The organism is Morganella morganii (assembly GCF_041099235.1).
GTDB lineage: Bacteria > Pseudomonadota > Gammaproteobacteria > Enterobacterales > Enterobacteriaceae > Morganella > Morganella morganii_E.
Genome location: NZ_JBFZSO010000003.1, coordinates 230162 through 287832, shown reverse-complemented (window position 1 = coordinate 287832; position 57671 = coordinate 230162). Strand labels below are relative to the sequence as shown.

Annotated in this window: 59 protein-coding genes and 2 tRNA genes (2 of these 61 running past the window's edge); 27 read left to right on the top strand and 34 right to left on the bottom strand. The window is 49.6% G+C overall.

Annotated features, from left to right (window positions below):
- Positions 1-1363, bottom strand: the 5' portion of a protein-coding gene (gene guaB / locus AB7038_RS07445; RefSeq protein ID WP_369453038.1) for an IMP dehydrogenase. Its footprint begins 104 nt before the window's first position; the window shows 1363 of its 1467 coding nt (coding positions 1-1363); the start codon lies at positions 1361-1363; its stop codon lies beyond the left edge, outside the window.
- Between the two features lie 172 nt (positions 1364-1535).
- On the opposite strand from guaB, the gene xseA reads away from it, so the two are divergent.
- A complete protein-coding gene (gene xseA, locus AB7038_RS07440) occupies positions 1536-2912 on the top strand; it encodes an exodeoxyribonuclease VII large subunit (RefSeq protein WP_186724165.1) in 1377 nt (458 codons plus the stop codon).
- Positions 2913-2956: 44 nt separating this feature from the next.
- Here the strand turns inward: xseA and AB7038_RS07435 are convergent, their stop codons facing one another.
- On the bottom strand, positions 2957-5002 hold the full coding sequence (locus tag AB7038_RS07435; RefSeq protein ID WP_369453037.1) for a S9 family peptidase: 2046 nt from the start codon (positions 5000-5002) through the stop codon (positions 2957-2959).
- 151 nt (positions 5003-5153) lie between these two features.
- Here AB7038_RS07435 and AB7038_RS07430 point away from each other — a divergent pair, with 151 nt between their 5' ends.
- A complete protein-coding gene (locus AB7038_RS07430; protein ID WP_369453036.1) occupies positions 5154-5705 on the top strand; it encodes an NADPH-dependent FMN reductase in 552 nt (183 codons plus the stop codon).
- Positions 5706-5720: 15 nt separating this feature from the next.
- On the opposite strand, the gene AB7038_RS07425 is transcribed toward AB7038_RS07430, so the two are convergent.
- Positions 5721-6527, bottom strand: a complete 807-nt coding sequence (locus AB7038_RS07425; protein WP_369453035.1) for an MBL fold metallo-hydrolase — start codon at positions 6525-6527, stop codon at positions 5721-5723.
- 191 nt (positions 6528-6718) lie between these two features.
- Here AB7038_RS07425 and AB7038_RS07420 point away from each other — a divergent pair, with 191 nt between their 5' ends.
- The 4 genes from AB7038_RS07420 (at position 6719) to AB7038_RS07405 (ending at position 9981) form a co-directional block, all read left to right on the top strand.
- Positions 6719-7177: a DUF6097 family protein gene (locus tag AB7038_RS07420; RefSeq protein WP_072867662.1), complete on the top strand. Its 459-nt coding sequence runs from the start codon at positions 6719-6721 to the stop codon at positions 7175-7177.
- Positions 7178-7288: 111 nt separating this feature from the next.
- Positions 7289-7954 carry a response regulator gene (locus AB7038_RS07415; RefSeq protein ID WP_368888485.1) on the top strand — a complete coding sequence of 222 codons (666 nt, stop codon included), beginning with the start codon at positions 7289-7291 and terminating at the stop codon, positions 7952-7954.
- A complete protein-coding gene (locus tag AB7038_RS07410) occupies positions 7955-9373 on the top strand; it encodes a sensor histidine kinase (RefSeq protein WP_369453034.1) in 1419 nt (472 codons plus the stop codon).
- 35 nt (positions 9374-9408) lie between these two features.
- Positions 9409-9981 carry a cysteine hydrolase family protein gene (locus AB7038_RS07405; RefSeq protein WP_368888487.1) on the top strand — a complete coding sequence of 191 codons (573 nt, stop codon included), beginning with the start codon at positions 9409-9411 and terminating at the stop codon, positions 9979-9981.
- A gap of 45 nt (positions 9982-10026) precedes the next feature.
- On the opposite strand, the gene AB7038_RS07400 is transcribed toward AB7038_RS07405, so the two are convergent.
- Both AB7038_RS07400 and AB7038_RS07395 read right to left on the bottom strand, forming a co-directional pair.
- Positions 10027-10353, bottom strand: coding sequence for an AzlD domain-containing protein (locus AB7038_RS07400; protein ID WP_368888488.1), 327 nt, complete (start codon positions 10351-10353; stop codon positions 10027-10029).
- A complete protein-coding gene (locus AB7038_RS07395; RefSeq protein ID WP_369453033.1) occupies positions 10353-11015 on the bottom strand; it encodes an AzlC family ABC transporter permease in 663 nt (220 codons plus the stop codon). Before AB7038_RS07395 ends, AB7038_RS07400 begins: the two co-directional genes overlap by 1 nt.
- A 106-nt stretch (positions 11016-11121) precedes the next feature.
- Here AB7038_RS07395 and AB7038_RS07390 point away from each other — a divergent pair, with 106 nt between their 5' ends.
- From AB7038_RS07390 to AB7038_RS07380, 3 genes are all read left to right on the top strand, one after another.
- Entirely contained in the window at positions 11122-11679 is a 558-nt protein-coding gene (locus AB7038_RS07390) for a helix-turn-helix domain-containing protein (RefSeq protein WP_015422664.1), read from the top strand.
- 144 nt (positions 11680-11823) lie between these two features.
- Positions 11824-12396 (top strand): HdeD family acid-resistance protein, encoded by a 573-nt coding sequence (locus tag AB7038_RS07385; RefSeq protein ID WP_108657256.1) that lies wholly within the window; start codon positions 11824-11826, stop codon positions 12394-12396.
- 196 nt (positions 12397-12592) lie between these two features.
- Positions 12593-13876, top strand: coding sequence for a mechanosensitive ion channel family protein (locus tag AB7038_RS07380; protein ID WP_369453032.1), 1284 nt, complete (start codon positions 12593-12595; stop codon positions 13874-13876).
- Here AB7038_RS07380 and AB7038_RS07375 read toward each other — a convergent pair.
- Positions 13853-14392 carry a DUF924 family protein gene (locus AB7038_RS07375; protein ID WP_369453110.1) on the bottom strand — a complete coding sequence of 180 codons (540 nt, stop codon included), beginning with the start codon at positions 14390-14392 and terminating at the stop codon, positions 13853-13855. The genes AB7038_RS07380 and AB7038_RS07375 overlap by 24 nt on opposite strands.
- A gap of 125 nt (positions 14393-14517) precedes the next feature.
- Here AB7038_RS07375 and yddG point away from each other — a divergent pair, with 125 nt between their 5' ends.
- The 4 genes from yddG to AB7038_RS07355 all read left to right on the top strand — a co-directional run bounded on the left by yddG (position 14518) and on the right by AB7038_RS07355 (position 16893).
- Positions 14518-15411 carry an aromatic amino acid DMT transporter YddG gene (gene yddG, locus AB7038_RS07370; RefSeq protein WP_369453031.1) on the top strand — a complete coding sequence of 298 codons (894 nt, stop codon included), beginning with the start codon at positions 14518-14520 and terminating at the stop codon, positions 15409-15411.
- 81 nt (positions 15412-15492) lie between these two features.
- Positions 15493-16233: a glycosyltransferase family 9 protein gene (locus AB7038_RS07365; RefSeq protein ID WP_369453030.1), complete on the top strand. Its 741-nt coding sequence runs from the start codon at positions 15493-15495 to the stop codon at positions 16231-16233.
- The gene (locus AB7038_RS07360; protein ID WP_369453029.1) at positions 16184-16612 is read left to right on the top strand and encodes a glycosyltransferase family 9 protein; all 429 of its coding nucleotides are present in this window, start codon (positions 16184-16186) and stop codon (positions 16610-16612) included. The genes AB7038_RS07365 and AB7038_RS07360 overlap by 50 nt, the downstream gene beginning before the upstream one ends.
- A gap of 80 nt (positions 16613-16692) precedes the next feature.
- Positions 16693-16893, top strand: coding sequence for a DNA polymerase III subunit theta (locus AB7038_RS07355; protein WP_072867644.1), 201 nt, complete (start codon positions 16693-16695; stop codon positions 16891-16893).
- A gap of 50 nt (positions 16894-16943) precedes the next feature.
- Here AB7038_RS07355 and AB7038_RS07350 read toward each other — a convergent pair whose 3' ends face one another.
- On the bottom strand, positions 16944-17222 hold the full coding sequence (locus AB7038_RS07350; RefSeq protein WP_004237422.1) for a DUF6694 family lipoprotein: 279 nt from the start codon (positions 17220-17222) through the stop codon (positions 16944-16946).
- Between the two features lie 212 nt (positions 17223-17434).
- On the opposite strand from AB7038_RS07350, the gene AB7038_RS07345 reads away from it, so the two are divergent.
- On the top strand, positions 17435-18334 hold the full coding sequence (locus AB7038_RS07345; RefSeq protein WP_368888493.1) for a helix-turn-helix domain-containing protein: 900 nt from the start codon (positions 17435-17437) through the stop codon (positions 18332-18334).
- Here the strand turns inward: AB7038_RS07345 and AB7038_RS07340 are convergent.
- Entirely contained in the window at positions 18298-18552 is a 255-nt protein-coding gene (locus AB7038_RS07340; protein WP_368888494.1) for a hypothetical protein, read from the bottom strand. The two genes, AB7038_RS07345 and AB7038_RS07340, sit on opposite strands and share 37 nt — an antisense overlap.
- 175 nt (positions 18553-18727) lie before the next feature.
- Between AB7038_RS07340 and AB7038_RS07335 the strand changes: the two genes are divergently transcribed.
- Both AB7038_RS07335 and osmB read left to right on the top strand, forming a co-directional pair.
- Positions 18728-19084 carry a hypothetical protein gene (locus AB7038_RS07335; RefSeq protein WP_369453028.1) on the top strand — a complete coding sequence of 119 codons (357 nt, stop codon included), beginning with the start codon at positions 18728-18730 and terminating at the stop codon, positions 19082-19084.
- A 111-nt stretch (positions 19085-19195) separates the two neighbouring features.
- A complete protein-coding gene (gene osmB, locus AB7038_RS07330) occupies positions 19196-19414 on the top strand; it encodes an osmotically-inducible lipoprotein OsmB (protein ID WP_072867639.1) in 219 nt (72 codons plus the stop codon).
- 29 nt (positions 19415-19443) lie between these two features.
- Here the strand turns inward: osmB and AB7038_RS07325 are convergent, their stop codons facing one another.
- From AB7038_RS07325 to AB7038_RS07315, 3 genes are all read right to left on the bottom strand, one after another.
- Positions 19444-20037, bottom strand: a complete 594-nt coding sequence (locus tag AB7038_RS07325) for a DUF1287 domain-containing protein (protein WP_368888497.1) — start codon at positions 20035-20037, stop codon at positions 19444-19446.
- Between the two features lie 18 nt (positions 20038-20055).
- Positions 20056-20457 (bottom strand): hypothetical protein, encoded by a 402-nt coding sequence (locus AB7038_RS07320; RefSeq protein WP_368888498.1) that lies wholly within the window; start codon positions 20455-20457, stop codon positions 20056-20058.
- 294 nt (positions 20458-20751) lie between these two features.
- Entirely contained in the window at positions 20752-21042 is a 291-nt protein-coding gene (locus AB7038_RS07315; RefSeq protein WP_072867635.1) for a hypothetical protein, read from the bottom strand.
- Positions 21043-21497: 455 nt separating this feature from the next.
- Between AB7038_RS07315 and AB7038_RS07310 the strand changes: the two genes are divergently transcribed.
- On the top strand, positions 21498-22004 hold the full coding sequence (locus tag AB7038_RS07310; protein ID WP_369453027.1) for a sugar O-acetyltransferase: 507 nt from the start codon (positions 21498-21500) through the stop codon (positions 22002-22004).
- Here the strand turns inward: AB7038_RS07310 and AB7038_RS07305 are convergent, their stop codons facing one another.
- The 13 genes from AB7038_RS07305 to AB7038_RS07245 form a co-directional block, all read right to left on the bottom strand.
- Positions 22005-23228 carry a phage baseplate protein gene (locus tag AB7038_RS07305; RefSeq protein WP_369453026.1) on the bottom strand — a complete coding sequence of 408 codons (1224 nt, stop codon included), beginning with the start codon at positions 23226-23228 and terminating at the stop codon, positions 22005-22007.
- 5 nt (positions 23229-23233) lie between these two features.
- Entirely contained in the window at positions 23234-23896 is a 663-nt protein-coding gene (locus AB7038_RS07300; RefSeq protein WP_072867628.1) for a DUF2612 domain-containing protein, read from the bottom strand.
- Positions 23893-25080 carry a baseplate J/gp47 family protein gene (locus AB7038_RS07295; RefSeq protein WP_368888502.1) on the bottom strand — a complete coding sequence of 396 codons (1188 nt, stop codon included), beginning with the start codon at positions 25078-25080 and terminating at the stop codon, positions 23893-23895. The genes AB7038_RS07300 and AB7038_RS07295 overlap by 4 nt, the downstream gene beginning before the upstream one ends.
- Positions 25073-25417, bottom strand: coding sequence for a hypothetical protein (locus AB7038_RS07290; protein WP_368888503.1), 345 nt, complete (start codon positions 25415-25417; stop codon positions 25073-25075). Before AB7038_RS07290 ends, AB7038_RS07295 begins: the two co-directional genes overlap by 8 nt.
- A complete protein-coding gene (locus tag AB7038_RS07285) occupies positions 25414-26106 on the bottom strand; it encodes a Gp138 family membrane-puncturing spike protein (RefSeq protein WP_369453025.1) in 693 nt (230 codons plus the stop codon). Before AB7038_RS07285 ends, AB7038_RS07290 begins: the two co-directional genes overlap by 4 nt.
- 16 nt (positions 26107-26122) lie before the next feature.
- Positions 26123-26938 carry a baseplate hub protein gene (locus tag AB7038_RS07280; protein WP_369453109.1) on the bottom strand — a complete coding sequence of 272 codons (816 nt, stop codon included), beginning with the start codon at positions 26936-26938 and terminating at the stop codon, positions 26123-26125.
- On the bottom strand, positions 26931-27224 hold the full coding sequence (locus tag AB7038_RS07275; protein ID WP_369453024.1) for a phage baseplate plug family protein: 294 nt from the start codon (positions 27222-27224) through the stop codon (positions 26931-26933). Before AB7038_RS07275 ends, AB7038_RS07280 begins: the two co-directional genes overlap by 8 nt.
- The gene (locus tag AB7038_RS07270) at positions 27221-27760 is read right to left on the bottom strand and encodes a phage baseplate protein (RefSeq protein ID WP_072867617.1); all 540 of its coding nucleotides are present in this window, start codon (positions 27758-27760) and stop codon (positions 27221-27223) included. The genes AB7038_RS07275 and AB7038_RS07270 overlap by 4 nt, the downstream gene beginning before the upstream one ends.
- Positions 27757-29727, bottom strand: coding sequence for a hypothetical protein (locus tag AB7038_RS07265; protein WP_349419396.1), 1971 nt, complete (start codon positions 29725-29727; stop codon positions 27757-27759). Before AB7038_RS07265 ends, AB7038_RS07270 begins: the two co-directional genes overlap by 4 nt.
- Before the next feature lie 82 nt (positions 29728-29809).
- On the bottom strand, positions 29810-30268 hold the full coding sequence (locus tag AB7038_RS07260) for a hypothetical protein (RefSeq protein WP_072867612.1): 459 nt from the start codon (positions 30266-30268) through the stop codon (positions 29810-29812).
- A gap of 42 nt (positions 30269-30310) precedes the next feature.
- The gene (locus AB7038_RS07255; RefSeq protein WP_072867610.1) at positions 30311-30763 is read right to left on the bottom strand and encodes a phage tail fiber protein; all 453 of its coding nucleotides are present in this window, start codon (positions 30761-30763) and stop codon (positions 30311-30313) included.
- A gap of 14 nt (positions 30764-30777) precedes the next feature.
- Complete coding sequence (locus AB7038_RS07250; RefSeq protein ID WP_369453023.1) at positions 30778-32265, bottom strand: DUF3383 domain-containing protein; 1488 nt, start codon at positions 32263-32265, stop codon at positions 30778-30780.
- Positions 32266-32274: 9 nt separating this feature from the next.
- Entirely contained in the window at positions 32275-32790 is a 516-nt protein-coding gene (locus tag AB7038_RS07245; RefSeq protein ID WP_368888509.1) for a phage gateway protein, read from the bottom strand.
- A gap of 189 nt (positions 32791-32979) precedes the next feature.
- On the opposite strand from AB7038_RS07245, the gene AB7038_RS07240 reads away from it, so the two are divergent.
- Entirely contained in the window at positions 32980-33504 is a 525-nt protein-coding gene (locus AB7038_RS07240) for a hypothetical protein (RefSeq protein WP_369453022.1), read from the top strand.
- A gap of 148 nt (positions 33505-33652) precedes the next feature.
- Here the strand turns inward: AB7038_RS07240 and AB7038_RS07235 are convergent, their stop codons facing one another.
- Entirely contained in the window at positions 33653-34084 is a 432-nt protein-coding gene (locus AB7038_RS07235; protein WP_368888511.1) for an antiterminator Q family protein, read from the bottom strand.
- A 210-nt stretch (positions 34085-34294) separates the two neighbouring features.
- Complete coding sequence (locus AB7038_RS07230; protein ID WP_368888512.1) at positions 34295-34981, bottom strand: DUF4431 domain-containing protein; 687 nt, start codon at positions 34979-34981, stop codon at positions 34295-34297.
- Between the two features lie 800 nt (positions 34982-35781).
- On the opposite strand from AB7038_RS07230, the gene AB7038_RS07225 reads away from it, so the two are divergent.
- Complete coding sequence (locus AB7038_RS07225; protein ID WP_369453021.1) at positions 35782-36339, top strand: hypothetical protein; 558 nt, start codon at positions 35782-35784, stop codon at positions 36337-36339.
- A 474-nt stretch (positions 36340-36813) separates the two neighbouring features.
- On the opposite strand, the gene AB7038_RS07220 is transcribed toward AB7038_RS07225, so the two are convergent.
- Positions 36814-36889 (bottom strand) — tRNA-Thr (locus tag AB7038_RS07220).
- 5 nt (positions 36890-36894) lie between these two features.
- Positions 36895-36982: transfer RNA gene (locus tag AB7038_RS07215), tRNA-Ser, on the bottom strand.
- A 207-nt stretch (positions 36983-37189) separates the two neighbouring features.
- Here AB7038_RS07215 and rcsD point away from each other — a divergent pair.
- On the top strand, positions 37190-39904 hold the full coding sequence (gene rcsD, locus AB7038_RS07210; protein ID WP_368888514.1) for a phosphotransferase RcsD: 2715 nt from the start codon (positions 37190-37192) through the stop codon (positions 39902-39904).
- On the top strand, positions 39897-40547 hold the full coding sequence (rcsB, locus tag AB7038_RS07205) for a response regulator transcription factor RcsB (protein ID WP_004236763.1): 651 nt from the start codon (positions 39897-39899) through the stop codon (positions 40545-40547). The genes rcsD and rcsB overlap by 8 nt, the downstream gene beginning before the upstream one ends.
- A 70-nt stretch (positions 40548-40617) precedes the next feature.
- Here the strand turns inward: rcsB and rcsC are convergent, their stop codons facing one another.
- Positions 40618-43464, bottom strand: a complete 2847-nt coding sequence (rcsC, locus tag AB7038_RS07200; protein WP_368888515.1) for a two-component system sensor histidine kinase RcsC — start codon at positions 43462-43464, stop codon at positions 40618-40620.
- A gap of 174 nt (positions 43465-43638) precedes the next feature.
- Positions 43639-46254, bottom strand: a complete 2616-nt coding sequence (gene gyrA / locus AB7038_RS07195) for a DNA topoisomerase (ATP-hydrolyzing) subunit A (RefSeq protein ID WP_004236765.1) — start codon at positions 46252-46254, stop codon at positions 43639-43641.
- Between the two features lie 187 nt (positions 46255-46441).
- Between gyrA and ubiG the strand changes: the two genes are divergently transcribed.
- The 5 genes from ubiG to tyrP all read left to right on the top strand — a co-directional run bounded on the left by ubiG (position 46442) and on the right by tyrP (position 52602).
- Complete coding sequence (gene ubiG, locus AB7038_RS07190; RefSeq protein ID WP_024473819.1) at positions 46442-47167, top strand: bifunctional 2-polyprenyl-6-hydroxyphenol methylase/3-demethylubiquinol 3-O-methyltransferase UbiG; 726 nt, start codon at positions 46442-46444, stop codon at positions 47165-47167.
- Positions 47168-47543: 376 nt separating this feature from the next.
- The gene (gene nrdA / locus AB7038_RS07185) at positions 47544-49838 is read left to right on the top strand and encodes a class 1a ribonucleoside-diphosphate reductase subunit alpha (protein WP_024473820.1); all 2295 of its coding nucleotides are present in this window, start codon (positions 47544-47546) and stop codon (positions 49836-49838) included.
- 12 nt (positions 49839-49850) lie between these two features.
- Positions 49851-50981 (top strand): class Ia ribonucleoside-diphosphate reductase subunit beta, encoded by a 1131-nt coding sequence (nrdB, locus tag AB7038_RS07180; RefSeq protein ID WP_004236768.1) that lies wholly within the window; start codon positions 49851-49853, stop codon positions 50979-50981.
- Positions 50981-51247 (top strand): class I ribonucleotide reductase maintenance protein YfaE, encoded by a 267-nt coding sequence (gene yfaE, locus AB7038_RS07175; RefSeq protein WP_004236769.1) that lies wholly within the window; start codon positions 50981-50983, stop codon positions 51245-51247. The genes nrdB and yfaE overlap by 1 nt, the downstream gene beginning before the upstream one ends.
- 209 nt (positions 51248-51456) lie before the next feature.
- Positions 51457-52602: a tyrosine transporter TyrP gene (tyrP, locus tag AB7038_RS07170; RefSeq protein ID WP_440590460.1), complete on the top strand. Its 1146-nt coding sequence runs from the start codon at positions 51457-51459 to the stop codon at positions 52600-52602.
- 84 nt (positions 52603-52686) lie between these two features.
- Here tyrP and AB7038_RS07165 read toward each other — a convergent pair whose 3' ends face one another.
- The 4 genes from AB7038_RS07165 to metC all read right to left on the bottom strand — a co-directional run bounded on the left by AB7038_RS07165 (position 52687) and on the right by metC (position 57241).
- Positions 52687-53802: a terpene synthase family protein gene (locus AB7038_RS07165; RefSeq protein WP_368888517.1), complete on the bottom strand. Its 1116-nt coding sequence runs from the start codon at positions 53800-53802 to the stop codon at positions 52687-52689.
- Between the two features lie 16 nt (positions 53803-53818).
- The gene (locus AB7038_RS07160) at positions 53819-54859 is read right to left on the bottom strand and encodes a Rieske 2Fe-2S domain-containing protein (RefSeq protein WP_369453019.1); all 1041 of its coding nucleotides are present in this window, start codon (positions 54857-54859) and stop codon (positions 53819-53821) included.
- Positions 54860-54888: 29 nt separating this feature from the next.
- Positions 54889-55548, bottom strand: a complete 660-nt coding sequence (locus AB7038_RS07155; protein WP_369453018.1) for an SAM-dependent methyltransferase — start codon at positions 55546-55548, stop codon at positions 54889-54891.
- 511 nt (positions 55549-56059) lie between these two features.
- The gene (metC, locus tag AB7038_RS07150; RefSeq protein ID WP_369453017.1) at positions 56060-57241 is read right to left on the bottom strand and encodes a cystathionine beta-lyase; all 1182 of its coding nucleotides are present in this window, start codon (positions 57239-57241) and stop codon (positions 56060-56062) included.
- A 208-nt stretch (positions 57242-57449) separates the two neighbouring features.
- Between metC and AB7038_RS07145 the strand changes: the two genes are divergently transcribed.
- On the top strand, positions 57450-57671 hold the beginning of the coding sequence (locus tag AB7038_RS07145) for a CDP-alcohol phosphatidyltransferase family protein (RefSeq protein ID WP_369453016.1). It continues 450 nt past the right edge of the window; only the first 222 of its 672 coding nucleotides appear in the window; the start codon lies at positions 57450-57452; the stop codon falls past the right edge of the window.

The window sequence follows — 57671 nt, the reverse complement described above, 5'->3', positions numbered from 1 at the left end:
TATTCAGTTCATGAATAGTTGCACAACCGGTCAGTCCCATGCAAGAGCGCAGGCCGCCCATTTGCTGGTGAACGATGGTTTTCAGCACACCTTTGTAAGCCACACGGCCTTCGATACCTTCCGGCACCAGTTTGTCAGCGGCGTTATCGGTCTGGAAGTAACGGTCAGAAGAACCTTTTGACATCGCACCGAGTGAACCCATCCCACGGTAAGATTTGTAAGCACGACCCTGATAGAGTTCCACTTCGCCCGGAGATTCCTCGGTACCGGCAAACATCGAACCGACCATCACGCATGCCGCACCGGCTGCCAGCGCTTTCGCGATATCACCGGAGAAACGGATACCGCCGTCAGCGATGACCGGAATACCGGTACCTTCCAGCGCCTCAACAGCATCGGAAATAGCGGTTAACTGCGGTACGCCCACGCCGGTTACGATACGGGTGGTACAGATAGAACCGGGGCCGATACCCACTTTCACTGCGCTGACACCGGCTGCCGTCAGGGCTTTCGCGCCTTCGGCTGTGGCGACGTTACCACCGATGATGTCGAGATCAGGGTATTTTTCACGGGTTTCACGGATGCGCTGTAACACGCCTTCGGAATGGCCGTGAGAGGAGTCGATTAACAGAACGTCCACACCGGCCGCCACCAGCGCATCAACACGCTCTTCGTTACCGGCACCGGCACCGACTGCCGCGCCGACACGCAGACGGCCGTGCTCATCTTTACAGGCGTTTGGCTTGCGCTCTGCTTTCTGGAAATCTTTTACGGTGATCATGCCGAGCAGATGGAAGGAATCATCCACGACCAGCGCTTTTTCCACGCGGCGCTCATGCATTTTTTTCAGAACCACTTCGCGGGCTTCGCCTTCGCGGACAGTTACCAGGCGCTCTTTCGGGGTCATAACGGCAGTCACCGGCTGATCCAGGTCAGTCACGAAACGCACATCACGGCCGGTGATGATACCGACTAATTCGTTATCTGTCGTGACCACCGGATAACCGGCAAAGCCGTTCTGTTCAGTCAGGGTCTGAACTTCGCGCAGTGTGGTGCACGGAGTAACAGTCTGCGGATCAGAAACCACTCCGCTTTCGTGTTTTTTCACACGGCGGACTTCATCAGCCTGACGCTCAATGGACATATTTTTGTGAATAAAACCGATGCCGCCTTCCTGGGCAAGGGCAATCGCCAGACGGGCTTCCGTTACGGTATCCATCGCCGCCGAGATCATCGGGACGTTCAGACGGATTTTCGCGGTGAGTTGCGTCGATAAATCGGCAGTGTTGGGCAGAACTGTGGAGTGTGCAGGAACTAAGAGAACATCATCAAAGGTTAAAGCTTCTTTTTTAATACGTAACATGTGCAATATCTCACCAGGCAGCAGGATTGAAAGAAGATAAAATATTGCCGCGGCATTATACAGGTGGTAATCGGTTGCGCCTAGCCTTTTTTTCAAAAATTCGTTGCTAATCTGTCAGAAGGCGGTAGTATCGGACAATTAAGTCCTTGTTTTATTATTTGATCTGGCTCACATGTTGCTACCTGAAAATACCGCAATTTTTACTGTTACCCGGTTAAATACGACTGTCCGGCAGTTACTCGAGCTGGAAATGGGCCGGATTTGGATCAGCGCGGAGATCTCCAACTTTTCGCGCCCGTCTTCCGGCCACTGGTATTTTACCCTGAAAGATGAAAAATCCCAGGTGCGGGCAGCCATGTTCCGCGGCAACAACAGCCGTGTGACATTTGCGCCGCAGAACGGGCAGCAGGTGCTGGTACGTGCCGCGATCACGCTGTATGAGCCGCGCGGGGATTATCAGCTGATTGTTGAGTCCATGCAACCTGCCGGTGAAGGTCTGCTTCAGCAGCAGTTTGAACTGCTGAAAGAGAAACTGAAAGCCGAAGGACTGTTTGATACCCATCTGAAAAAGCCGCTGCCGGTGCCTGCCACCTGTGTGGGGGTGGTGACATCCGCCACCGGGGCCGCCCTTCACGATATTCTGAATATTCTGCGCCGCCGTGATCCGTCACTGCCGGTGATTATCTACCCCGCTCAGGTTCAGGGTGCTGATGCACCGGCACAGATTGTCCGTGCAATTGAAACCGCCAACCGCCGTAATGAATGTGATGTGCTGATTGTCGGGCGCGGCGGAGGTTCACTGGAAGATTTGTGGAGTTTCAATGATGAGCGGGTGGCGCGGGCGATTTTTGCCAGCCGTCTGCCGGTGATCAGTGCCGTCGGCCATGAAACAGATATCACTATCGCTGATTTTGTCGCGGATTTACGGGCACCAACGCCGTCTGCGGCGGCAGAACTGGTCAGCCGTGACCTGACAGAGCGCCTGCGGCAGATCCAATCCGTACAACAGCGGCTGGAAATGGCGATGGATTATTTTATTGCCCGAAAACAGCGGCTGTTCAGCCAGTTACATCACCGGTTGCAGCAACAGCATCCGCAACTGCGTCTGGCGCGGCAGCAACAGCTGATTCAGCGCCTGGAACAACGGCTGATTCAGGCCGGACAGCTTATGCTGACTCAAAAATCCCGTCAGCTGACACAGGCAGAACAGCGTCTGATGCGCCGGGATCCGCGTCCGCAATTGCAACAGCAGCAGCGCCATGTTCAGCAGTTGCAGTACCGTCTCTCCTCTGCCATGCGTGAACAGCTCAGTCAGCAGCGCGAGCGGTTTGCCCGTCTCTGCTCTACACTCGAGGGTGTCAGCCCGCTGGCAACACTCAGCCGGGGCTTCAGTATCAGCCAGACAGACAGCGGTGAAGTGCTGAACAAAACCCGTCAGGTAAAAGTCGGGCAGAAAATCACCACGCTGTTACAGGATGGCAGTGTGGAAAGTGAAATTATCGCCGTGCACAAAAAAGCGGCTGCCCGTAAACGAAAAGCCGCTGAGTAATATACGATTTTACTGGTGACGCTGTCACATATTAAGTGACGGTGTCACGGAACCTGTTGTTCATCCACCATCAGCAGGAACACATAACCGAGTGCCACATCCCACAAATAGTTGAACCGTCCTGACTTACCGCCGTGCCCCGCTTCCATATCGGTATAGAGCAGCAGCAGATTGTCATCCGTCTTCAGTTTCCGCAGTTTTGCCACCCATTTTGCCGGTTCCCAGTACTGAACCTGAGAATCATGCAGGCCGCTGGTCACCAGCATATTGGGATAGGCTTTCGCCTCAATGTTGTCATACGGGCTGTAGGCGCGGATATCACGGTAAGCTGATTCATTTCCCGGGTTGCCCCACTCGTCATACTCACCGGTAGTCAGCGGAATGGACGGATCAGACATGGTAGTCAGTGCATCCACAAACGGCACCTGTGTCACGATACCGCGATACAGCTCCGGCGCCTGATTAATCACCGCTCCCATCAGCAACCCGCCTGCACTGCCGCCGGTGGCGTAGATCCGGTTTTCCGCGCTGTAACGCCGGGCAATCAGTTCGCGCGTCACATCAACAAAATCATTAAAGCTGTTGATTTTATGCTGCATTTTCCCGGCATTGTACCAGCGTTTGCCCAGCTCACCGCCGCCGCGGATATGCGCCTGAGCATAAACAAAACCGCGATCCAGCAGGCTCAGCCGGTTGGCATCGAAATCCGGATCCATACTGGCACCGTACGCGCCATAACCTTCAATCAACAGCGGATTGAGTCCCGGCTGATAGTGATCTTTATGCCAGACCAGCGAAACCGGCACCTGTACGCCGTCACGGGCAGTGATCCAAATCCGTTCACTGTGATAATTATCCCGCTGAAAACCGTTTACCTGTGCCTGTTTCAGCAGTGTCCGTTCTCCGCTGGCCATATTCAGCTCATACACCGATGCCGGTGTGGTCATCGAGGTATAACCGTAACGCAGCAGCTGGCTGTCCGGCTCCGGGTTCAGCCCGAGCCACGCGCAGTAAGCACCGTCATCAAACGCAACCTGTGTTTCTTTCCCGCTCTGCCGGTGAATAATGCGGATCTGCGGCAGCGCGGCGTGACGTTCCTGTAATACCAGCCAGTCACGGAACAGCGTGAAATCTTCCAGATCGGTATCCGGCTGTGGTGCGATCAGGGTTTGCCACGGATTTTCCGGTGCATTCGTCTGATAGAGACCAAACAGTTCGTTTTCATGGTCAGAGCGGATATAAAACTGACCACCCAGGTGATCAATATGATACTCACGCCCGTCCTGACGCGGCGAGAAACAGACCGGTGGCTGTAGCGGGTCATTGGCATTGATCAGATGAACTTCAGAGGTGACCGGGCTGTGACAGCCGATAAAAATCCATTCACGGGAGGATGACAGGGATAACCCGGTATAAAAACAGTCATCGTCCTCACGGTATACCAGCTCATCCTGTGCGCTATCAGTACCGAAACGGTGGCGATATACCTCAAACGGCAGCAATGTCTGCGGATCCTGACGGACATAAAACAGAACCGAACCGTCGGCTGACCAGACCAAATCGTCGGCCACTTCTGTCAGCACCGATTCCTGCCAGTGATTATCGGTCAGATCACGATAAGCCACCTGATATTCACGGCGGCCGACTTTATCCTCGGCAATTGCAATACGGCGGTTATCCGCGCTGACCGCCAGAGACACCAGCTCATAATAGGCCAGCCCCTGTGCCCGCACATTGCCGTCCGCCAGCACTTCCCACTGATCACACTGGTCACTGTTTATTTTGCGCCGCTCATACAGCGGATACTCTTTGCCCGCCTCAAACCGGGTGCGGTAAACGTAACCATTGTAACTGTATGGTGCGGATTCATCCGCCTGCGGCATGCGGGCGACCATCTCCTCATACAATGCTTCGCGCAGCGGCTCTGCGGCCTGCAATTTTTGTTGTGTATAGCGGTTTTCATCCGTCAGATACTGAATCACCTGCGGATCACTGCGGGTATCATCCCGCAGCCAGTAATAGTTATCCGTCCGGGTTTCACCGTGTGCGGTGAACTGTACCGGCTGTTCCGGGGCTTGCGGGATAGTCATTCCGGCTCCTGATAAGATTTTTTTTGTTGTGATGTCATAAAAATTTACTAAATTCTGCTCTCTGTTCCGCGATTCCGCACTATGATAATAACGTTTTCATTTGTTTTATTGCTTATTTATCACCGGATTTTCACCGGTTCAGGAGGTTACAATGAAACAGTACCGCGTTGCTGTTGTTGTCGGTTCGCTGCGTGAGCAGAGTTACAACCGTCAGCTGGCGCATGCTCTTGTCTCTCTTTTCCCGGCACACATTCAGTGTGAATTTGTCAGTATCGGCTCACTGCCGCTCTATAATCAGGACTGTGATGCACAACCGCCTGCTGAGGTGCTGGCATTCAAACAGCAGATTTCACAGGCCGACGGTGTGATTTTTGTTACTCCGGAATATAACCGTTCTATCCCGGGTGTGCTGAAAAACGCACTGGATCAGGGCTCCCGTCCGTGGGGACAAAACAGCTGGGATAACAAACCGGCCGCTGTAATCGGTACTTCTGCCGGCGCGATGGGTACTGCAATGTCACAACAGCATCTGCGCAATGTGCTGGCATTCCTGAATATGCCGACACTCAATCAGCCGGAAATGTATCTGCAATGGTATGACGGCATGATCGGCGAAAACGGTAAATTCAGTGAAAAAACCGGTGCGTTTGTGCAGAAATGGGCAGATGCCTATGTCCGTTTCCTGGAAGCACACCACGGATAAAAACTGCGGGCAGACTCAGCGGAATATCAGCTGCTGCCCGGTATTAAAATCGTCCGCATTCAGGGCATTGCGCCCTCTGGCACCGGTACAGTGACAGCCGTACACCCGGGTTTGCGGATCCACAGCCTCCTGTGCGCGGCGCAGTGCTGCCGGTGTTGCCCGGCGCAGATGCAGCCCGCCGACCACCGCCTGCACCGGTGCATTATCTGTCAGGGCGCGCGCATGCTGTATCACTGACTCAATGCCTGAATGACTGCAACCGGTGATAATCACAATACCCTCTTCCCCGCGCCAAATCAGAAAGCTGTCATCACGGACATAATCCGCCTCTCCGTTACTGAGCAGTACCCCGTAACGGCGCACCACGGCCCGCTGCGTGATTTCTCCGGCGAACAGAAAACGCGGTGAGATGGCATACGGTTTTTCCGTCAGCACAAACTGATAGTCACGGCGCAATGTTTCTTCACAAAACAGCGGTGATAACCGCTTGAATTTCAGCGGGTAACCGCCAAGCCACAATGCGGCCCGGCGCGGTTCGAAAATATGCGGGTGTGCAATTACCTTCAGCGGTGACGGCAGATTATGTCGTTCTGTGCGGGTTAATCCGCCGAAATGGTCATAATGACCGTGCGACAGCACCACCGCATCAATATTTTCCAGTGAAATCCCCAGCGCCTGCGCATTGCGGATATAGGTATCATCCGCGCCCGTATCAAACAGCAGCGAGGTTTCCCCGTCCTCCAGCAGCAGGCTGAGACCGGCGTGAGAATCCAGTTTCGGGTCAGTATTCGTATTTTCCAGTAGTGCGGTGATGCGTAACATGGATGATAATCCCTGAAAGATAAATGTATTCTGCCGTTATATATAACACAGTGTTTTCCTCTATAACGTATCTGTATTGTACCGCAGAGCGCAGATTATGGTTTAATTCAGGTAATGTTAATAAATCGGCATGACCCGGCTGTAAAATTGTTAAATAATAGCCGGCCGACACAGACTTTCAGGAGTTCCGCATGGGAATTATTACCGCTTTTGCAAAAAGCATCGATAACAGTCAGCTTTTACGCCTTTTGCATCAGCAAATAGAAAAACAGGATGCGCCGGTAGCCTGCCGTGACGATCTGGACGATCAGCTCACCGATATCGCCGCCTATATGCATGATGAACATTATCCCGCCCTGGCAACACGCCGCAAAAAAGTGAATATCCTGACCGGGTTACTCGCCCTGCCGGTATTACTCTTCTCCCTGCTGCTGTTTTCACAGAAGATTATTGATGCCCTGTCACTGAATATCGACATCAGCTATTTATCCCTGACCCTGCTGGATTACAGCCTGACCTACATCTGGGCAGTATTTATTTATGCTGCCGTGCTGTTCGGCACCATTTTTTATTTTTATTTCCTGCAAAAACAGACAGAAAAGTATGCCGGTCATCTGATTGATGATTTTATAAACCGGATATCACATTAAGCGGGATTGATTAAGGGTACATTAAGCCCCGTTGCCACAATAATTTGCCTGCGTTGTCACAGTAATCGTCAATGCTATACTGCAATCCGCTTTTACAGAGAGAGAGAAAACGTGCAAATTCTATTAGTCGAAGACGATTTACAATTAGGCAAAGCACTGTGCCGGGGACTGGAACTGGCCGGTTTTCGTGTATGCTGGCTGCGTTTACTGGCCGATGCCCGTAAACGGCTGACAGAACAGCATTTTGACCTGATGCTGCTGGATCTGGGGTTACCGGACGGCGACGGATTTGACTCTCTGGTGGAGTGGCGTAACAGCGGGGAACAAATCCCGATTATTATTATGACCGCCCGCAATCAGCGCGATCATCTGGTCAATTCCCTCGATTCAGGGGCTGATGACTTTATTTCCAAACCGGTTGAACTGCCGGAACTCATTTCCCGGGTTAAAGCGGTTTCCCGGCGTATTGCCGGTTTTTCCTCACAATTATGGAAAGTGGATAATATTACCCTGAACCCGATGAACCATCAGGTGACACTGAATGACGAGTTATTACTGCTCTCCGGCAAAGAGTATCAGCTGTTATATGAATTAATGCGCAATACCGGTAATGTGGTGCGTAAGCATGAGCTGGAGCAGCGTTTATTCGGGCTGGACGATAAAATCGAAAGTAATTCCCTGGAAGTGCATATCCATAATCTGCGCCGCAAAATCGGTAAAGAGAGAGTGATTACCGTCCGCGGAATCGGCTATCTGCTGAAAAAGGACAGCGAATAAGTGAGAATCCGCTCATTCTTTGTTTATACCGTTCTCCTTCAGACCTTTTCGATGCTTCTGCTGTGGGGCGTCTGGATAGCCTGGCTGAAATACGCATATCTGCCCGGTTTAAGTGAAGATTTTAATGCCCAGCAGATGGTGATTGCCCGTGGTGTATCTGACACGCTGCGGGAAACTCCCACAGATTCCGCCACTTTTCCGCAGATTGCCCGTGCTCTGGAGAGTATGTACGCCAATGCGATGAAAAGCGGCCTGGAAGAGGAGAATTATGATCCGCTGGTCGCTATTCTGCACAGTACAACGGGTGAAGTGCTGTACAGTAATAAACCGGATGTTCATATTCCGCTGAAACCGGACGGAATCGAGCGTTTTACCGAGGACGGTGAAACCTGGTATCTCGCTTACCATACCGACCCGGATATGCAGCGCACTTCGGTTATCGGGGAATCCGGTACTGACCGCCATATGCTGATCGGCGACCCGGCAACCGGCACCGCCGTCCCGCTGCTGTTTATTCTCGGCACCATGCTTTCGTCCACGATTATCACCACCTATCTCAGTCTGCGCCCGCTGCGTGAAACCACCCGCAGTATCGCCACCCGTAACCCCGGCAACCTGACACCTATCAGCATGAAGTATCAGTACAATGAAATGCGTCCGGTACTGCATGCTATTAACCAGCTGATGCAGCGGGTGGATGCTGCCAATCTGCGGGAAAAACAGTTTATGGCAGATGCAGCTCATGAACTGCGCACGCCGATTGCTGCTGTACTGGCACAAATTCATCTGCTCAAACAGATTGATGACCCGGCGGAACGTAACGAAATTACCGCGGATATGGAAATCAGTCTGGATCGCGCGGTATCACTGTCACGGCAGCTGATTGATCTGGCCCGGCTGGAAACGGAAGATTATCCGCTGAAAATGGAAGAGATTGACCTGACCCAGGCACTGAGCCACACCATTGCCATGCTGGTGCCCTATGCTCTGCGCAAAAACATTGAGTTGTCCTTCGACGGCCCGGAAAGCTGCATTGTTGTCAGCGATAAACAGGCGCTGTTCTCCATCATCAACAATATTCTGAATAACGCGGTGAAATACTGCCCGCCGGACAGTCAGGCAGAAGTCTCGCTGGATACAGGCAACCCGGATGAAGTGCAGATTATTATCCGCGATAACGGCAAAGGTATCAGTGAGCAGTACCGCCACCGCCTGTTCTCGCGCTTTTTCCGTGTGCCGGGCTGCAGTGAAAACGGCAGCGGTCTCGGTCTTGCCATTGCACAGAATCTGGCGGAAAAAATCGGTGGTTATCTCTCTGTCACCGACGGATTGCAGCAGCGCGGTATCGGATTTGTGATCCACATTCCGGCAAAAAACCGTGAAATTCCCACTGCTTCCCATGACAGTTCTGAAACATAAGGCTATGCTGAAAAAAGTCAGAACAGGAGGGACAGATGAAACAGGCACTGATTATTATCGACCTTATTAATGACATTACCGGCAAACACGGGCTTTCCAACGCCTGCCATGAGCAGACCGCCGCCCGTAACCTGATTGCGGCGACGCGGGAAACCGCCCGTCAGGCGCGGCTGCGGGACATTCCCGTAGTGTGGGTGCGGGTCGGGTTTGCGGATGACTGGCATGATATCCCCGCCGGATCACCGATGTTTCAGCGGGCAAAAGAGATTGGTGCCCTGAAACTGAGCGGCAGCGGTTGTGACTGGGCAGACGGCACGGATGTGCAGAAAGAGGATGTCTGTTTTGTGAAGAAAGGCGTCAGTGCCTTTGCGGGAAATGATTTGCTGATCTGGCTGCGTAAAGCCGGGATTGAACACCTTGTTCTGGCCGGTGTCAGTACTGTGATGGCGATTCAGAGCACCGCGCGTTATGCTCACGACAGCGGGTTTTATGTTTCCGTGACGGAAGATTTGTGTGCCGCGCCGACAGCGGAATTGCACCAGATAAGTCTGGAGATGCTCCGCCCGATGGCAGCTATCACCACATCCGCCGCCTGGCTGGCACAATAACTTTTTATTATCCGCGCAGTGATGCTGCTGCGCGGATCTCTCTGTTTACCACAGCGACAGCAGATAACGCAGCAGCGCGGTCACAATCGCGGCGGCCAGCACAATCACCAGAAACGGCTTTTTATACCACGTCAGTATTCCCGCAACCGCCACTCCGGCCATTTTCGGCCAGTCTGATAATTCCTGTCCGCTGAAAATCGTCATCGTTACCGCCACAGCAAACAGAATGACAATCGCCCCCATGGAAAGCAAATTTTTAACGTGTGATGACACCGAGAAACGCCCGCTGAGCAGCGCCCCGGAAGCCCGCATGGCATACGTACCGACCGCCAGCAATACGATCCCCGTCAGAATGGATAATGTATCCGGCATTACGCTCTCCTCAGGCTGACCACCAGCCCCAGCAGTGATAACAGTACCGGGATCCCCGGCGGTAAAAATGGTGTGGCAGCCAGGGCAATTACCGCTCCCGGCAGAGCAGCGCGGCGTGTTTTCGCCTCACGCAGTGCAGGCAGACACAATGCCAGGATAATCGCCGGGAACATGGCATCCAGCCCCAGCGCTTTGGTATCCACAATAAAGGTACCGAGAAACTCGCCGATAATCGTTCCCAGCGGCCAGCACAGAAAAATCCCCAGCCCGCACAGCCAGAATGCGGCTTTCTGTTTGTCTTTCTGTTTTTCCGCCAGACCGAACACCACACTCTCATCATTAAGAATATGGAAGCCCAGCAGCTTTTTCGGGCCTTTACCGGCAAGGTCATGCACCGCAAGGCTGAACGGCACATGACGGGCATTGACCAGCAACCCGGCCAGCGCCGCAGACACCGGACTGCCGCCGGCCGCCACAACGCCGATAAACAGAAACTCTGATGCCCCTGCCAGCACAACCAGAGACAGTGTCAGCGGTACCCAGAGCGGAAAACCGTTGGCATGCGCCAGCGCCCCGTAGGAAACGCCGACAATTAAATCCGCCACACAAACCAGCAAAATATTGCGGATCATGGCATTATCGAGTGGAATAGCGAGTTTCATTGCGATAGACTTATAAATTGAACGATACGTTCATTATGTCGAACAGCTTGAATTACGCAAGTGTTAATTCCGGGTTATTTCCGTTAACCAGCAGAGAGTGTATTTTATGGATTCACCTATCACCCCGCCCCTGCAGATTATGGCGGTCAGGCTGACCGAAGAGCGCCAGCGCCAGGGTCGTTCTATCGCCGATGTCGCGCGCAGTGCCGGTATTGCAAAGTCCACACTGTCGCAGCTGGAATCGGCACAGGGAAATCCGGGAATCGAAACGCTGTGGTCGCTCTGCGTGGCACTGAATATCCCGTTTGCCAGTCTGTTTGAAACCCCGAAAAGTCGGGTAACCGTTCTGCGGCGCGGGGAAGGCATTCAGGTCAGTGCCGAGAATGCCTATTACCACGCTTTTCTGCTCTCTTCCGCCTCTGCAGTTAACCGTCGTGACCTGTACACCATCACAGCACAGCCCGGCAAAGACCGCGTGTCCGAGCCGCATATGGCACAGGTCACCGAACATATCCTGCTGATGACCGGCAGTGCCGTCGTCGGTACCCTTGATGAACCCGCCACACTTTTGCCCGGCGACTATATTTCCTACCCCGGCGATGTCCCGCATATTTTTAAGGCGCTGGAGCCCGATACCACGGCAGTCATGATTATTGAGCACTGATTTTACGCATTTGGTATTCACAAACACTTACTTATCGCAAATAATGTAAAGTGAAGTTTATCATTTCGGGTATATTCCGCATCCGGTATCGGGCTGCTCTGTCATGCTCTGATGCCGCTGTAACGGGCTTACTAAGGAAAAACCATGCTTGATTTTAACCGTCAGAATTTAACTCATATGACAGCCGATGCCCTGAAGAAACAACGGGGCTACCTGTGGATCATCGCCATTCTTCTGCTGGCCGGTGGTGTGGCCTGTCTGATGAACCCGCTGATTTCCGGTGTCACGCTCAGTTATATCATCGGGGGACTGCTCGTGATAAACGGGCTTTCCATGTTGTTTGTGACACTCAGCAGCCGGCTTTACAGCGGCGGCAGCAAGCTGTTTTCCGTTCTGGTTGCGGTCGCCTATCTCCTTCTGGGTTATGTGTTCCTGACCGAACCGCTCACCGGGATGCTCAGCCTCGCTATTCTGCTCGCCATTCTGTTTATTGCCGGCGGGATCCTGCGTCTGGGTTCAGGTCTGCGTCAGATGTCTCAGGCGCGCGGCTGGCTGAACATTATTATCGGCCTGCTCGATCTGTTTATCGCTTATCTGCTGGTCGGTAACGGTCCGATTGTGTCTGTCACCCTGATAGCGACCCTGGTCGGTATTGAACTGCTGTTCAGTTCTTTCGGACTAATCGCAGCCGCTTCTGTCCTGAAAAAGAATAATTAACCGCATCCGGTGGCGCGGGCAAATGATTTGCCGCGCCACATCCCCTTTTTCTGTTTTTTCCGCTTTTCCCGCAATTTTACATACCCTTTCAGAACCCGTGCCTGAAAAATGGTACAGTATTCAATGTGATCCCATTTTTAACATTTTGCTGCTCACTAGGGAGTCTGTAAAAACCACGTCACAGGAGACATTTTTTATGGAGCAACAACTACGGTTATGGCTGCAACAACAATTTGAACTCAGTAATGACTACGCCTCATGGGCGGCCATTACCGGGGTTATTGTTCTGATTCTGGCTATCGCTGTTATTCTGCATCTTGTCCTGCACAAAGGCCTTCTGCCGTATATTGAACGCCGCACCGGTGGTACTCAGCGTCCGTGGGGCTCATTAATTACCCGCACCCGGCTGTTTAACCGTTTTGCCTTTCTGATTCAGGGGATAGTATTTAATATCCAGGCACTGATTTGGCTGGGACGCGGGTCTGCCGCACAGGAGATCCTCACGACCGGCGCACAGGCATGGTGCCTGTTGTTCGGCATGCTGCTGCTGTTTTCCGTGATGGACATTCTTCAGAGCCTCTCCCGCCATACGCCGTCTCTGAGCCGTCTTCCGCTGCGCGGCGTGATGCAGAGCCTGAAACTGCTCATCGCGGTGCTCTTCAGTATCCTGATTATTTCGCTGCTGATAGGAAAATCCCCGCTGATTTTGCTGAGCGGACTCGGTGCCATGACCGCGGTGCTGATGCTGGTCTTTAAAGACCCGATCATGGGTCTGGTGGCCGGTATTCAGTTGTCGGTCAATGATATGCTTAATGTCGGGGACTGGCTGGAGATGCCGAAATACGGCGCAGACGGTGCTGTAACGGATATCGGGCTGACCACGGTCAAAGTGCAGAACTGGGATAATACCATCACCACCATCCCGACTTACGCCCTGATTTCCGACTCTTTCAAAAACTGGCAGGGAATGACAGCATCCGGCGGACGGCGTATCAAACGCAGCATGAACCTGGATACCACCAGCATCCGTTTTCTGACCGATGAAGAGATCAGCCGGCTGCGGCAATCAAACCTGATTGCCGGTTATATCGATGCCAAATTACAGGAAATCGCAGAATACAATGCGCAGGAACCCGGAGATACCCTGCTTAACCAGCGGCGGCTGACCAATATCGGGACATTCCGTGCGTATGCGGAGGCGTACATCAAAGCCAGTCCGCATATTCACAAGAAGATGACGACCATGGTGCGTCAGCTGGCACCGACACCGGACGGGCTGCCGGTGGAAATCTACGCCTTCACCAATGTGACGGCGTGGATAAGCTATGAGCAAATTCAGTCCGATATTTTTGATCACCTGTTCGCGATCCTGCCGCAATTCTGGCTGCGGGTGCATCAGACACCAACGGGCTTTGATATGCGCGGTATTGCCGCGCATTTCGCCCGGGAATGTGAATCAGAACGCCGAGCCGGGCTGTAACAGGAACTCTGCCTCTTCCGGGGTGGAGTTCCGCCCCAGAATCTCATTGCGGTGCGGGTAGCGGCCGAAACGGTCAATGATCGCTTTGTGCCGCCGCTCAAAATCCTCGGTGCTCTCATCAAGCCCTTTAAACAACAGTTCCGCCTGCTGATGGATCAGTGCGGATTCCGAATGCATATACGGCATCAGCACAAATTTGCGCTGAACCGGAGGCAGTTGCAGATAATCCGGTGTTTTCACCGCCTCCTGCGCCAGCACCAGTGCCATCGGGTCCTGTGCAAATGACTGCGCGTTCCCGCGCCAGAGATTACGGGAAAACTGGTCCAGCACGAGGATCTCCGCCAGACGCCCGCCGATGTGCGCCCGCCAGCTGAAACATTCTCCGGCTGCGGCCTGTTCCCATACCTTAAGAAAACGGCGGCGGATCAGGTCATCAAATTGTGTGTCTTTCTTAAACCATTGTTCCGGAGTGGCTTCATTAAACCAGAAATCCAGAATCTGTTGTGCTTCCATCATCAGTCTCCTTTTCAGTCCGGCCATGAGGATCTCTCCCTTTGCCCGGCGGTCATATCACGGTATGCTGGGAAATCATTATTAGTTTAACGCATATATTGTCAATTATTTATCACAGGCCGATATTCATGGGAAAACTGTCCGCACACACCGCCACATTTTACGGCGTTCTGGCCATTCTGTTCTGGAGCACCATTGTCGGATTAATCAAACGGGTCAGTGAGGATTTCGGGCCTGCTTTCGGTGCGGCACTGATATACACCCTCGGGTCAGTGATGTTACTGCTGGTCACCGGATTTCCGGCCATCCGCCGCTGGCCGCGCCGCTATCTTATCTGGGGCACACTGTTGTTCGTCAGTTATGAGATCTGTTTTATTCTGGCGCTCGGTTTTTCTCAGAACCGTCAGCAGGCAATTGAACTGGGTATGGTGAACTACCTGTGGCCTTCCCTGACCGTCGGACTGGCTGTACTTATGGGCGGGCAGCGTCTGCGCCTGCCCCTGATAGCCGGGCTGGTGCTGGCGGTGCTCGGTATCAGCCGGGTGATTGGCGGAGAAAACGGGTTATCACTCAGCTCTGTCGCCGCCAACGTCGCACTTAATCCGCTGAGTTACGGCCTGGCATTTACCGGTGCAGTGATCTGGGCCTTCTACAGTAATTTGTCCCGCAGGCTGGCGGACGGTAATAACGGCATTACCCTGTTTTTTATCATCACCGCCCTGATGCTGTGGGTGGTAACCGCCTTTGACGGCATCACACTGCCCGCTGAATTTTCCGTTTCAACCGTTGGTTTTCTGATTGCCGCCGCTGCACTGTCCTGTGCCGCAAATGCACTCTGGACCATCGCAGTACTTCGCGGTAATGTTGCCCTGATAGGCACACTCTCTTATTTTACCCCGGTACTTTCCACTGCGTTTTCCGCATTATTACTCAGCACTGCTCTCTATTTTGCATTCTGGCAGGGGGTACTGATGGTTACCGGTGGTTCCTTATTATGCTGGCTCGCCACCCGCCGGAAATAACATGAAAATGAACCGGCGAATTTCCGGAGGAATATGCTAAATTAGCGCCATGCTATTATTGGTCGCTTTTCAGGAAATACGATGTCCAAAAAACTTAAACATAAACTGGTTAATTTATTCTTACAGCTTTATACGCGCCGCCGTGATTTTTCACACTCCGTCACGGCCTTTAAACAGCTGGAGACTATCGACTTCCGGAATATTGTTATTTATTCGACAACGGCACTCGGGGATTTTCTGATGAATACCCCGGCGATTCATGAAGTCAGAAAACGTTTTCCTGACGCCCGAATTACCGTTGTTTCCGGCAATAAAATGGCACCTTATATCCACACCGGTATCGGTAAAGACTGGGACGATGTGGTGTGCTGGAACAGCAAAGTCAATACCGTACTGAAACTGGTCAGGGATTTAAAAGCGCACGGAACGCCGGATCTGGTTCTGATTATGCACTCACATAACCCGTATGATTATCTGAGCGCAGTCATGACCGGAGCACCGTTTGTTTTTCGCTGTAATTATCCGGCAAACCCGTATATGGAGCGCTGGCTGACCAACTATAACGGTAGTGGTCATCGCCATACTATTCAGTCCCGGCTGGACCTGATAGCGCCATTACAATGTCAGTTTACAGACAGCAGTATTGAAATGCGCGTCCCCTGTGATGTCACCAGAGAACCGTCTCCGTGGCATAATGTCGGTTTTCAGATGGGAGCATCCAGTGAAGAGGCGCTGGCCGGTCTCTTACTTTGTACAACTTGCCACCGCGCTGATGTCAGCAGACGACAAAATCAGGATCGTCCTGTTCGGTTCTCCCGGTGAAGTACATCTTTCAGAACAGTTTATGGCGTTACTGCCCGCAGAATTTCATCACCGCACCGAGTCTCTGATCGGTAAAACCGCCATGACAGAGCTGACACAGGCAGTCAATAATGTTGATGTTCTGGTCACCGGGGATACCGGAACTATGCACATAGCCGTTGCTCTGAAAGTCCGGACTGTCAGTCTGTTTGTCAGTGCCGCAGCACATGCAACCGGACCTTATCAGGATCCTCATCTTCACCGCGTACTCACCGGCTTTACCAGTCCGCTGATGACTCCGCCCGGAAGTCATGAAATGACGGCCATCAGTACTGACCGGGTCATTGCAGCTGTGCAGGATGCACTGACAGATGTTTATCCGGACACACACGAATCCTGATTAAGCTGAATTACTTACGGAAAACCACGGTCTCACACCCGGCCGTAAAATACAGTAGACTGACAGAAAAAGGAGGATCTATGTCAGAGAATATGCAGAAACCGAAAATGACACAGGAAGAAGAGGACGAAATTGAGTCCCTGACAAAAAGCCTTGTCATGCGGGATAAGATGAAACTGCCGAGAATTGACAGAGAAGTCGAGCAGCAGCGCCCTGAACGTTTACGTCCCTGGTTCCGGGAACGTCTTAAATTCCACCGTGATGCAGCCAGAAACAGTTAACTGTAAAACTGAGCCTGCCGGCAGCAGATAAACCGGCAGGCTGAAAAGGCTTATTTTGCCATTTCAATAATTTCTTTTGCTGTTTTACCCTGTAATTTTTCTTTCAGCAACGCCATCATTTTTTCTTCATCACCACCGCTGGCAAAAGCCACCTGGAAGCTGATTTTAGTAATAGCGCCTTTCAGCTCACGGGATTGCTCCGGGCTCAGATCTTTTTCCATTTTTGCGATGGATTCCTGCGCTGCCTGCTGGGAAGACATATCCAGTGTTGCATCACCACAAGCGGTAAGAGCAAAAGAGAGCGCGATAACTGCCAGTAATTTTTTCATTTTCCACCTCGTTAATAATATCTGCGGTATTTTACATTGCCGGACAGATAAAACCATGTTTATTACAGGCAGAATTAACCGTTTATTTATACAGTTATAACCATGTTTTCCCGCCCGGTAAAAACAGGAAATTTATTTGTTATTGTAAATCAGCTGTTTTTCAGTACCGGTGCCGATATAATACCTCCGTCTGAGAAATACACGGAAAAGCTATGTTTAACGAATGCGTTGTTGATGAAATTTTAAACTGGATAGAAAACAATCTCGAGTCTGATCTTTCATTAGAGGCCGTGGCCGGAAAAGCCGGTTATTCCAAATGGCATTTTCAGCGTATTTTTAAACAACAGACCGGCTATACCCTGGCAAATTATGTCCGTGCACGGCGTTTATCCTGTGCGGCCATCGCCCTGCGCCTGCTGCCGCTCAACCTGATGCATTTATCCATGAAATACCGCTTTGATTCACAACAGACATTCTGCCGTGCCTTCAAACAGCATTTTGGTATTACCCCGTCAGGATACCGTAAAAAAAGCGGCTGGCAGCCGGGGGGCTTTGTACTGCCGAAACGCTATGCCGGAAAACTGCACTCCTCGGTTGAGATGACGACACTGCCGGAAAAAGTGCTGACCGGAACGTCGAATGTGTATCAGGCGGCATCAGATACCTGGAATATGCGCCTGCCACAACTGCGCAAATATTACTGGCAGCCTTTTTTACAGCGGCTGACCGCTTTACCGGAAGCGGTTTATGCCATACACGGTGTCAGTAAATCTGCCGGGGACACTTTCTCAATGTACTATGCCACTCTGGCAGAAGCACATTGCCTGAAAAATACGATACCACAGGACATTGTTTATACGCCCGGTCATGCCCATTACTTAAAAATTATTTTTACCGGTGATTTTTCTGATATTGATTTTCAGGATATTACTTATGATATTTATAATAATATTTTGCCGGAACTGAATATAATCCGCCATCCGGAGCATCCGGATACGGAAGAGTATATATTTCAGGAAAACATCACTGAATTAAACCCGGAAAACCCGAAACTGGCTGTCCGGGTGATTAATTATTACATTCCGGTGATGACTGATACCACAGGCTGGTGATCATGATCTGCCAGCGTCATACTATTGCGGCTATTCTGCTCTGCGGTCTTCTGTGCAGTGATAGCTTGTTGCCGGGTATCATTAAATCCGAGAATAAAAGTAAACAATACAAACCCGCAGACGACCTTTCGTTTTGACGGCACCCGTTTACTGACTAAAATATAAACAATCAGAGCCGCCGAAATAACCACCCCTGACATATATACGTAGTTTTCCATAATAAAAACTCCCCTGATTATATTCCAATCGTAGTTTATCTTACCTGTCCGTACATTATTCTGATAGTCATCTTAAAATAACAAAATTAGGAATTGACCGTTATTTATTTTCTGTTTTTTACACATGAACCGGTTACTATGAAAAAGAGTATCTTCTGATTTGCGGAGGTAACCGATGTCATCATATGCAGAACATATCACCATGGCGCACATTCAGTGTGATGCGGAAGAAGCGCTGCTGCCGCTGTTAAAAGAACTGACTGATAAGCAGATGCTGGGTGGCTGGCGGTTGCGCAAGCATGAAATACCGCCAGCCGGGGCAGTTTCCCCCTGGTATCTGCTGAAAGATAATGCACAAATCGCATTGCTGCCGACATATCCTTTCGCTGCTGTTTCTGTCGCGGATGCCGCTATTGCGGATGAAGCCGAAATCACGGCGCATAATGACCGGATTGAACATCTCAGTAATGCCATCAACTCCACTTACGGGATTTTATATTGTCATCTGTCGTTTAAGGCATTGGCGGTATAGTAAATATCAGATAATGCACCGGGATTGTTACGTATTTCCCGATTATTCTGATACAGACTATTCCCGAACAGGACTATGTTGTAACACGCCTATTGTTCAGGAGTTTATGAGATGAAAGTGAATATTAAGAGAGTAAGCGCAGTGACTTTATCTGCAGTCCTGCTGCTTGCTGTGGCCGGTTGTTCAAATATGTCGAAACGTGACCGGAACACTGCTATCGGAGCCGGTGTCGGTGCTGTCGGTGGTGCAATCCTGACCGACGGCAGTGCACTCGGAACCGTCGGCGGTGCGGCAATCGGCGGCCTTATCGGACACCAGGTGAAAAAATAATTTCCGGAGCCGGCATACCGCCGGCTCTTTCATTCCTTCCCGGCTTTATACCGGTAATGTCCGGTGATTTTCCAGCTGAACAGCACATCCTCACTGACCTGCCCGCCGCCAATATTATGCATGACCAGCGGATTTCCGCTGAACAGCGCGGTTTTACCGATCACAATACCGATATGCGGACGACCATTATCCAGCTGCCAGGTCACAATATCGCCGGCCACATAATCCGCCGCATTCTGTGTGACCGGTTTGGTTTCCCCTTTACGGCTGAAAAAAACCATCAGATTGGGCACCCTGCGGTGATCAATATTCGTATCCGGCCGTGTCTGTCCCCACAATTTACGGCCCGGGTAGAGAGAAAACGCCGTTTTGATATCCTCATGCACCTCTTTTTGCAGATCGATACCTATTTTCCGGTAACTGCGGATAATCACATCCGAACATACCCCTTTCCGGGGTGAAACATCCCCGCCGGGATAAGCGATTTTTTCATAGGACGGATCATACAATACCAGCCTGTCAAGCTGCTGAGCCGCCTGATTCAGCGAGCCCGCACCGTAACCAGCGGGGATTATAGCAACAGACAGTAAAACAGCGCATATCCCGGCAATATCATGACGCATTATTTCCTCCGCAACCGCTCAGAAAATCCCGTCCCTGCCCCAGATGTAACGTAATACCCCGGCAGCATCCCGCGGACTGAGCTGTAATATACTCTGATACAGCGCTGATTTTATTTCACAGGCCAGTATGGCATCCTTTTCCAGAGTTTCGGCTTGCTCTTCATCCAGCAAATCACCATAGGTATGGCGCAGCCGGAGAAAGATGCCGGTATATAATGCGTCAGTTTCTGCCTGAGATAAACCCGGCACTGTTTTTTTTGCGGGTAAAAATGTAATAGCGGTTCCGTTACCCAACTCTGCCGGGTAAATGAAACTGAAGCAAAGCAGTCCGGAGGGATCTTTATCCATCGCACTGTTAAACAATGCCAGCCGGTTTTCTGCATATTGTAATATCCATTCATCCGGTATTTGCTGCAGCAATACTTTTCGATCCTCGGTATTGCTCATATAAATCATGCGGTAAAAATTCCGCAGTTTAATACCGGATAAAAGGTAATTTCGCCCTGATATATTGCTGTACGTTGTTTCTGCTGCAACCGCTTTTGGTGACAGAAATAAAATAAGAAGAAAAAACAGAAAGAAGACAAAAAAATACACTGTAATACGTAAACGGGGCATTACAGTTAACAGCAGAACAGCCCCCGGCACCGGAGCGGAATGTCCGGATAAAATGCCGGTCAGCATCAGTGCTGTCATATCAGCAGGTTACCGGGCTCATTCCAGTACCAGCTTATCCTGCCCGGCCCGTTCAGCCCAGACATTATATTCTCTGACCAGCGCCATGACTTCATTATTGGAATCTTTCATTTCCCGCATATGCGCCTGAAGCTTTTTCAAATCCCCCGGAAATTCCCGCTGAATTTCCTGTGTTTTTATCCGCAGGCGCTGCATTTCTTTATTTCGTCTTTCCAGCGCCACCATCAGCATATCTCTGATTTGATTACACTGCGCAATCGCTTCAAAATCGAATTCTGAATACTCCCGCATATCGTCGTTGTCAGTCATGAAAGCATTACCTTATCTGAAATATACTGATCACCGATTATAGCGTTTTACTGCCGTGATTGTTCCCGTACCTTGCGGCCGGTAAAAGTATTACCGGCTTTTTATCCGGCAGAATATTTTCACCGGCAGTCAGATTCACTGGTTACTCATCCGGTGATAAAACAGATTAAGTATAATTATGTGTGTATTCGTAATAATCAGTCACATCAGGCTATCAGTGCTGATATTGTTTTCTCAAAATATAATTAATTATACAACTCAACATACTGATTGATTTTATTTGCAGATCTTTATATCTGATAAATTAAATGAAGATATTTTTATATATCCGAAAATATTGCAATGAGAACACTATATACCATAAAATTTTTCAAAAAAAAACAACACTACGGGGAAATACATGCTATAATAACATAGGCTAATAATCGCTTTATGCGTATACAGAAGAGTCACTTATGATTAAATATTTCTGGTATTCTTTAAAGAAAAAAATCTCTCCCCGTCAAGCCGTTATTTTTTTCAATACGTCAACTTTATCCAGAAAAAAAAGATGTGAAATACTTTTAAAATCAGGAGTCATCGCTGAAAAATCTGTATCAATTACGTCTCCGTTATATTTTGAATTCGGAAATATTAAGTTAATTGGTGATGTCTTTATTAATGCAAACTGTAATTTTCTGGATAATGCACTAATTACTATTGAACATAATACAATGATTGGCCCTAATGTCACTATCAGCACTGTCAGCCATCCGGTATCTCCGGAAAAAAGACATAACGACAATATCATATTGCCTGTTAATATCGGAAAAAATGTCTGGATTGGTGCAGGGGCAGTTATTCTGCCCGGCATAACAATCGGGGATAACAGTATTATTGCCGCGAACAGCGTAGTCAACCATGATATTCCCGCTGATTCTCTTTATGCCGGTACCCCCGCACGCTTTATTAAAACAGTATAATTATTTGGTTCTGTACCAACCCATTAATGTGATGTAGGCGTTGACGACTGAAATTAATGAACCGCTGCCTGTATTTCCTGTTGTGCCGGAAATAGTGTGGGTATGTGCGCCAATTGCTACGCTATGAGCATGATTTCCTGCACTCCCGGTTTGTTTTGGCCCTTTACGATCACTAGTACCGCCGGGACCGACCGTTCCGGCTGTATAGTTATCATTATAATCATGTGTATGTGCTCCCGTTGTATTCGTCGTTTTAGTTCCGTAATCAAAACTCGACGTAGTTCCGGAGAAACTATGGCTGTGTGCCGGTAAATGGGCAGCAGTTAATGTAATATTGTCACTGCCGCCGCTGGTCAGCACATTACTGCCGCTGCTGTTTGCCAGCCGGATTGTTTTATTTTCACCGATATAGGACCAGGATGTTCCCGGAAATAAGTCATTCGGGTTTTTATTTTGCGCAAACCAAATGACGACACCGACAGGATAAATCGTGTCGATATTTACCGCGTTTTTCAGTGCTTCCGTTACAGCATTCTGACTCATGACTGATGTGGACGAATTGCCGGTATTCTGCACAACCGCGGTTTTATCCACCTTTTTATTCAGATCAGCGTTAAGCGCATATTCCCCCGCCGGCTGATAATTCCCTTTCGGCTGATAACGGCCATCACCTTCTGTTTTGGTATAAACATCGGTTTTTAAGGCGTAATTCCCGGCCGGGGCATAATTGCCTTTCGGCTGGAAGTGAGTATCAGATTCTGCTTTGGAATAACTGTACCCTTCCGGCAGATAATTCCCCGCAGGCTGGAATTTCTGATCAGATTCCCCTTTGCTGTAAGCGCCCACCTCTCCGGCGGTCAGATCTGCTTTCAGTTCTGCCCATGCCGTTCCGGTAACCGGTTCGGTGGTGTTATTTTCAACCTTTGACTGCCAGGTTTTGTTTTTGTGGTACACAACGCTGCGGACAGCATACGGTTTACCGGCTTCCTGCCAGACCGGAGCACCGAAGGACTGCATTTCACCGACCGCTTCCGTGATATCGTGGAACAGGCTGTTCATCTTCTCACGCTCGATATCTTTGGCCGCCGGATCCGTGGCCTGGTCACGCTCGTAGTCATACCCGTAACCCTGGGTATAGGAAACCGCGCCATCGGCCCGGACTTCATCAGGAATAGCAGTGCGGTCCCCTTGTGTTGCAAAGGGGACTTTAAATAATTTAGTCATACGTTTTATGCTCCGAAGTTACTGCTCAGGAAGTTTTTCCGGTTTTCACCGTGACCAAAGGCTTTTTTGGTCACAATCCGGTATTTGACGCCGACACCGGACGGGCGCGGCATAAGATCGAAGTTCTCCAGCAGAACGCGCAGGCGTTCATCCGGATTAAAATTAAACACGTAATACAGATAGGTCATATCCAGCGGATCGAGCACAAATACCCTGCTGTCTTTATTGCCGAAGAACCGTTCGAGGAATTCATTAATATTGCTGACGGTCGGGCTTTGCGTCAGATTGAAATAACGCATACGGATAATCAGCCGTTTTTGTTCCTGTGTCAGTGACAGTGTGTAATCACTGTTACGCCGGAAATTCGCCCTGAAATTGGCCTTTTTATTACCGAAACCGGTACCGATTTTTGTTTTATCATCCGGCGGGATATCCACACCAAGCGGGACATCCAGGATCCGCGCCCAGATACCAAGGCCAAAATCAGTGGCGGTATCGATATTAAACACATCGTTATACCAGTTCTGCCAGAAACTGACGGTCGCCCGCTCAAACCAGTCCGATTTATGACGGGCCAGTGCTTTCAGGTTTTCCGCCTCTTCGTACTGCCATAACAGTGCCCGCAGCAAATCTGAATGAAATGAAAACGACTGAATGGAGTCTGTCATACAAACACCACCTGAACCGCACTGCGGTTAATTTTGGCGACTTCCGTCAGTTTTACCGGATAAATATCCGGTGACCAGCGTGTGCCGTCTGCGGATAATTCAATACGGGTGATAAACAGCCGCGGCTCAGCGGCATTAATACCGGCAGAAATCTCAAACGGTGAAACTTCCCGCCCGGCCACCAGCCCGCCATCCCCTTCGGTATCGCCGTTTGCCCAGGCTTCCACTGCTGCCGGGATAAGGGTTTGTGCATCCAGAGAGGTTTTTTTGACCGTCACACGACAAAACAGCACCACTTCTTTTGCGCGATCGAATTTTACCGTGTAAACCTGCCCGCTGACCGGCTCCGTCACCTCAACTTCCTCACTGCCGTTATAGGCGGCACCGATGGTTTTGGTCCGCAGCAGTGCGGCGGCAATTTCCTGACTCTCCCCGCCCTCAACGCAGACATACACACTGTGCGGTACAAGCGTGATGCCGTCCGCTGCCATCGGGGTATTGGTATAATTTTCCCGGTATGCCAGAGAGCGGACACCCTCCAGTTCATACAATGCGGAAGTCATGGCCTCCCCGACACTGACCGTATTTTTTGCCAGCGTCAGTTTACGGCGGCGGCGGGACTGCAAATCAGACTCCGCAATCCGGCCGGTAACCGCACCGGACGGGTTAGTGACCGTTTCCCACCCGAGAACAGAGCTGGCCACCGTCATCAGCTGCCCGGCCGGACACTCCACGGGACCGGTTTCAACCGCACGCATATCGCCGCTGACAGTCCCGTTTTTACCGATAATCAGCGATTTTGTGGTAAAAAATGCGTCACCGGCCAGTGTTTCCGCCAGTGCCCCTTTCGGAATGATGGTGCCCGGCACACCACCGAACTGCACCTGCGTCAGAATCGAGCGGGTGGCATCCCGGCGCTCCCCTCCCATCAGTGCCCAGATAGCGTCCAGAAACACGCCTCCGGCAAGATCCGGGTTTATCTGATTTGCCAGTTCCGCATTATTACGCACAATGGCATCACGATTCTCCGTTTCCATCGTGATCAGCACCCCCTGCGGGGTTTCCGGTGAGACATCCAGATCCTGACCAAACACCGCCTTAAACTCATTTTCAACGGCTGTGCGCTGCTCAGCAGTATCCGGGATAATCACGCCGGATGAGGTAATATAATTATATTCAGCCATTTAACCTGATACTCCCGTATTCAGTCTGTAAAACAGCGGTATAGCTCAGATTGTTATCTTTCAGCACGGCCGCGAATGAAATCACTTCTGTGACCTGCGGGATCTCCCCTATCCGTTCACGGAATGCGGTTTCAAACACCGGCAGATCTGCCTGCCGTCCGAACGTGGTTTTCCAATACGGAATGCCCTTGTCCTGCTTATGCAGCATTTCACCGCGCAGTGTTTTGATATACTGAGCACAGCTGTTTTTTACTGCCTGTTCATCACGGGCGATGGCGAGGTTACCGTCCCCTCCGGTGAACAGATCATTATTTTCACTGACATCAAATGTCATCATAGCGGTTCTCCTGAATCCTCATGTCCGCGCTGAATACCGCTGTGTTTGTGGGTTGAACCGATGTTTTTACCGTTATGTTTCAGGGTGCCGCCCGCTGCATTACTGTCACCATTCACATTGTGATTACCGTTAATAGTCACATTCCCGGTATAAATGGTTTCCGGTGCATTAACCTCAAACAACGGCGTATCCAGTACGGCTTTATCCCCGTGCAGCGATAAACACACAGCACCATCCGCAGACTGCACCACCAGGGCATCCGTATTTTTGCCGTCGATTACCCAGCCTTTGAGTGTGTCGGGAAAAAACATGGCATCACTGAATGTGTGCAGACGTGCGGTATTGGGTTCGTCTTCCAGTCCGCCGCGCTGGAAAACCAGACTGATATCCCGGTCATTGGCTTTCAGCCAGCCGAAATCCCCCGGTTTTACCGGCATACGGATAAAAAAACCGCCACCGCCGAAACGAAACACCGGAATATTAGCCAGCGCACCGCGCCCGACTTTCTTTCCGGCGGTCGTTACCATCATCACCAGCGGTTTCACCACAGCCCGGTTACTGGTGTCGTCATAACTGACCACCGTGGCCGGCAGCATGTCGTCAATATTCATCAGCAGACTGCGGAACGCAGCCGCAAATTGCCCGGCCAGACTGCCGTCACTGGCCATATCACTATTAGGTTTATTCATAGTTTTGCCCGTGTCGTCAGGCCCGTTTGCAGATTGCCGTATAAAAAAAGGCATCCTCATGTGAGGCGATATCGAATTTCAGCTGCTCGATGATGTAATCCCCGTTCAGCGACGGGTTGAATTTGCTGTTCAGCCGCAGCATACCGCCGAGGCAGGATTCGCCGTCGATCAGATATGACACTTCAAGCCCTTTCTCCGTCGCTTTCGGGATCCCGATCATGCCGGTTTTCTGACTCAGAATGCGCAGTTTCCCGGACAGCGCTTTATCCCTGTCTTTCACATACAGCACATCGTCATCAATAAAGGCTTTCACATTCCCGGCATCCTGCAACCGCTCAATCTGCTTCAGCGCGGGACCGCAAAAATACCAGTTGGCGACATTTTTATCGGTCGCCTGGAAATCCAGTGAAACGTGACAGTCTTTTGCGATTTTTGCAGCGATCTCACTCATTTTTGACATCGCCTCCCCGCCGGAGGTGACAATATCGCGGGTACCGGCATTGCCGGTTTTGGCTTTCAGCGTCAGTGTTACCTCCGGCGGTGACGCAATTTCCGCGCTGACAATATCGCCGGTAAAGATGCGGAATACGCCGGTACTGCGCCGCCCGGCTTCCAGGATGATCCGGTGCGGCGTTTTACTCTCCGTAAAGGGACTGGTTTCCGTCAGCAGCATGTTGCGGGTTTGTGTATTCAGGCCATCAATGCTGAATGAACAATCATTCTGTAACGGATTGGCGTATTTCGTGCCCGAAGCATGCATGCGCATGCCCTCATACCATTGCAGACGACCGTTAACTTCGATGGCACAGCGGATCCTGCGTAAGTCAATCATCATCCCCCCGCCAGACCAGTGTCTGTGTTTTTCCGAACTGTTCCCACCAGGGTAATGCGTCCCCGCCGGTCAGTAACGTAAAATTGCCGCCGGACGTAAGATAGCGGTACGGGATCAGCAGCTGATCCGGCAGCATCCGCATCCCCTGCACAACAATCTCATCATCGCAGCGGATATCACAGCACATCACTCCGTGCGCGGTTTTGATTGTCAGTTCCCATTCCTGTTCACCCAGCGTGACCCGCAGGCGCTGATTCGGTACGGTATTCAGTGGTATAATTTTCATTTGCCCCCCGGTTTACCGGCAGTCCCGTCAGCGACGTTGACGGCAACAGAACTTTTTTTCGCCGGTGGCGGTGCCGCCGTCTGAGCCTGCACTTTGCCGCAGTTCATCGTGCTGCTCTGTTTTTTCTTCACCACCTTGCGCGGCGGTAGTTCGCCGTATTCCGGTTCAATCACCCGCCACTCGGTAAAGGTCAGAGAGAGACTGAGACCATCAGCCATTTCCGGATTTTCATCATGGGTAAAAGAGGTGATCAGCATCGGCCCGTAGGCTCTCACCCTGGTCTGAATACACACCAGTTTGTGATTGTCGTACGCTTGCTGTATTGCCTTAAACTCATCTTCTGTTTCACCGGTGAGCATTAAATCCATACTGATAGTCACCGCATTAACCACAACATGATCACTGCGGGTTTCACCGGATTCCACCTGAAACGATGTGGCTTTATGGGTATCAGTAACCGTCAGTTTCACCGGGCTTGCTGAATCAAACAGCGTGGCAAATGAGTTCACATCAAAGATTTTGACTTCTGTTATCATTTCTCCATCCCCGAATTATATTCATGTCCCATATTTTCGATGTGCTGCCGCAGTACCTCAACGATATCTGCCGCAATGGTCTGCGGATCACCGTCTTTGGCAACGATACGGAGCTCACCGATAGAGACATTACTTTCATTGCTGACCGCAGACTGATTACTGATCGTTCCGCTGGTCAGGGATGCCATCGGATTGGCTGCCAGCGTGGTGACATGGCCGGTGATTTGTCCGGCAAGTTTCAGTGTTTCCTCTTCACTGAGAGGCGGGGTTTCCGGGATGCTGTACTCCAGTTTGCCCTTCGTGGTGACAGTACGCTTAACATTCTGCTCAATCTCTGCCGAATCCCCCATACCGACCCAGCCTTTCACTGTACTCCAGCCCTCTTTGACCAGATCCATCCCCTTACTGATCCAGCCGAGGATCTCTTCAATCTGCTCCCACAGCCATGTGAAGATACCGACAACCGCATCTGACACGGTATCAAAGACTGCCTCAAATTCAGCGCCCCAGGCCATCACCCCCTGAATACTGACGGTCAGCCAGTCAATAAACTCATTGAGTGCCGTGTTCATGGTGTTGTAAGCCGCGACGACAATATCCGCCACAACGCCAATCACCGACATAATGAAGTCAAACAGGACGACAAACGCCTCCCACACCGTGAGAATGACCGCTTTCAGCCCCGGATAACTGTCGAGTATCCGTCCGATCATCGAGTCGTTACCGTCGATGAAATTCATGATGTCGTCATACACCAGTGCAAAAACCGCCGCCAGCAAAAGGATCCCCGCCACCACCGCCATAACCGGCAGCATGGCGGTCCATGTACTGATCTGTGCCAGTTTCATAGCGTGAACATATTTGCCTGTCACGACGGCGGCCACCGCGATAAAAAAGCCGGTGACAAAGTTTTTGTTTTCTTTCGCAAAAACAACGATTTTTTCCAGCCAGTCCAGCCCCTGAGCCAGCACCGGGATCAGCATCCCCATCAGGCTGTTTTTCAGGAGACCGGCGGATTGCTCCAGGCTCAGCATGGCATTGTTAAAACTGATGGATTGCTCAATACTCTCGCGGGTGATACCACCATAGTCTTTCTGCGTTTCCATCATCCGGGATAGCTCTTCCCGCCCTTTCATCAGCAGTTCAATGGTGCCGTTATCCTCAACACCCAGTCCGCCGAGCGTTTTTTTGGCCTCGCCGAATGACATCCCCTGCACTTTATCCGCAGTCTGCAGCACTTTTTCCATCGAATCCCCGGCAAAACCGAATGATTTTGCCATCGCGGATAAATCAGCCTGTGCGGCACTGCGTGTTCCGCCAAGCGCAGCGACCGAACCGGAAAACGCATCCACATCCTGCGTGGTGATATTGATTTCTCTGCCCAGCTTATCAATGGATTCAATTTCAGCAGCGCGGGCTGCCGCATCACTGATAAGTCCGGTGATTGTCGTTGAAATACCGGCGAAATTGAGGGATTTTTCTGCCAGCGCCGCAACGTTATCAAATGCACTCTGCCAGGCGGCATCCGAATCACTGAGAGCGCTCTGTACTTTTTTCTGAGCACCTATTTCTGCCGCTGCTGCTGCCTCGCCGGTGCGCCGGGTTTCAGAGATGCTGTTCTGCAGCTCATCATGATTCTGCTTCAGCGCCTTAAATACAGAGTCCGATTCCCCGCCGGTAAACTGCACCAGCGAGGTTACAATAGCACTCAGTTTCGTACTCATTTCACCGGTCTGTTTTGTCACTTCCCCGGCATTACTCTCAAACTCAATATATTGCCCGCCGCTTACCTGCTCCTGCCACGGCCACATCTCTTTCAGCAGGCTGCCGAACGTCAGCGTGTTTTGCTGCGCCTGTTTTATATCGTCAACGATGTCATCCGTGGAACGCCGGAGATTATCAAGTGCGCCGTTTGTCTGACTGATATCAGATTCAATTAACTGAACAAAGGTTTCCGTCAGAGACATTATCTATCCTTTAAAGCGGCCAGCGCTTCGTTATATCTGTTGGTAATGGCGATTTCCCACAGATCCAGTGCCTCCTCCAGATCTACTGAGGTTTTGAGTTCGCTGAGGGTGGCGAGTTTTTCACTGATGATGACTGCAAAGAAGCTATCAGCGTTTTTATAACCGACGGGAGTGAACTGCCTGCCCTGCTGAGCAGGGAGGGGAGGAAACCTTGGCTCCCGCCTTTGCCGAAAAAACTGGTGTTGTACTTCAGCATTTCCAGCTCAAGGCGGATCAGTGATTCCCCGTCCGGCACATGGTTATCAATCAGGGCCTGTGTTTTCAGCGGGATCTCTTCACCGCTGACCGGCACACACACATAGGCCATCATTTTCAGCATGGCATCTTTACTGACTTCGTAGTCACCGATTTTCGGGGCATTGGACAGCGGATATTTGGCGAGAATTTCCCGCCCGGTAATTGCCGGAAGACGACTGATAATGAATGTTTTCTCAATACCATCGGCATCTTTTACCGCCACTTCTTTAGGTTTGATCAGCATATTTTTTTCCCGTAAAAAAAGCGGGCCGCAGCCCGCTCAGAATTAACGATTACGTGTAAAATCAAAATCCTGGAATACAAATATGTATTGTTTGGATTTCAGACGACCCGCACTGGCGACAGAGCTTCCGCGGCTGCCGTTAGTGATACGGCCGTTACGTGCGGTGGTGGTCGAACCGTTACCGTAAGAGGCAACCATCGTGATGTTATCCCCGGCGGCGCGGCGGCCTCTTTTCGCTGTATTCGCGTCCAGCAGGATAGCCAGGTTCTGATCTTCCTCACTGCCCGCCGGTACGTTAATTGTTACCGTCTGCGGTGCCGGTGCTGACCAGCTCAGCAGGTTACCGTTGATATCCACACCCGTTTTAACAATCTCTGTCGCCGGAAAATCCAGCGGGTCCGCATCATCCGCAAAAGCGGTGATAAGAATACCGGACGGAAAGGTTTTGCTGGCTTTTACCACCAGCGCGAGACCGGTTGCTGATACTTCAATCATATTTTTTTCCTTACTTACACTAAGTTATGTGAGCCTTCGACTTTACGGATCCAGTCGCCTTTGCCGTAAATCAGCACGTATTTCATGACATACTCCGGCAGACCACTTTTGCCGGTGTTTTCGGTGATTTTCGCGTCATACCAGTAACCTTTGTCCTGCACATCGTGCCAGGCCAGATCATCACCGGAAGCATCTGCCACTGCGATTTTCTGTACTTCCGTCAGGTTTTTACCGGCCAGAATAGTGCCGTTATCCAGTGCTTTGGTAACTGCACCGGCAATCACCATCAGCGCCTGTGCCTCGCCGTCTTTATTGGCAGGAACACCGCGGGTGGCCAGCAGAAGGCTGAACCACTGCTGTGCGATATACGCTTTTAGCCACTGCTCGTTGGCGTGAACACTCATATCCAGCGGATCAGATGCTCCGCCGCACAGGAAGCCGCGCTGATAAAAACGGATTTGCGAGCCGGCCACCGCCGTTTCGCCGTAATAGTTCACGCGCAGCTTGTCGAAGCGATCCGCATCCGCGTCTTTGGTCACCTGTGCCGGAAAGGTCACACCCAGCTGACGGAACATGTAGTTTGTTGCGGCATTCGTCCGGTCATAATCGGTCGCCGCCATCACCGCCATCGGCAGCGCCTGGATGAAGTAACCATTGTCCGTTTTCAGGTTCAGACCAACAGATGCCGTACCTGCCAGCGCGGAATTTAATTCCTCTGCATTGCCGGCGGTCACACTGAGATGCAGCTGATATTTCACATTCTCACCGGCGACATACTGCGCCAGCGGCACAGCCTGCTCCGCGGGTAATTCAGTAAGGAACGCCGCACTGCCGAATGAATCAGATACCTGCTCTGCCACCATAAAGGCTTCCAGTGGTGTCTGCGCCGGATGCCCTTCAGATGACAGACCGGAAGAGAGACCCATGGCATCCGCGAGGACAGAATACGCCACACCGGCGGAGACATGCTCCTGTACACCGCCGTTCAGTTCGAACGCATTCTTTTGCGCATTAAACGTGAGATAACTGCCCGCGAACTGCGGCTCGCTCTCAGCATTCAGTTTTGCCTGGATCAGCGAGGCAATATCGGCATAGGATTTGGCCGCCGATAAATCCAGATCCTTATAGTTTTTGGTAGTCTGACCGATGGTTACAGACAGTGTGCCGTCGGTGACGGCAGTCAGATCAGCCAGCGCGGCCGCTTTGACGCCGAACAGTGCCGGTGTGCGCCCGACCGGCGCGTATGAGGCAATCTGCAGCTCTTTCGGTTTACTGACCGGTGCCGGACTGACATAACTGAAATACTGACGGGCAAACTGAGCTTCCGGTGAATCAGCGCCCAGCAGTTCATCAACCTGACCCGGCGCAAACTCCAGGACATGACCGGCCGGAATTTTCGGATCAGCAGAAAATAACCGTGCGGTCAGCTTACGCTCAGGCACAGCAGAAGCGCCGATGACCGCAGAGGCGATATCGACATAGTGTGTTTGTTTAATTGGCATAGTAAAACCTTATATGCAGTAAATATCCGGGAACAGCGCTGAAACAACGCCGGTCTCCGGGCGGAGTGTACGGGTAAACGTCACATTGAAATCAAAAGAAGGTGCCTGTCTGTAATGCCCCTGGTCGTCAGCCAGATACGGCACCCGGATTGCACCGGCGCGCTGAACACCGATTCCCTGTTTATTCAGCACACCGGTAAAGGGCAGTGAATTCACAATCATCCTGACTGCGGCCACAATATCACCGGCGGTATGTGTCTGAGATTCAGTAATAAATCCCTGAACCCGGTATTTTTTTTCAGTTATCTGGCTTTCGGTATGATTAGCATTCTGCCCGCGGACGGCATAGCTGCGTTTCTGCCATCCCGCAGGTGTCTCACCAACGGGATAAAAGGCAATAAAATCCTCTCCGGAGATATGATTTTCCGGAAAGAAACCAGCTTTAACCCCCGTGGTAATACCGTGACTTTTCAGCTCAGTAACCAGCTGGTTATAAATAATTAATTCAATGTCTTTATCATTCATTCTTACCTCAGTGCCTGTGAATAATATCTGCCTCCTGTCAGGCCATAAAAAAGCCCTGCTCTCAGGCAGGGCCGGACACACCGTATTCCGGTGCAGTGATATAATGGCAAATAAATAATGATTTAATTTCCGTCAGGAAACCGTATATTAACGGCACCCGCCATATATCATAAGACCGGAGCCGGCATAATGAATAACGATTACAACAGCAAATCCGTACAGGAACTGGCTGATGGTTTAACACTGTACCTGAAACAGGGTTATATCAACCCGCTATATATCAACTGCGACTGTGAAGACGAGGGTGCAGAAGAAGCGGGTTTTTATCTGGATGTACTTTCTGTACGTGACCCGGATTTATCCTGTGATTTCCGGAAAAGAATAATGGAATCGCCGGTAATCAGTAATGATTATTTTAAAGCCCAATGTATGGAGTGGTTACTGCTGTCATCAGATAAATACCACGAATATGTTATTCAGTATTTATCCTGCCATTACGATGTATTACCGGTTTCTGTCCTGCAAAAAGCGATGTTTTATTTTTATTGTGCAAAGCGTGATCCTGATGACAATGATGTTGTCCCGGATTCATTGATAGTAAAACTCAAATCCCGCTATCATGCCGTTAAAGATAATAAAGACGTTATGGCTTATGAACTGACTGAATTAAAAGAAACCTGCGATGACTTTTACGCCGCATATCCTTCACCGTGAAGTGCAATTCGTCATTTTTTACAGATTAGCATGCAGTTTGCGACCGCACCAATGTGCTCCGGACAACGGAAAAATATCCCGTCATAACGACAAAAAGGCATTCAGAATCTGAATGCCTTTCAATATGTAATTCGTCATTTTTTACAGATTAGCACACTGTTTGCGGCCGCACCAATGTGCTCCGGACATCAGGATACGCTTTATATAGAATATCCATATCCAGCTGCACCGCCAGCATTTCCAGACAACCAAAAATAAAGCTTTCCGCGCTCTGTACCTGTTTACGGATCTCATCCTCGCGGACTTTATATTTACGTCCGATCGCCCGCTTGCTCATCCCTTTCACGTAATAATCCGTAATATAGTCGCGTTCACGTTCCAGACCGGCCGTACCCAGCATGGATACACAACGGTCGATAACCCGGCCATCCTCATCACTGCATGAGGCTCTCTGTTTACTGCTGTTCTGAGCAAGCTCCCTGAATCCTGATGAAACACGGGCCCAGCCCATGCCCGCACAGTGATCACCCGCTGCCCAGCCGCCCCAGTGCAACAGTATCGTCTGAATGTCTCTGCTCATAATATTCACCTGTATAGTATCCGTATTATTTCCCGGTATCAGCTCCTCTTCAGTGCCCGTTCAGGCGCCGGTACACTGACAGAAAAAGCCCGCCCCGGAATTTTCATGTATAGATATACAGTATTTTTACAGGTAATGTTAATCTGCTCCGGAAATAACAGGGAGATTAACCTTATGAATATCCGGAACAAATATCAGTGAAACACAAAATTAGTGGTTATCTGACGGTGAAATAACTTTCACGCCTTTTATTACTGTCACATCGATTAATACCGGTGTATGGTGATGCCCGGTTTCGGCATAAAACATTTCGCCGGTAACAGAGACCTGCTGATTCAGATAACGCTGGTTTTTGCTGTAAAAATCACCTCTTACTATCAGCTGAAACTGGTCATTACTGCCCCAGTCCGGACTGTCTTTTATACAGGCCAACGGTGCTTTGGTAAAAAGAACCCAATACGGTTCCGGTTCATCCCCCTCTTCCACGCTTTCATAATTTGGCGGCCCCGGAAATACAACACGTTTCAGCGTACCGGTTAATGTCACCTGCTGCCCGTCCTCATAGCATGTCTGCGCTGATGCCGGATTTTTACTGTCAGCAATATTCCGGAACAACACAGATGATTTTTTATACCATTCCAGCTGGCATGCTTCTGTATCACAATTCTGCAATCTCAGTTTCCGGTTTTCTCTGACTGTCTTTTTAAACTCATCACTGTTTCCGGTGATTTTTTTTGCCTGCAGATAATCTGCATATAATTCATCATCCGCCTGAGATAATGACGGACTATCGCACACCAGTTTTTCTGTTTTACTCTGTGCTTTGCTGCAATCAAAACTGACCGCAAAAGACGAAGAAGAAAATAACAAACAGGTTATAACCACCACTTTTTTCATACCAGACCTTCTGTTTCCCGGTGACAGCTTACAAAGATAAAAACCAGACATCAACGGCTGTTGTCCCTTAACTCTCCGTTATTGTGCCACAGGATAAATCGCATTTAACGCAGGTCAGGTCACAGATAATCTTTGTATGATTTATTTTTAAGCATGAATACCCTATTACGGCATCCGGCTGGCAGCATAAAATATATCAATGATCACGCCCGGACTAACCGGTATGGCAAACAAAAATAAAAGAATCAGTGATGATGAAATCATATCCGTACTCTCCGTGATTATCGTTCCGCCACTCTATCATTTTACCTGATGGCCGGAATCCGCTATTTCAACAGAAAAATCTGAACGCATCACATAATGATTATCAAAAAGAACCAAACCACTAATTAGTTCTGGTTGGTTGTTCTATTGCGTGACCTGGCAGCCACATTTTCACAGGTCTCCGGTTTACCTGAATCACAATGGATCCAATTTCTTAGCCAGATAGGGCAGATAGCTGATGAAGAGTTCAATGGGGTTGTACAAAGGAACTTTGTCACGTCCATTTATCTCACCCGCAAACCGCCCGTTTCACAGTATGAAAATATTTAGCGGGAAGAAATCCCGCCATCAGAGGGTAATAATGGCATTTTCGGACAACATGTAAACACAACTGTATATTTAGACACATACCATATAAATCTGCACTTGATTATACTTAAGCCAAATTCTGAATCCCGGGTCTCACCGGGCTGAATGTTTATTTAAAAACCGCAACGACCAACATGGTAAATAATAATTATATGTCAAGGAAAAATATGTTGAAAAAACATCTGTTTGTTTGCGTCATGATAAGTTCATTATCCGCTTGTTCAGTCAGTCTCAGTAAAGCACCTGACGATTATACAGGTCCTGATGCTTCAAGAATCAGGGCTAAAAATTACATGCCGCCGCTTTCAATGGAAATATATGAAAAAGAGGGAAGCTGTTACAAAAAAGTATCAGACAAAAGTCTGGGACCTGGTTTTAATATCGTTGGTATAAAATCAACATTTAACAAAAGACTACCAGAGATGCTTCCGCCATCAGAGCAATTAAAGGGGGCTGATGCCCTTGAATACAGGCTCAAAGCGAACCAAAGACTTAAAATAACTTACACTCGTGAAACATTCAGAAGTCAGTACAACCAAGAATATACAACTTATACATATAACTTCATTCCCCTGGAAGGGCATGATTATGATTTGTATCCAACCAATACAGGAATAGGAATAATTGATTTAAATACGCAGCAGTCCGTTCCGAATAGCTGGGGTGATGATAAAGAATGTGAGTTTGAAAAGAACTGGTTTACCGGCGGTAAGAGTTACAAATAAATACATGACAAACTTAATCCAATAAATTCAATATATTGTATTAACCAGGCAAGGCGAAATATGTCCTTGTTTGGTTATACTCTATAATCATTCATTTTAACAGCATGATAAAAATCTGCTCTGCCTGACTTTCCTTACTATGACATTTCCCCGTCAGCCCCTCATAAAGCCGATTATGCCGGATGGTGGTGTTACTGCCCGGTTGCAACGGACAAAACCGGATAAAACCGGACAAACACACACCTATTTTTTAACGAATAAAGAAAATAGTCTGCTCTTGTCGCACCTTAGTGGACAATAACGGGCTTTAATATGGTACCGGCTATGGAGATCACTTTTTGACGTTATTGGCAATATCAGGAGTGGGCATGGGGATTAATGGCACGAGTATGGCGCGCGCACTAATAAAATCAGTCTGATACATAATTAGACATAGAAAAAACCCGCCATATCAAAGACATGGCGGGTTTTATATGGTGCCGGCTACCGGAGTCGAACTGGTGACCTACTGATTACAAGTCAGTTGCTCTACCAACTGAGCTAAGCCGGCGAATTTGGCGGAAGGATAGAGATTCGAACTCTAGGACGGTCTCCCGTCGGCGGTTTTCAAGACCGCTGCCTTAAGCCACTCGGCCATCCTTCCATGGGGCGCGATTATGCTGAAAAATGAGGAACCTGTCTACCCCTATATGCAAAAAAATCCGATTTTTTTGTCTGCCTGCTCAACATTCATGCATCATACCGCCCCTGCGGCGGAATACTGCTGTTATTGTGACGGGAATTAGTATGATAGAATTAATTCCCGGTGAATTTACAGTCAAGTACTTACTATAAGGTCGCAACGGAACATATGTACAGACAGTCACATTCCAAGCCTTATGCGATACCCGGCTTTTATGCATCATTTGTTTCGTTATTAGTCCTGTCTCTCTTTTTATACGGATATAACTATTACGATGCCTGGCTGGGAAACAAAAAAGGCGCACTCTACAGTTTCAGCAGCCGGATAGAGCATCAGGTTGAAACGTACCGCTATCAGTCCGCTGAACTGTTCCGGCTCGCCAATACCACGGACACCGAGAAACGGCCTGAGCTCGTTCCGCCACATAAGATCCTGAATGATATTTACTGGATTGACAGCCGTGTGCCGGTTGTGGACGCCATCCTGTTCGGCCAGACCAATGATGAGACCTACGCCATCGCACGGCGTTTTTCGGACTATCTGACCATTCTGTGGGGCGGCGAAAATCAGTTTAATTCTGTGTATTACCTCAACGGGCTGGATAACAGTCTGCTGCTGGTGACATCTCATTCTGCCCTGCGTCCGGAGCTGCGTTACCGCGAAAGTCCGCTGACACTGGGTGCTGATGAAAAACGGGCGGAAATGCTGGCGGATTCCACGGCGCTGGATGAACGGGAAACCCTCTCCTCCTTTACCAAGATGCCGTCAGAATCAACCTATTACTATACCTACCGCGCGATGTTTAATAACCCGGGTCAGCTGACCAGTGTGGTGGCGTTTGATTTACCGGTGAATAACCTGGTGCCGGATAATCTGGATTTATCCAATCTGTCACTGATCCCGGCTGAGTCCCATACTCTCAGCAACCGCCCGAATGCGGTGCAGATCAGTATTAACGGCCTGTCACTGAAACTCAGTTACCGTCTGCGTGAAATGCCGTATCAGGTGGTTTATCAGCTCTCACTGCTGTCTCTGGCCGAAGAGATGCTGGCGGCCAATATCTGGCTGTTAATTTCTGTATTCCTGTTCAGTATGCTCTCCGTCGGCGGTCTTGTTTATATCCGCAAGCGGTTCATTTCCCCGCTCAATACATTGGTCCGCCAGGCCAGAAACAGTGAGGCGATAACCAATGAAATTGTGGCGCAACTGCCTATCGGGCTGGCGATTTATGATTTTGCCGCCAACAAACGGCTGGTCAGTAATACCATCGCCAGTCAGCTGCTGACCCTCAGCGACCTGAATAAAACCCGCGATATGGCCCGCGAGCATCAGGGCCGGATCCAGACCACCATTGATAACGTAGTTTATGAAGTCAGTATGAATCCGGTCCGTAATATGAATGATACTTATCTGATTCTGTTCCGGGATGTGGATCAGGAGGCGCTGACCGCGCGCCGCCTGCAACTGTCTGACCGTGAGTATAAGAAAAGTATCAAAGCCCGTCAGTCTGTGCTGTCAAATATCCGTTCCGAGCTGGTGGTACCGGTCAAACAGCTTGGTAATGACCTGCATACACTGGCACCTTATGTGACTGATCCTGCCGGCAGCATGCTGATGGATAAAGTGGTGACGGAATCCGGTTATCTGTGCGAGTGGATCGAAAATATTATTCTGCTGGCTGATCTGGAAAGTGATGACTGGAAACCGACCAATGATGAGTTTTTGTTGTCACAGACCGTCGAGGATATCGTTAAACAATTCTCACGTCAGATAAATGACAAAGGTATTCCGCTTTATTTCCATAACAGTATTAATAAACAGCTGAATTACATTGGTGACGGCCCTATTATCAGTAAGATATTTTTATTATTACTGAATTATGCTGTCAGCAATTTAAAATACGGAAAGTTAGTTATTCGCCTTAAGAATATATTTAAAGATGAACATAATAATATCAGATTAGAAATAATCGCCAGCGGCTCCGGTCTGCCGCAATCTGATCTTGTTAATCTGCACGACCCGTTTATGTTTCAGGTCGCAGAGACGGAGGGGCGTCCGAACTCGGGGCTGGCATTCTATTTGTGTGATTTATTATGTAAAAAACTCAGCGGAGAGCTGAAAATAGACAGTAAACCGGATATCGGCACACACTACACTGTCGAGTTGCCGCTGCCTGCCACCGAGATGATCGGTGAGTCGTCAGAGGTGCTGGAAGATACGCTGTTTAAGATCAATATCATTAATCCGAGTATTCGGGAAATAATTAACACCATTATAATTGAAAATGGCGGAATTTTATTTGATAAAAATCGCGCATTATTGCAAGATGAATATGACATCCTGATAACTGACTTTGATAAGAAAGCGAGAAAGCCAATACTCTTTTTACGAAATGACATTATTGAACACAGAATGATTACGCCTTCCCTGGTGGAGTGTAATTATAATTTCAATGATGAAATTCTGAATGCTATTACGCTGCTTATCGAACAAAGCTTAACTTCGGATGAGTTTGATGATAGATTCTTACCCGGGAATACGGGTATTAATACAGCAGCGCTTTCCGTCAGGGAAGTTGTTGCGTTATATAAAAATCAGCTGGCACAAAGTACGTATAAAGACTTGTTTGCCACCACAGTCCCTCCTGATATAAGTAAGATGTACACGGAAGCAGAATTAAGTGAATTGCAGCCACTGGCGCTGACAGTACATCGGGTCAAAGGGGTCTTTGCTGTGCTCGACTTTGATTATCTGAAATCACGCTGTGAAGATATAGAACGCTGTATCGCTGACAAAAACAAAATGAAGGTGGATGAAGGTATCCGGGAAATTGATGCCATTGTCACTGAATTGCTGCAGCAAGGTAACCAAGAGTATGAATAACCTGAATGTTATTATCGCTGATGACCATCCTATTGTTCTGTTCGGGATAAAGAAGTCTCTGGAACAGCTGGAAACGGTTAATGTTGTTGGTGAATTTGAAGATTCCACTTCACTCATCAATAACTTAGCACGCCTGGATGCGGATGTTCTGATCACTGACCTCTCCATGCCGGGAGATAAATACGGTGATGGTATTACGCTTATCAAGTATATCAAGCGCCATTATCCTGACCTGGCGATTATTGTTCTGACGATGAACAATAATCCGGCGATCCTCAGTGCCGTACTGGACCTCGATATCGAAGGGATCGTACTGAAGCAGGGTGCGCCGGCTGATCTGCCGAAAGCACTGGCCTCTTTGCAGAAAGGAAAGAAATTCACCCCTGACAGCGTTTCCAAACTGCTGGAAAAAGTGAATGCCAACGGGTACGGCGATAAGCGCCTGTCTCCGAAAGAGAGTGAGGTTCTGCGTCTGTTTGCCGAAGGACATCTGGTCACTGAGATTGCGCGTAAACTGAACCGCAGTATCAAAACCATCAGCAGCCAGAAAAAATCCGCCATGCTGAAACTGGGTGTGGATAACGATATCGCTCTGCTGAATTACCTTTCGTCTGTCACTATTGACAGCCACAGAGACGAGTAATCCGGACACGTTTTACAGTACTGATACAAAACCGCCATTCATCTGAACGGCGGTTTTTTTATGTGTCCGGTTATTCCTCCACAGGCGGCGTGACCTGCGGGATGTAGTACTGCATCATGGTGCGCAGCGCCTGCATCGAGACCGGTTTGGAGAGACAATCATTCATGCCGGAAGCCAGACAGCGCTCGCGCTCTTCCGCCATCGCGTTGGCGGTGATCCCGATAACCGGCAGTGTCATCCCCTTCTCTCTCAGTGTGCGGGTCAGGTCATAACCGTTCATATTCGGCATGTTGACGTCTGACAGAATAATATCCACTTCATGGGTTTCGAGGAAATTGAGTGCATCCAGCCCGTCATCCGCCGTTGCGGTGTGGAAGCCGAACAGATGCAGCTGATCGGACAGCAGATGGCGGTTAATCGGATGGTCATCCACAATCAGGATCCGGACATGCGCGGCCTGCTGGCTGTCCGGCAGTGGCGGCGGCGGCAGATCATCCGCTTCCTGACGACGATTATTCAGGCGGTCAGAGACAAAATCAAACAGCCCGTCGAGCTGATGGGTGTTATGCCGCCAGTGATTGCCGCCCAGCGGCACCGGTTTGTCGGTATAACCGGCATCCAGTTCAATCAGCAGACGTGCCTGTTTCATTGCCGGGGTCACCACGTCCGTGATCACCACCGCACAGGCAATATCAGGGCATTCAGACAACGGAACCGGTGCCGGGGCAATATCCTGCCAGTAACGCTGCATATAATCCGCCAGCACGCCGTTGCGGAACTCAAAGACCAGCGGTACGGTCAGCGGCACAATATCCGCATGATGGCCGGACGGATAGGCGGTATAGCACGGGAAGCGGATCCCGAACAGACTGCCGACCTCTTTCTGCGATTCCACCATCATATCGCCGTCCATCAGTGAGATCAGTTTTTCACAGATAGGCAGCCCCAGCCCGGTGCCCTGCGACGGGCTGTCAGTGTTCGGCATAATCTGATAGAACGGATCGAATAACTGGCGCAGCTCATCTTCACTGATACCGCCGCCGGTATCCTGAATATCCACATGCAGATATTCACCGCAGACATAGACATGAATGCACACCATCCCGACATGCGTGTATTTAATCGCATTATTAAACAGGTTAGCGATCACCTGCTGCATCCGCACCGGGTCATTACAAACCAGCTCCGGCACATCTTTTTCAATAAAGCAGTACAGAGAAAGGTGTTTTTTCGCCACCAGTGGCAGATAGTTTGCCACCACAAAATGAATATGTTCGCGGAAGTTAAACTCTCTCGGCTCAATTTTCAGCTGTTTGGATTCAATTTTGGAGAAGTCGAGAATATCACTGATAATTTTCAGTAATAATGAAGATGAGTTATTCATAGTGCCGAGCAGGCGCTGGGCATCCCGCGAATGTGCCATGGACTGTAACAGCTCCAGGTTACCGATAATACCGTACAGCGGCGTGCGCAGCTCATGACTGACCGTGGCAAGGAACATGGATTTTGACTGGTTGGCCTGCTCTGCTGCCTGTGCCGCATCCTGTAACGAGCTTTCCAGCTGCACACGGGCGCTGATATCCACCAGAACGCAAATCGCCACTTCCTCGTTCTGATAGCGGGAATGCACAAAACTGACCTGAAGATGCCCGCCGTTACGGGTCACCATATCTTCCATCCCCTGCCGTTTGTCTTTTATCAGCAGGCCGATGCGGTTGCGATCCTCAAACGAAAGCATACGCCAGTAATTATGAGCCAGTTCATTACTCAGCAGTGCCGTACCGTCGAGTGTGCGCAGAATGCAAATCCCGACCGGGGCGGAGGCCACAATTTTGTGGTTGAACTGCTCGTGCTCCTCCAGACGCATTGCGCTGTTTTCAGCCGGCATAAATATCCGCCGTTCCAGCAGCCAGGTAAACAACCCGATAATAATGGCGGAGATCAGATTAAGAATCGCCCCGTTGAGGATCTGAAATTTCAGTTTTTCATAGATTGAACTCAGCGGCGTGGTATATACCACACTCAGCAGCGACGGCGTCAGCCTGCGTTTAAAGACCAGCTGAGTGAATTCGTCGTCATAACCGAAATAATTATCGTCCACCAGATAACGGTCTTTATTTTTCTGTGTGTTAATTTCTTCCGGATAAGAGAGCACGACATCATCCTGCTCATTAATAATCACCATATTGGCCGGGAAACCGCGCAGACGGTTAAAGTTTTCCAGCTGCAGATTACGCTCAATGCCCATCAGCGCCAGAAAACGCCCGTCATAATACAGCGGCATCATCACAAACAGGCTGGCCATTCCCTGATTACTGCCCGGTGCCGCCCAGTAAATGGTGCGCTCTTTCCCCTGGCTTTTCAGGCGGAAATAGTTCTGAGAATAATCATTGACCATTCTGCGCAGCGTTTCGCTGCTGGTGGAAAGGTTGCGGATCGGAAATGACACCATACACAGGGTTTTTGAGCCGACCAGAAAGACCTGATTCAGCCCCATCGGGGCGGCGATATTGTTCTGCCAGTACGTCAGGAGATCTTTGAATGCGATAATATACGGGCCGCTGCCGGTTCGGAAGGCCGCGCAGTCGCCTTTGGTATTCAGCGCCCGGTAATCAATAAAAAAGCCGTCAGTGGTCCGGTCTGCGGGCTCTCCCGGCCGTACTTCTTTATTTTCGACAAACCGTTCATTCATATAACGGATATCGCGGGTCATATCGGTGGATTGCCGGAAATAAGCTAATAAGGCATCGTAATCGGAATAATATTGCTGGCGGATATCATTGCGCATCCCGTTATAGATATTCAGTAAATAGAATACCGTCACCAGCGCCCCCAGCCCCCATAACATCACACCGACGATCCGGAACAGGTAACGCGAAATTTTCAGTGATGTCTGGAAAGATGAAAAGTATCTCAAAGGGGCTCCGCCAATAATGAATCTGATATATTCAAGAGGTTTCAGACTGTTATGTCTAGGATATACCACTGTGCAATGTTTACAAAACCCCCGGGGTAAATAAAAAGCAGGAACAATATTATTGTTCCTGCTTTATCGGTTTTTCTGATTTTATATTACCGGAAACCGGTGATATTAATCGTTATTCTCTTCTGCATTATCATCAGATGCCGCATCTGTCACTTCACCGTCTTCAGAGAAATCATTTTCATCCTCTTCCGGCTCCGCAACACGCTGCAGACCGACCACTTTCTCTTCTTCTCCGGTACGGATCAGCGTCACACCCTGGGTATTACGGCCCACGATACTGACTTCAGAGACGCGGGTACGGACCAGCGTACCGGCATCGGTGATCATCATAATCTGATCATCCGCACCGACCTGGATTGCCCCCACGACTTTCCCGTTACGCTCACTCACTTTAATGGAGATAACCCCCTGAGTGGCGCGGGATTTGGTCGGATACTCTGCTTCCGCAGTCCGCTTGCCGTAGCCGTTTTCGGTGACCGTCAGAATTTCACCTTCACCGCGCGGAATAATCAGTGACACGACCGCATCGTCGTCACCCAGACGGATACCTCGCACACCGGTGGCGGTACGCCCCATGGCACGGACAGCATCTTCCGCAAAGCGGACAACTTTACCGTCAGCAGAGAACAGCATCACTTCGTTGCTGCCGTCAGTCAGGTCAACGCCAATCAGCTCATCCCCTTCATTGAGGTTGACAGCGATAATACCGGCGTTACGCGGACGGCTGAAGTCCTGCAGGGAGGTTTTCTTCACGGTACCGCTGGCGGTCGCCATAAAGACAAACTTACCTTCTTCATATTCGCGGACAGGCAGGATAGCGGTAATACGCTCGTTCTGTTCCTGATCCAGCGGTAATATGTTGATAATCGGACGGCCGCGCGCACCACGGCTGGCTTCCGGTAACTGATACACTTTCAGCCAGTACAGCTTCCCTTTGTTGGAGAAGCAGAGAATGGTGTCGTGGGTGTTCGCCACCAGCAGACGTTCGATAAAGTCTTCTTCTTTGATACGGGCGGCAGATTTACCTTTCCCGCCGCGGCGCTGGGCTTCATAGTCGGTCAGCGGCTGATACTTCACATAGCCCTGATGAGACAGTGTCACCACCACGTCTTCCTGACTGATCAGATCTTCGATGTTGATATCCGCTGTATTTTCTGTGATATCAGTACGGCGCTTATCGTTGAACTGCTCTTTCACTGCCACCAGTTCTTCACGGATGACTTCCATCAGACGCTCAGGACTTTGCAGGATATGCAGCAGACCGGCAATCAGTTCCAGTAACTCGCGGTATTCGTCGAGCAGTTTTTCATGCTCCAGACCGGTCAGTTTCTGCAGACGCAGATCCAGAATCGCCTGAGCCTGAACTTCGGTCAGATGATACAGACCATCGCGGATACCAAACTGCTCATCCAGACCTTCCGGACGCGCGGCATCATCACCGGCACCGGCCAGCATGGCGGCGACAGTACCCAGTTCCCATGCCTGTGCCAGTAACCCTGCTTTTGCTTCCGCAGGTGTCGGCGCACGGCGGATAAGCTCAATAATCGGGTCGATATTGGCCAGTGCAATCGCCAGACCTTCGAGGATATGGGCGCGTTCACGGGCTTTGCGTAATTCGTAGATTGTCCGGCGGGTCACCACTTCACGGCGGTGGCGCACAAACGCACTGAGAATTTCTTTCAGATTGAGGATCTTCGGCTGTCCCTGATGCAGGGCAACCATATTGATACCAAACGTGGTCTGCATCTGTGTCAGCAGATAAAGGTTGTTCAGTACCACTTCACCGACCGCATCACGTTTGACTTCAATCACAATGCGCATACCGTCTTTATCAGATTCATCACGCAGTGCGCTGATACCTTCCAGACGTTTTTCTTTAACCAGCTCGGCGATTTTCTCAATCAGGCGGGCTTTGTTCACCTGATACGGAATTTCATTAACGATAATGGTTTCGCGGCCGGTTTTTTCGTCCGTTTCCACTTCAGCGCGGGCACGGATATGAATTTTGCCGCGTCCGGTGCGGTAAGCATCGAGAATACCGCGGCGGCCGTTGATAATCGCTGCAGTCGGGAAGTCCGGCCCCGGGATGTGCTCCATCAGACCTTCGATGCTGATATCTTCATCATCAATATAGGCCAGACAGCCGTCGATGACTTCGCCCAGGTTATGCGGCGGAATATTGGTTGCCATCCCGACAGCAATGCCGGATGAACCATTCACCAGCAGGTTCGGGATGCGGGTCGGCATCACATCCGGGATCATTTCGGTACCGTCATAGTTCGGTACAAAATCCACGGTTTCTTTGTCGATGTCGGCTAACAGTTCATGGGCAATTTTCGCCATACGGACTTCCGTATAACGCATTGCCGCTGCGGAGTCACCGTCGATTGAACCAAAGTTACCCTGACCATCCACCAGCATATAGCGCATTGAGAACGGCTGAGCCAGGCGGACAATCGTTTCATACACAGCACTGTCACCATGGGGGTGATATTTACCGATCACATCCCCGACCACACGGGCAGATTTTTTATAGGCTTTATTCCAGTCATTACCCAGTTCTTTCATCGCGAATAATACGCGGCGGTGAACCGGTTTCAGACCATCCCTGACATCGGGGAGCGCGCGTCCGACAATAACGGACATGGCGTAATCCAGATACGAGCTTTTCAGCTCCTCTTCGATGTTAACGGGCAAGATTTCTTTGGCATTGTCGCTCATGGAGCCAGTATCCCTCATTACTCCGGATTCAAGGTGCGGAACTATACCACAAATCGCCAATGTTTAAAAAAGGAGATATAAAAATCGGAAGAGTATTTTATTTCTGACGCATCCGCGCCCGGCATTGTATACTGACGCCATCGCGTATTCCGGCAGGTTCTGCCGCAGCAAGAGAGAGAAAGAGACCATGAATGACACAGCTTCCCCGCTGACAGCCAATGTCGATCCTGCGGAAATTAAAAAGTTTGAGGATGTTGCCTCACGCTGGTGGGATCTTGAGGGTGAATTTAAACCGCTGCACCGGATCAATCCGCTGCGTCTGGCCTATATTCAGCAGCGGGTTAACGGTGTGTTCGGGAAGAAAGTGCTGGATGTCGGCTGCGGCGGCGGAATTCTGGCAGAAAGTATGGCGCGGGAAGGTGCGGACGTCACCGGGCTGGATATGGGCGCGGAGCCGCTTCAGGTTGCGCGTCTGCATGCACTGGAAAGCGGCACGGATATCACCTATGTGCAGGAAACGGTGGAACAGCACGCCGAAAAACATGCACAACAGTATGATGTGGTGACCTGCATGGAGATGCTTGAGCATGTGCCGGACCCGGCATCTGTGGTGCGTTCCTGTGCCCGTCTGGTCAAGCCGGGGGGCGATGTGGTGTTCTCCACCATTAACCGCAACAAGAAAGCCTGGTTTATGGCGGTTATCGCAGCAGAATATATTCTGAAGATGGTACCGCCCGGCACGCACGATGCGAAAAAATTTATCCGTCCGGCAGAACTGATTGACTGGCTGAATAATACCGGTCTGCGCGAGCAGCATATGATTGGCTTACATTACAACCCGTTAAGCGATAAATTCTGGCTGGCACCCAATGTGGATGTAAATTATATGTTGCATACCCGTTTTATTTTATAGTGTCAAGTTAATTACTCCGGCGATTAATAAAACGCCAAACAAATCGCATTTTTCTAAAATTATCGCTTCACGTAATAAGGTAAGCACAGTTTCATTTTGTCAGGGATCTCAGTGCTTACCACTCTGTCAGCGGGTGACTATCCTCAAGTTATCCACAAAAGATCCTGATTTTATACACTTGATCCTGAGCGCATTTATCATTATCTTGTTACCCATCTTTTACAGACACACTACATCTTGTGTTTAAATCGCTCAGCACCCGCTATTGACTTTCCCGGAACATTTGTTTCAGGGATCGTTTTTTTTCGGGCAGATACACGTTATCAGCGCGTTAACCACAACAGGGTGTCATTTTCAAAACAGGGTATATCAACTGATGAACCAGAATCTGCTTGTTACCAAACGTGATGGTCACAAAGAACGTATCGATTTAGACAAAATCCACCGCGTCATTACCTGGGCCGCTGAAGGTCTGAATAATGTCTCTGTCTCCCAGGTCGAGTTACGTTCCCAGATTCAGTTCTATGACGGGATCCGTACCGCAGATATTCATGAAACCATGATTAAGGCCGCCGCAGACCTGATTTCCGCTGAAACGCCGGATTATCAGTATCTGTCTGCCCGCCTGGCTATTTTTAACCTGCGCAAAAAAGCCTACGGCCAGTTTGAACCGCCGGCGTTATATGCCCATGTACAGAAAATGGTGGCTGCCGGTAAATATGACGAAAATCTGTTAACCGATTACACCGAAGCTGAATTTGACCAGATGAATGAGTTCATCGATCACTGGCGTGATATGAATTTCTCTTACGCCGCCGTCAAACAGCTGGAAGGGAAATATCTGGTTCAGAACCGCGTTACCGGCGAAGTGTATGAAAGTGCACAGTTCCTGTATATCCTGGTTGCGGCCTGTCTGTTCTCACATTATCCGAAAGAGACCCGTCTGGATTATATCCGCCGGTTTTATGACGCTACGTCAACCTTCAAGATTTCCCTGCCGACCCCGATTATGTCCGGTGTCCGCACCCCGACCCGCCAGTTCAGCTCCTGTGTGCTGATCGAGTGCGGCGACAGCCTGGATTCCATCAACGCGACTTCCGGGGCGATTGTCAAATATGTGTCCCAGCGTGCCGGTATCGGTATCAACGCAGGCCGCATCCGTGCGCTCGGCAGCCCTATCCGCGGCGGCGAGGCATTCCACACCGGTTGTATCCCGTTCTACAAACATTTCCAGACCGCGGTGAAATCCTGCTCTCAGGGCGGCGTGCGCGGTGGCGCGGCAACGCTGTTCTACCCTATCTGGCATCTGGAAGTTGAAAGCCTGCTGGTACTGAAAAACAACCGGGGTGTTGAGGGCAACCGTGTCCGCCACCTTGATTACGGCGTCCAGATCAACAAACTGATGTATGAACGCCTGATCAAAGGCCAGGACATCACCCTGTTCAGCCCGTCCGATGTACCGGGGTTATATGACGCGTTCTTCGCCGATCAGGATGCGTTCGAGCGTCTTTATGAGCAGTATGAGAAAGATCCGTCTATCCGCAAACAGACGCTGAAAGCGGTGGAACTGTTCTCCCTGATGATGCAGGAACGTGCCTCTACCGGCCGTATCTATATTCAGAACGTCGATCACTGTAACACCCACAGCCCGTTTGATCCGTTTATCGCGCCGGTGCGCCAGTCCAACCTGTGTCTGGAAATCGCCCTGCCGACCAAACCGCTCAACGACATGAATGATCCGAACGGGGAAATCGCGCTGTGTACGCTGTCCGCGTTTAACCTGGGTGCTATTGAAAACCTCGATGAGCTGGAAGAGCTGGCTATTCTTGCGGTACGTGCCCTGGATGCCCTGCTCGATTACCAGGATTATCCGATTGAAGCGGCACGCAAAGGCTCAATGGGCCGCCGTACCCTGGGTATCGGGGTGATTAACTTCGCTTACTACCTGGCGAAACACGGCGTGCGCTATTCCGACGGCAGCGCCAATAACCTGACTCACCGCACCTTTGAAGCTATTCAGTATTACCTGCTGAAAGCCTCCAATGAGCTGGCAAAAGAGTATGGTGCATGCCCGTGGTTTAACGAAACCACCTATTCACAGGGCATTCTGCCGATCGATACTTATAAGAAAACCCTGGATCAGCTGACGAACGAACCGCTGCATTATGACTGGGAAGGCCTGCGCGAAGAGATCAAAAAACACGGTCTGCGCAACTCCACCTTGTCTGCCCTGATGCCGTCAGAGACATCCTCGCAGATTTCCAATGCTACCAACGGTATTGAGCCGCCGCGCGGCTATATCAGCGTGAAAGCCTCGAAAGACGGCATTCTGCGCCAGGTCGTGCCGGAGTATGAGCGCCTGAAATCCGCCTATGAACTGTTATGGCAGATGCCGGGTAACGAGGGCTATCTCCAGCTGGTGGGGATTATGCAGAAGTTTGTCGATCAGGCGATTTCGTCCAACACCAACTATGATCCGACCCGGTTCCCGAGCGGCAAAGTACCGATGAACCAGTTACTGAAAGATTTGCTGCTGGCCTATAAATACGGTGTGAAAACACTTTATTACCACAATACCCGCGATGGCGCGGAAGATACCCAGGAAGACCTTCCTGAGGAAGTGGTCATCGCCGACGATGATGGTTGTGAAGGCGGCGCGTGTAAAATTTAAGGTGAATAAATAATGTCTTATACAACATTTTCGCAGGTACATAATGATCAGCTGAAAGAACCGATGTTCTTCGGGCAGCCGGTAAACGTTGCCCGTTATGATCAGCAGAAGTACCCGATTTTTGAATCACTGATTGAAAAACAGCTCTCTTTCTTCTGGCGTCCGGAAGAAGTGGACGTATCCCGCGACCGCATTGACTACAATGCCCTGCCGGATCACGAAAAGCACATTTTTATCAGTAACCTGAAATACCAGACCCTGCTGGATTCCATTCAGGGCCGCAGCCCGAACGTAGCGCTGCTGCCGCTGATCTCCATTCCGGAGCTGGAAACCTGGGTGGAAACCTGGTCTTTCTCGGAAACCATTCACTCCCGTTCTTACACGCATATTATCCGTAATATCGTGAATGATCCGTCGGTGGTATTCGATGACATCGTGGCAAACGAAGAGATCATCAAACGTGCGGAAGATATTTCCGGCTATTATGATGATCTTATCCGTATGACCAATGAATATCATATGTTCGGTGAAGGGACGCATACCGCGAACGGTAAAACCTTTACCGTTACCCTGCGCGCCCTGAAACGTCAGCTGTATCTGTGCCTGATGAGCGTCAACGCACTGGAAGCGATCCGTTTCTATGTCAGTTTCGCCTGCTCTTTCGCCTTTGCCGAGCGCGAACTGATGGAAGGTAATGCGAAAATCATCAAACTGATCGCCCGTGATGAAGCACTGCACCTGACCGGCACCCAGCATATGCTTAACCTGCTGCGCAGCGGCCAGGATGACCCGGAAATGGCGGAAATCGCCAAAGAGTGCGAGCAGGATTGCTACGACCTGTTTGTCCGTGCGGCGGAGCAGGAAAAGGAGTGGGCAGATTACCTGTTCTGCAACGGCTCTATGATCGGTCTGAATAAAGATATCCTGTGTCAGTATGTGGAATATATCACCAATATCCGCATGCAGGCGGTGGGTCTGCCGCTGCCGTTCAAAGTCCGCTCAAACCCGATTCCGTGGATCAACGCCTGGCTGGTATCCGATAACGTCCAGGTGGCACCACAGGAAGTGGAAGTCAGCTCCTATCTGGTCGGCCAGATTGACTCTGAAGTCAACACTGACGAACTGAGTAACTTCGAACTCTGATGCCCCGCTATAAAATCACCCTGCATGGCAACATGCAGGGTATTCAGCTGCATTATGTCAGTGAAGAACACAACAATCTGCTCAATACACTCGAACAATCCGTCCCGGTGGAATACCAGTGCCGTGAAGGCTATTGCGGTGCCTGCCGTGTCCGCCTGAAACGCGGTAAAGTCGGTTACCGGCAACGGCCGGTTGCGTTTATCAATGACGGTGAAATTCTTCCCTGCAGTTGCTACCCGCTGAGTGATATCGACATCGAATTGTAAGCTGTTTTGTGACCGGATCTGCAATCCGGTTTTTTTACGCCATTAGTGTAACGATATCTTTACGATATACGTAATTTAAATTTGACACTTTTCCTGTTTTTCATTACGCTTTGCCCACATATTATTGATTGAAATATCATGAGGTTTTGGTGAAAAATCGTACACTCGGCAGTGTTCTGATTGTTGCGGGAACAACGATCGGTGCCGGTATGCTGGCAATGCCCCTGGCGGCTGCGGGGATCGGGTTTCCGGTCATTGCGGTTATTCTGATTGGCCTCTGGGCTATCATGAGCTACACCGCCTTACTGATGGTTGAAGTGTATCAGTACAGTTCACCGGACACCGGTTTAGGCAGTGTTGCCCGTGAATACCTCGGATTACCTGGCCAGCTCCTGACCGGCTTCAGTATGTTATTGCTGATGTATGCCCTGACCACTGCCTATATCGGCGGTGCGGGAGAAATGATCTCTGCCAGCCTGCAAAACTGGTGGCAAATATCTGTTACACCGGGTACGGCAACCATTATCTTCACCCTCGTCGGCGGCCTGGTGGTATGTGTCGGAACGCACTCTGTTGATTTTATCAACCGTATCCTGTTCACCGGTAAAATTATCTTCCTGATCATTATGCTCGCCGTCATGATGCCGCATGTGAATATGACCAACCTTGTCAGCATGCCGATTCAGAACGGACTGGTGCTTTCCGCTATTCCGCTGGTATTCACTTCCTTTGGTTTCCACGGCAGTGTGCCGAGCCTGGTGAATTACATGAACGGCGACAGCAAAAAGCTGCGCTTTATTTTCCTCACCGGCAGCGCCATTCCGCTGGTGGCGTATCTGCTGTGGCAGATTGCCACGCTCGGCGCGATCCCGTCCGATACTTTCTTTGGTATTCTGGCGCAGAAATCCGGCCTTGACGGCTTACTGACGGCACTCAGTGAGACTGTGGCCAACAAATATGTGGATATCGCGGTCAGCCTGTTTATGGATCTGGCACTGGCTACCTCATTCCTGGGGGTGGCACTGGGATTATTTGATTACCTGGCCGACCTGTTCAGACGCAAAAACTCCGCCTTCGGCCGTACTCAGACCGGGATTCTGACGTTCGCCCTGCCGCTGGTCTGTGCGCTGTACTTCAAAAGCTTCACCGGCGCACTGGCGTACGCCGCAATGGCGCTCTCCTTCCTGGCGCTGCTTCTGCCGTCATTATTAGCGTGGAAAGTACGGCAGAACCCGAAAGCCGGCGCTTACCGTGTTGCAGGCGGGAACGGGGTTCTGATCTTTATCTTCCTGTTCGGCCTGCTGGTGATCTCCATCGAGTTCATCAAAAGCGCCGGTTATCTGCCGAATATTTAATATCTGCGTGGTTTGTAGCCTCAACCGCCCTTATTCGCCGGGCGGTTTTCCCGTCAGCTACGTTGATGATCCGGTATCATCTCACTATCTGCGCAGAGGATCATATTCCCACCACCACGCCACCGCACTGATATCCAGCGGACGGGTTTCTGTAAATTCAGATTCTGATAGCTGTGCACTCAGTGTTCCGCCTGAAAATGAACCTTCATCTGAACAACCACTCATTGATTTATAACGTCGTGTATTTTGTGACCAGATAACCGCACCGACATAGTAACGGATCACTGACTCAATATATTCATTCACTCCCTGAGAGGCCTCTTTTTCCACTTCAGCTTTCAACCGGAGAAAAAGACCCAGAACGCATTTTCGCATATCCAGATATTCTTCGATTGCCTCATCAAAACTATATTGACGCTCGCGCATCAATACTCTGATTAAATTATGTTCTTTATAATTTGCACCCCGGGTCATTTCTTTCAGATAAGCATGAGGCTCTGTTTCCCAGGCCATCAGATGTGATAGCATTTCAAACAATGCCCTCACCTTCCGGTGTTCATATTCATTTGCCGCAATATTTACATCTGCAATAATATGTCCCAGTGTCGGAAAAGACCAGGCACCGCCACCGGTTACCCGCATGCCGATATAATCATTTAATACGGGTGTCGCATTAACAGATTTCCACATTTCCGCCATCATATAAATACGCATTGATTCGACAAATCGTGCAGTTTGTTCCGGTTTAGCATATTTATCAAGCCGGATACGTAAATCACGGGCAGCCAATGCATAACGATCATCAGATAACTTATGTTCCGGGGATTCAAATTGCCGCCATATTTCCGCTGAATACCGGATCAGTTTTTCAGGTTGGCATGATACTTCCCCCTCATCACAATATTCATCATCATAAGCAAATGCCCACATACAGAAATCAATACCCACCTGTAATAATTCTTCCGTACCGGATGGATACATCAGTGATCCTAACCAGCTACAGTGAATATTAGCTAATCTTTTTCTTTGTTCATCCGTATCATAAAGCTCAAAATGATCTGCATAATTTCTCGTGACTTGTTCAAAATGATTATTATCATATTCATCAAGATCATTATACGGTGTTTTATTCCCCGGGGAATACGCCGGATGAATAGCATAAGAGAATGGCTGCGGTAATGAAGGGAGAATCAATTTCATAATATTAATTTCCTTTTTAATAAAACTGCTTAACCCAACGACGGTAAACTGCCATATTATTCCCCCCCGGAATAAGCCCTGGTTTATGGAGGTATTTTCTGTTTTGCCAGACAATAAAATCTTCTTTCACCGTCTCAACAAACCAGCGATGAATAAAAAAAATCAACGGTGCATAGACTATTTTCTGCATATATCGCGGCAGACCTGCGATACGGTTGATTCTGATCGAGTCTATCATACGGAATGTCCATGACAGAGGTTCTGTCTGAGTTCCTAACGCCTGTGTCCGTGCAGTTAATCCCAGACGGGAAAATGATGCTTCACCGACCGCATATCCCAGACCATAGCATTTCATCACCATATGTACGGGCTGCCCGAATACCTTCGCTTTCATACGGTATGTTATTTTGTAGCCATCCTGCTCACAACTTGTCGACACTTCTTTCAGTCCGTGTAAATAGGAAAAATGAGCAGGATCTGCACTATTTTCAGTCATATCCTGACAAAGTCCCCGTAATTGGTAAGTCTCATAGCGGTTTTGTGAAAAACCGGCGGTATTCAGTGCAGGCGGCATCCAGTCCGGCGGAGTATTCTTATCATTGCTCCAGACAAAAAGAACGCCATCAATCTCATGCAAATAACGTTTTGTCAGCGCTATTTTTGGTACTGCGGCGCCTTCCGGTGCACGGGAACAATAACCATCAGAGCCAAAAGACAACCCATGAAACGGACACACTATCTCCTCACCAACCACGGAAGCACCATATCCCAGATGCGCTCCGAGATGCGGACAATAAGGATCGATTGCACAGGCAACACCTGACATTGTCCGGTATAAAACAATATCCTGCCCGCAATACGGCACACGGATAATTTTTCCTTTTTTTAATTTATGGCTGAAATAAGCAGCAAACCAGCCATTAGGATAAGGTAATGGCGCCATATTGATACCATTAACACTATTAAACTGATTATTTTCGTTCTCTGAAAGATATTTAACGGGTATAGATTTTCGGACTCGTTGTTCATGGTTATTTTCACACATAACAATTACCATTGTGTTGTATCTTATTAAAGAGAGTAATATTATTTTTTCTCTAAAATGATGCTGTATGTTGACACCTTGTTTTTTAATAACGCGACAGACCAGTTTTCCGCAAGAACTCTTAATTCCTCCAGTGCACCATCAGTACCTTCAGGAAAATGACATTCAATATTTTTTTTTGATTCCATCAACCATCTGACAACATCAATATTTGAGGGTAACACTCTGAAGTCTGTGATAAAGAAACCACTATCTTCCAGAACCTTTTTAAAATATGCCGGTGACTTACGATGCCGGCAAGCCAGCCGGTCAACCTCATCAGGTGTATCTGATATATAGTGTTCCGGTTCTGTATTATATAAATTATCTGAAATAATCACTTTCCCGCCGACTCTCAATCTGGCATAGATTTTTTTCATCGTATTTTCATAAACATCATTCGGAAAATGAGAAATAACGCCACGGATGATGACAAGATCATAAGGTTCATCATAATCCGGCAAAAGATTAATATTTCCGGCATTACATAGATAAAGGTTAATCCTGTCCTGTAAGCTTTGTTCTTTATGATATTCTGAACAATATTGCAGTTGGCTGGCACTGACATTAATGCCATCAAGACAATCACATTCAGGGAAATTATCCGCCATCATTTTTAGTATATATCCCCAACCACAACCAACATCAAGTATTCTTTTCATGGCAGGTCAGTTATACCCTGTGACATTAGCAAGAAATAATTGCCTTTCAAAATAACGGATACCTGATTCATCTAATGATGCTCTGGTGTTTATTAAATGTGACGGGGATAAAACATCATAAATACCAAATTGAAACAGTAAGGTATTGCCTATTGCTTTTTCCATCTCTCAGGGCATTCATGATATGTTTCAATAACTTTACTTTCATATCCATCTGCAAATTCATCATTAATAATCTTATGCGGTAATTTACTCATATCTAATCAACCATTATGTTTGTCTGAAGTAGTCAATCACCACGAAAAATATAATAACTATAAAAAGAAATATAACGATCATATTTGACGGGAATTAAAAAACACTATCGTAAAAATAAATTATTAGCGAGAATAATGCCTGAGGATGGTTATACTATATTTAATGTAATAAATAAAATTCACGCAGGAAAATTGTTTATTATTTTTTAATGGTACAGATGGATTTATAATCTATCTGTACCATTATCCGTGTCTCAGTGCACGGCATTCAGCCGTTCAAATCCGGCGGTTAAATCCGCAATTAAATCTTCTGTGTCCTCCAGACCGATTTGCAGACGCAGCGTCAGTCCGCCCGGCTGCCAATGAGTGACGGTTCGGTAACGACTGCAGTCAAACGGGATAATCAGGCTTTCAAACCCGCCCCAGGAATACCCCATCGCAAAAATATCCAGTCCGTCGAGCATGCCGGCCAGATCACCCGGGGTGTATTTTTTATCCAGTACCACAGAGAACAGGCCGGAAGACCCGGTGAAATCCCGTTTCCAGACCTCATGGCCCGGACATTCCGGGAAAGCCGGATGCAACACTTTGCTGACTTCCGGACGTGACTGCAACCACTCCGCGACTTTCAGTGCCCGGTGCTGCGCTTCTTTCAGACGGATATGCAATGTGCGCAGACCGCGCAGCACAAGGAAACAGTCCTCAGCCCCGGGCAGCATCGCCATCTGATCATAGGTTTTTCGCAGTTCCGGCCACCACTGTGCATTGGCGGAAACCAGCCCCATCAGCACATCCGAATGACCGCCGGGGTATTTGGTACCGGCTTCCAGAGAGATATCACAGCCGTGTTCATGGGCGCGGAAGAAGAGCGGTGTCGCCCAGGTATTATCAATAACGGTTGTCACATGATGGCGTTTCGCCACAGCGGTGATCGCCGGAACATCCTGCACCTCAAATGTCTGGGAGCCCGGGGATTCAAGAAAAATCACGGCTGTTTCCGGGCGGATAAGCGATTCAATCCCCGCGCCGATCAGCGGATCATAATAGGTGGTGGTAATGCCCATTTTTGCCAGCAGACCGCCGCATAACTGCCGGGTCGGGTGATAAACGGAATCTGTCATCAGCAGATGATCGCCGCTTTTCAGGGTGGTCAGCAGCGCCAGTGTCACCGCCCCCAGCCCGGACGGGGATAACACCGTCCCCGCCGCGCCGGTCAGTTCACTCCAGGCATTTTCCAGTGCCGCGATCGTCGGTGTGCCGTCAGTGCCGTAATGAAATTCCGCCCGGCGGTTGATCAGGGCATCATACGACGGAAACACAACCGTCGAGCCGCGATATACCGGGGTATTCACAAATCCGTGCTGTGATGCGGGGTTACGGCCGCTCTGCGTCAGCCGGGTTTCTGTCCGCAAAGGACGGCGTGCATGTTCTGACATAATCACCTCAATAATAGTCTGACTGGTTATCCTGCTATCCTGCCATAAGGGGCGCGGCTTTCCTTAGTCGCTTTTCAGCTAAGATATGCCGTTATCCTCATGGTTCGTGGCGTAAAGAAATATCTGGCAATTTTGCTGCACTACTATTATTAATAAGTTACGAAACCTTATATTATCAACAGATTAATTTTCATATGACGGAAAGGATATGGAATCAGAAGAAATCAGGGATCGCCGTCCGATCAAAGCCCGGCAGACCCGCTGGGCGACCTCAGCCGCCCGTCTGCTGCAACAGCGCGGTGCAACCCCTAACGGTATTTCTGTCGCCGGTTCAGTCTGTGCATTCTTTGCCGCTGCTGCCTTTTACGGTGCCCTGAACTGCGAAATAACGGCACTTCGTATCATCCTGTTTCTGCTGGCCGCACTGATG

Bases quoted from the DNA above. Each gene is read 5' to 3' on its own strand.
- AB7038_RS07315 (WP_072867635.1), bottom strand. From the start codon at position 21,042: ATGACTGACAACGACGATATGCGGGAGTATTCAGAATTCGATTTTGAA.
- AB7038_RS07325 (WP_368888497.1), bottom strand. From the start codon at position 20,037: ATGCGTCATGATATTGCCGGGATATGCGCTGTTTTACTGTCTGTTGCT.
- AB7038_RS07240 (WP_369453022.1), top strand. From the start codon at position 32,980: ATGAATAACGATTACAACAGCAAATCCGTACAGGAACTGGCTGATGGT.
- tyrP (WP_440590460.1), top strand. From the start codon at position 51,457: ATGCTGGCAATGCCCCTGGCGGCTGCGGGGATCGGGTTTCCGGTCATT.
- AB7038_RS07385 (WP_108657256.1), top strand. From the start codon at position 11,824: ATGCTTGATTTTAACCGTCAGAATTTAACTCATATGACAGCCGATGCC.
- AB7038_RS07235 (WP_368888511.1), bottom strand. From the start codon at position 34,084: ATGAGCAGAGACATTCAGACGATACTGTTGCACTGGGGCGGCTGGGCA.
- yfaE (WP_004236769.1), top strand. From the start codon at position 50,981: ATGCCCCGCTATAAAATCACCCTGCATGGCAACATGCAGGGTATTCAG.
- osmB (WP_072867639.1), top strand. From the start codon at position 19,196: ATGAAAGTGAATATTAAGAGAGTAAGCGCAGTGACTTTATCTGCAGTC.
- AB7038_RS07395 (WP_369453033.1), bottom strand. From the start codon at position 11,015: ATGAAACTCGCTATTCCACTCGATAATGCCATGATCCGCAATATTTTG.
- AB7038_RS07335 (WP_369453028.1), top strand. From the start codon at position 18,728: ATGTCATCATATGCAGAACATATCACCATGGCGCACATTCAGTGTGAT.
- AB7038_RS07305 (WP_369453026.1), bottom strand. From the start codon at position 23,228: ATGACTAAATTATTTAAAGTCCCCTTTGCAACACAAGGGGACCGCACT.
- AB7038_RS07350 (WP_004237422.1), bottom strand. From the start codon at position 17,222: ATGAAAAAATTACTGGCAGTTATCGCGCTCTCTTTTGCTCTTACCGCT.
- AB7038_RS07275 (WP_369453024.1), bottom strand. From the start codon at position 27,224: ATGAAAATTATACCACTGAATACCGTACCGAATCAGCGCCTGCGGGTC.
- AB7038_RS07300 (WP_072867628.1), bottom strand. From the start codon at position 23,896: ATGACAGACTCCATTCAGTCGTTTTCATTTCATTCAGATTTGCTGCGG.
- AB7038_RS07280 (WP_369453109.1), bottom strand. From the start codon at position 26,938: ATGATTGACTTACGCAGGATCCGCTGTGCCATCGAAGTTAACGGTCGT.
- AB7038_RS07160 (WP_369453019.1), bottom strand. From the start codon at position 54,859: ATGGTAATTGTTATGTGTGAAAATAACCATGAACAACGAGTCCGAAAA.
- rcsD (WP_368888514.1), top strand. From the start codon at position 37,190: ATGTACAGACAGTCACATTCCAAGCCTTATGCGATACCCGGCTTTTAT.
- AB7038_RS07340 (WP_368888494.1), bottom strand. From the start codon at position 18,552: ATGGAAAACTACGTATATATGTCAGGGGTGGTTATTTCGGCGGCTCTG.
- AB7038_RS07435 (WP_369453037.1), bottom strand. From the start codon at position 5,002: ATGACTATCCCGCAAGCCCCGGAACAGCCGGTACAGTTCACCGCACAC.
- AB7038_RS07290 (WP_368888503.1), bottom strand. From the start codon at position 25,417: ATGATGACATTTGATGTCAGTGAAAATAATGATCTGTTCACCGGAGGG.
- nrdB (WP_004236768.1), top strand. From the start codon at position 49,851: ATGTCTTATACAACATTTTCGCAGGTACATAATGATCAGCTGAAAGAA.
- gyrA (WP_004236765.1), bottom strand. From the start codon at position 46,254: ATGAGCGACAATGCCAAAGAAATCTTGCCCGTTAACATCGAAGAGGAG.
- AB7038_RS07355 (WP_072867644.1), top strand. From the start codon at position 16,693: ATGTCAGAGAATATGCAGAAACCGAAAATGACACAGGAAGAAGAGGAC.
- AB7038_RS07295 (WP_368888502.1), bottom strand. From the start codon at position 25,080: ATGGCTGAATATAATTATATTACCTCATCCGGCGTGATTATCCCGGAT.
- AB7038_RS07225 (WP_369453021.1), top strand. From the start codon at position 35,782: ATGTTGAAAAAACATCTGTTTGTTTGCGTCATGATAAGTTCATTATCC.
- AB7038_RS07265 (WP_349419396.1), bottom strand. From the start codon at position 29,727: ATGTCTCTGACGGAAACCTTTGTTCAGTTAATTGAATCTGATATCAGT.
- AB7038_RS07250 (WP_369453023.1), bottom strand. From the start codon at position 32,265: ATGCCAATTAAACAAACACACTATGTCGATATCGCCTCTGCGGTCATC.
- AB7038_RS07310 (WP_369453027.1), top strand. From the start codon at position 21,498: ATGATTAAATATTTCTGGTATTCTTTAAAGAAAAAAATCTCTCCCCGT.
- AB7038_RS07155 (WP_369453018.1), bottom strand. From the start codon at position 55,548: ATGAAAAGAATACTTGATGTTGGTTGTGGTTGGGGATATATACTAAAA.
- nrdA (WP_024473820.1), top strand. From the start codon at position 47,544: ATGAACCAGAATCTGCTTGTTACCAAACGTGATGGTCACAAAGAACGT.
- AB7038_RS07425 (WP_369453035.1), bottom strand. From the start codon at position 6,527: ATGTTACGCATCACCGCACTACTGGAAAATACGAATACTGACCCGAAA.
- AB7038_RS07245 (WP_368888509.1), bottom strand. From the start codon at position 32,790: ATGAATGATAAAGACATTGAATTAATTATTTATAACCAGCTGGTTACT.
- metC (WP_369453017.1), bottom strand. From the start codon at position 57,241: ATGTCAGAACATGCACGCCGTCCTTTGCGGACAGAAACCCGGCTGACG.
- AB7038_RS07420 (WP_072867662.1), top strand. From the start codon at position 6,719: ATGGGAATTATTACCGCTTTTGCAAAAAGCATCGATAACAGTCAGCTT.
- AB7038_RS07270 (WP_072867617.1), bottom strand. From the start codon at position 27,760: ATGATAACAGAAGTCAAAATCTTTGATGTGAACTCATTTGCCACGCTG.
- AB7038_RS07380 (WP_369453032.1), top strand. From the start codon at position 12,593: ATGGAGCAACAACTACGGTTATGGCTGCAACAACAATTTGAACTCAGT.
- AB7038_RS07345 (WP_368888493.1), top strand. From the start codon at position 17,435: ATGTTTAACGAATGCGTTGTTGATGAAATTTTAAACTGGATAGAAAAC.
- AB7038_RS07390 (WP_015422664.1), top strand. From the start codon at position 11,122: ATGGATTCACCTATCACCCCGCCCCTGCAGATTATGGCGGTCAGGCTG.
- AB7038_RS07230 (WP_368888512.1), bottom strand. From the start codon at position 34,981: ATGAAAAAAGTGGTGGTTATAACCTGTTTGTTATTTTCTTCTTCGTCT.
- AB7038_RS07260 (WP_072867612.1), bottom strand. From the start codon at position 30,268: ATGCTGATCAAACCTAAAGAAGTGGCGGTAAAAGATGCCGATGGTATT.
- AB7038_RS07375 (WP_369453110.1), bottom strand. From the start codon at position 14,392: ATGATGGAAGCACAACAGATTCTGGATTTCTGGTTTAATGAAGCCACT.
- AB7038_RS07365 (WP_369453030.1), top strand. From the start codon at position 15,493: ATGTCCAAAAAACTTAAACATAAACTGGTTAATTTATTCTTACAGCTT.
- yddG (WP_369453031.1), top strand. From the start codon at position 14,518: ATGGGAAAACTGTCCGCACACACCGCCACATTTTACGGCGTTCTGGCC.
- rcsB (WP_004236763.1), top strand. From the start codon at position 39,897: ATGAATAACCTGAATGTTATTATCGCTGATGACCATCCTATTGTTCTG.
- AB7038_RS07165 (WP_368888517.1), bottom strand. From the start codon at position 53,802: ATGAAATTGATTCTCCCTTCATTACCGCAGCCATTCTCTTATGCTATT.
- AB7038_RS07405 (WP_368888487.1), top strand. From the start codon at position 9,409: ATGAAACAGGCACTGATTATTATCGACCTTATTAATGACATTACCGGC.
- AB7038_RS07400 (WP_368888488.1), bottom strand. From the start codon at position 10,353: ATGCCGGATACATTATCCATTCTGACGGGGATCGTATTGCTGGCGGTC.
- xseA (WP_186724165.1), top strand. From the start codon at position 1,536: ATGTTGCTACCTGAAAATACCGCAATTTTTACTGTTACCCGGTTAAAT.
- ubiG (WP_024473819.1), top strand. From the start codon at position 46,442: ATGAATGACACAGCTTCCCCGCTGACAGCCAATGTCGATCCTGCGGAA.
- AB7038_RS07285 (WP_369453025.1), bottom strand. From the start codon at position 26,106: ATGAATAAACCTAATAGTGATATGGCCAGTGACGGCAGTCTGGCCGGG.
- AB7038_RS07255 (WP_072867610.1), bottom strand. From the start codon at position 30,763: ATGATTGAAGTATCAGCAACCGGTCTCGCGCTGGTGGTAAAAGCCAGC.
- AB7038_RS07360 (WP_369453029.1), top strand. From the start codon at position 16,184: ATGTCAGCAGACGACAAAATCAGGATCGTCCTGTTCGGTTCTCCCGGT.
- AB7038_RS07430 (WP_369453036.1), top strand. From the start codon at position 5,154: ATGAAACAGTACCGCGTTGCTGTTGTTGTCGGTTCGCTGCGTGAGCAG.